We start from the raw sequence: 57,671 nt of genomic DNA, 5'->3' as shown, positions 1-57,671 counted from the left end.
GCATAGACCAGCGTCATATTTCGATTTCGTTATAGCGTGATGGCTTGCTCTTTTTTCTATTTCTTTAAAATTTGGTTATGGCAAATCGGTATCCAGCAGTTCATAACCTTCTACTAGTGTAGAAAGTGGTACAATATCGGCATCTTTTTGATAAACAGGAATATATTCTTTTAAAACACTTACTACGGCTGGTCCGGAAACTCCAACATGCCCAATCGCGATAAACTTCTGCTCTGTATCTAGTTTTTTCGCTAAACGACTAGCTTGCTTCGTAATATATTGACTTGTGTATATATGATCAAAAAAGAGACCATTTTCTAAATAAGGTACATTTAATTCCTCAGCTAAATCCTTTATGACACTTTTGCTCGTTGTTTTACTGTCTAAATAGTAAAGACTGTGGTTACGGCATTCCTCAAGGATAATTCTCATCACTCTTTTATCTTCCGTAGCCTTTGATCCCATATGATGATTCATTCCAACAGCATAAGGGATACTTTCAATCGCATCTTTCACCCGTTTTCTAATTTCCTCATCTGATAAATCCGTTGTAATCGCACCAGGTCCAAGCCAGCTTTTTTTCCCTTTTTTCGGTTCTAATGGCAAATGAACTATAACCTCATGACCTTTTTTATGGGCACGGATAGCATCTTCTTTACTCGTAGATAGGAAAGGCATAATCGCGACCGTGATTGGAACAGGTAAGTTAAGCATCTCTTCTGTTCCTTTCATGTTATTACCGAAATCATCAATAACAATTGCTAACTCTTTTCTCACTTGATTCTTAGATGGATCCGCCTCTTGTGCGGAGATACTTAATGGAAACGAAAGAAAACATAAGAAGAATATTATCTTTTTCATTTTAAAACCTACCTTGTTTTCCGTTAGTATTTTCCATAAAGGCAGGTTGCATACCACGATATATAAGAATCAATGAAGTTCTTATTAATTATAAGGCTGTTTTCGTAAAGTTTGTTGCGATTACCCGCAGCCGGAATACACTTCGCTTTCCGTGTGGCTAGGCTTAAGCCTCTTCAGCTTCGCATCCGGGGTCTCAGACTGTCTCGCTAATCCCCGTGGCGTCTTCGTGTATTCCGCTGCTCCATTTTTCCAACTAATTCTTTTTTTCGATTAAAAAAACAACAATCCTTTAGAAAACAGCCAATTATAAAAAACAATCCTCCGCGAGAATAAGGGGTATATTAATTTATATCCATTAATTCCTCCCATAGTTTATTCCCTTTAATTTCCATCCCAGTTATCAATCCGTCCTTATTTATATTTGCTTGCCCAGTAACATTTACAACTTTCTCTTTTTGATAATGAACAGTTAAAGAGAAACTGTAAATATTCTCTAATTTAGTATCTGCTTTCTCCACTTCCAGATTGCTCATTTTTAACTGATAGCCGTTCCAATGAGCCTTTTGCAAGAAATTCTCACCATATGAAGCAATATAAGAATGATAGAATTCTTCTGTAAAGTAGGGTTTAAAATTATTAGCCGTATATGAATTCCATTCTGCTAATGCCGCCTCCACTTCATTATCCTCTATTTCCTTGTTATCAATAGTCTCCCACAAATTGGCCAGTTTCTCTTCTGGTCCTGTGAATGTATGTTCCAAAACCGTTTGAATGGTAGTGACAGCTTCCTTTTGTTCGGCAATCTCGGTATTCGAAGTACGATAAACAAAGAAGAAAATAGTTCCGATTACGAAAAGGATTATAAAAACGCGCATTACAGTTTTTTTCATCGTATCCCCCCTTACTTTAGATACGATGAAAACGCTATTTGTTTCAAGGTATAGATTTATCTTTTCAACCTTTTCACGTATTCATATATATTTTTTTTCATACAAAAAACAGTTCGCTAAATTTAACGAACTGTTTTTATTGACGTTATTTATTTCCGATGCATTTTAAACTCCAGGAATAAATCATTATATTCTGCTAAAGAGCGATGACCGAGGTTTTCATATACCTCTAATTTAGAAGTCAATTCTTCATCCGGATAGAAACGCTCATCCCCAGTAATATCCTCAGGCAAAAATTCCATTGCTGCCTTATTCGGAGTAGAATAACCGACGTATTCTGTATTTTGGGCTGCATTTTCAGCATCTAACATAAAATTAATAAATTGATGAGCTCCGTCGATATTCTTAGCTGTTTTCGGGATAACCATATTATCGAACCATAAGTTAGATCCCTCTTCAGGAACCACGTATTCCACATCTTCATTTTCCCACATAATTTCAGCAGCCATTCCAGACCATAAAACACCGATAGACGCTTCTCCATTTTCGATAAGCATCCGAATTTCATCTCCAACAATCGCCTTTACATTCGGAGTTAGCGTATCTAGCTTTTCTTTTGCTTCCTTTAGGTGCTCATGATCTTTATCATTTAAAGAGTAATGTAAGCTATTTAAGCTCATGCCCATGATTTCCCGTGCACCATCTATCAGCATAATTTCATTTTTTAAATCTTTATCCCATAAATCATTCCAAGAAGTAATTTCCTTATTATCAAGCATGGTTGGATTATAAACAATTCCAACGGTTCCCCAAAAGTAAGGAATAGAATATTTATTGTCTAGATCAAAGGAAAGATCCATAAACCTACTGTCAATATTTTTTAAATTAGGTATCTTTGCATGATCAATCGGAATTAATAAATCTTCTTCCTTCATTTTGTCAATCATATATTCAGAGGGAATAGCAATATCATAGCTTGTTCCTCCCTGCTGAATTTTTGTCATCATTGCCTCATTTGAATCAAACGTCTCGTAAATTACCTTTATTCCAGTCTCCTCTTCAAACTTGGTTATTAAATCAGCATCAATATAATCTCCCCAGTTATATACAGTTAATGTGTTTCCACTTGTATACCCTCTGCTCGAATTTAATTGATGAACAATAAATAGAAGAATGAAAGACAGTGCAAAGATAAAAATTAAACCACGTATTAGAGATTTCATTTTCTCACCCCCGCTTGTGGAGTCTTATTAACACGCTTTGTAATGAAATAATAGCCAATTACAAGGAGCAGCGTAAATAAGAATAATAGGGTCGATAGCGCATTAATATTTAAAGAAATACCTCGTCTTGCTAATGAATAAATTTCCACAGATAGTGTTGTAAAGCCATTACCTGTTACAAAGAAAGTTACAGCGAAATCATCTAAGGAATAGGTTAACGCCATAAAGAAGCCAGCAAATATTCCTTGTGAAATATAAGGAATAATTACTTTTGTAAGTACATCCTTCCAACTAGCTCCAAGATCTAATGCTGCATCCACCAAAGTTGGACTCATTTCCTCTAGCTTCGGTAAAACCATGATGACAACAATAGGAATCGAGAAAGCTATGTGAGACAGAAGAACAGAAAAGAATCCTAGTTTAATCCCAATAATCGTAAAGAAAATTAAGAAAGACGCACCGATGATAACATCTGGGCTTACAATGAGCACATTGTTTAAAGACAAAATAGAATTCCTAAACCCTTTTTTCCTAATCATAGAAATACTAATTGCCCCAAGCACTCCAATAATAGTTGATATAGCTGCAGACAAAAGGGCAATAATAATTGTATTTAAAACAATAACAAGTAATCTCGTATCTTGGAATAATTCCTTATACCAGTCAAGTGTAAAGGAATCAAAATCATGCATGGTTCCCCCACTATTAAACGAATAGAAGATTAAATAAAAGATAGGTGCATATAAAATGACAAAAACAATACATAAATAAAAGATAGACCATTTTGATAGCTTTTTCATTTTATATCCCTCTCTTTCTGTTCCCTGTAAGAACCATAATGATAATCATACTAATAATCAAAAATACAGCTATCGTTGAACCCATTCCCCAATCTTGTGTTATGAGGAAATGCTGCTCAATCGCCGTACCCAGTGTTATAACACGGTTACCTGCAATTAAACGAGTTATCATGAATAAAGACAATGCTGGAATAAATACAGCTTGGCATCCAGATTTCACCCCATTTAGTGTAAGGGGAAAAACAATCTTTTTAAATGTCGTCCAAGCAGATGCCCCTAGATCTTGTGATGCATCAACTAAGCTAGGATTCATCTTTTCCAATGCATTAAAGATAGGCAAAATCATAAAGGGAATAAAAATATAGACACTTACAAAAAGAAAACTAAAGTCTGTAAATAATAACTGGTGTTCCCCTATCCCTAGAAAATCAAGCATTTGATTGGCCGCACCATGCGTCCCAAATATCCCTAGAAACGCATATGCTTTTAATAAAAGATTAATCCAGGATGGCAAGATTATTAATAACAGCCATAATTGCTTATGCTTCGTTTTTGTTAATAAATAAGCAGTCGGATAAGCAATGATTAGAGAAAAAAACGTAATTAGAAATGCATACCAAAAGGAACTCAACGTCATTTTTAAATAAACCGGTGTAAAGAACTTCTGATAATTTTCAAACGTAAATGCCCCTTCAATATCAAAGAAAGAATAATAGACAACAAGCGCAACTGGAGCAATTACAAAGAGTGCAATCCAAAGATAATAAGGTACAGTATACCATTTAGTACTACTTTTCATTGGCTGCCCCCTCATATGCTTCTAGTCGTTTATCAAACTCTTCCTCCGTTTCTCCAAGGCGCATAACATGAATTGCTTCTGGTTCAAAATAAAGACCTATTTCTGTTCCTACTGTTGCTTTCTTAGTAGAATGGACAAGCCATTCATTTCCGTCTTCATCGTATCCGCAAATCTCATAATGAACCCCTCTAAACAATTGAGAGTCTACTTTCACCTTTAATTTTCCTGCTTCAAGAGAAGTTATTTCTAAATCCTCTGGACGAATAACTACTTCTACTGCTTCATTTTCGTTAAAACCGCCATCTACACAATCAAACGTTTTACTGCCAAAATGGACAACAAAATCTTTTTTCATTGTTCCTGGTACAATATTGGATTCGCCGATAAAATCTGCAACGAAGCGATTAATTGGTTCATCATAAATATCTGTTGGTGTTCCGCTTTGCTCAATGCGCCCTTTATTTAAAACAAAAATTTCATCCGACATCGCCAATGCTTCTTCCTGATCATGGGTAACAAAGATAAAAGTAATTCCTAATCTTCTCTGTAATTCTCTTAATTCATATTGCATTTCTGTACGAAGCTTTAAATCCAACGCTGATAATGGTTCATCCAGAAGAATAATCTCTGGTTCATTTACAATCGCTCTGGCGATAGCAACACGCTGTCTCTGTCCACCAGACATCTCACTGATTTCTCTCTTCTCATATCCTTCTAGGTTAACGAAACGTAGAGCTTCTTTTACTTTTTCTTCAATCACTTGCTTCTTCCATTTTTTAATGCGAAGACCAAAAGCCACATTTTCAAATACATTTAAATGAGGGAAAAGCGCATAATCCTGGAAAACTGTATTTACCTGTCTTTTGTTCGCTGGTATTTTATTTATTAGCTTACCGTTAAAATAAATGTTTCCTTCTGAAGGTTCCATAAATCCAGCGATCAATCGTAGTACAGTTGTTTTCCCACAGCCTGATGGCCCAAGCAGTGTATAAAATTTACCTCGCTCAATTTCAAAGCTCACATTTTCTAGAACAGTTGTATCTTGATCATAACTTTTTGTTACATTTTCAAATCGAATAATATGCTGCTCGGACATAATATCCCCCTCTTAATTTATTTTCACTTAAGGATGCTTTGGTGAAGTTTGTTGCTATAAGTGAGCAACGTGAATACACTTCGCTTTCCGTGGTCTCAGACAGTCTCGCTAATCCCCATGGCGTCTACTTGTATTCCCGCTGCTCTATTTTTCCAATTTTTTTAAAAATTAAAAAAGATCCATCTCATTATAAGTAAGAATCGGTAACTACGAGAATTAGTTCTGTTACGCCATCTGCTAGATTCACTAATTGATGTTCCTCTGTAGCATGATAGTAAATAGATTCCCCTTTTTTAGCTCTATACTCTTGCTTTCCTAATTTCAGCAAAATCTCTCCTTCTACTACGTAAGCAAATGTTTCTGATAAAGAAGGCTCGAATTGCTTAAACTCTCCATTCTTCAAAAAGAAGAGACGTATTGGCTCCATTTCTTTTTCATTTGATTCAGGAACTAGCCATTGAATACGATATCCCTTTTCTTCATCAAGGAAGTCTGTAATGTCTTCCTCTGTATAGACTACTTTCTGCTTTCGCTCTTCATCATCGAAAAATTCCTTTGGTGTACATCCCAACACCTCTAAAATATCAAAGAATGTTTCAATGGAAGGAGAACTTAAATCTCTCTCTAGTTGGGATATGTATCCCTTACTTAAATCCGTTCTTTCTCCTAATTCTTCTTGTGTAAGTCCTTTTTTCAACCGTAAATTCTTTATCTTTTTCCCAATTTCCATGATTTAACCTACTTTTTGTTTAGAAATAGTAAACTTGAAAGCACAAAAGTTTGGTATTTATAAACTTAAAGTTTACTCATACCCAGTTATTATACAATAATTTATCTAACTTTCAATCCTTTTTTCGTTATTAATATACCTATTCTTTCCCACAACTAACCAATTCGAAATTCCCCCGTATTCAATACATATAAAAGAAGGCTGTTTTCGTAAAGTTTATGCTATTAAAAAACAACCATTCTTTAGAAAAACTCTCATGGCGGCGTTACCCGCCGCCACCGTCTATCATGAAAACTTGCTCCTATCCCATGATAGAAAGTCTAAACCACTTAACACCTGACCATAATTAATAGTACAATACGACCAGTCCGAAGACTGTTTGGTGGATCAATACAAGTTGATACCCCGTTAGAAAAACTGGTTGTGACAGTTTAAAAGAACCGTCTAATGTGTTTATAAACACGAATACAAAAATTTTGTATGATGACTTCTGTCGCTTGTATTGTATTAAAAATCTTTGAGGTGATTATATGGAAGCTATGATTGAACGGTGTGCAGGCCTAGATGTACACCAAGAAACAGTAGTTGCTTGTGTTTTATTTGGTTCATTAGATAAAAAACCAAATAAAGAAATTCAAACCTTTCCAACAACCACAAGTGGCCTTTTGGCACTTAGCGACTGGCTATCCTCACACAAAATAACGGATGCTGTAATGGAAAGTACCGGTGTATATTGGAAGCCCGTTTGGAATGTTATAGAATGTGACTTCCAATTAATCCTCGCCAATGCCCAACATGTTAAAAATGTTCCCGGAAGGAAAACAGACGTAAAAGATGCGGAGTGGTTAGCTAAACTTTTGCGTTCTGGACTAATTGAAAAAAATTTTGTACCGCCCAAAGAAATTCGTGATTTGCGAGATTTAACCCGGTATCGTAAAAAACTCATCCATACACGAACTTCTGAGCGCAATCGAATCCACAAAATTCTACAGGATGCAAATATTAAACTAACTTCTGTTTTATCTGACATTTTTGGTGTCACTGGTTGTCGCATTATTGAAGCCCTAATAAACGGCGAAAAAATAGGTGTGTTTGAACTTCAACAAATGGTTGATTCAAGAGTTAAGGCGAGCACAACAGATATTGCAGAAGCCCTTAACGGTGGAATACGTAAACATCATATTGATATGTTACGTTTCCATTGGGACCATATCAATCACATCGATGAAACAATCGAAAAAGTAGTTGAACGCATAGACCAAGCGCTTATTCCTTATCAAGAGGAGTGCGAACTACTAGATACCATACCGGGTGTGGATAAAAATGCATCCGCAATCTTTATAGCTGAAATGGGTGTAGACATGTCAGTATTTAAAAGTTCTAAACATCTAGCCTCATGGGCTGGAGTGAGTCCAGGAAATTATGAGAGTGCCGGTAAAAAAAAACAGGTAAAACTCAGTACGGAAACAAATCATTAAGAACCACCGCTGTTGAATGTTCCATGGCTACAGATAGACAGTATAATCGCATATCTGCACATAGAAAAAGAATTATGAAACGACAAGGAAAATCGAAAGCACGGATCGCTTCCGCTCATTTAATCCTAACAATTGCTTACAATATTTTAAAAACAAGGCAACCATATCAGGAACTAGGCCCTGATTATGTTGATCTCGAACAAAGTAAAGAACAAAAAATGATTCAATACTTAAAAAGGAAAGGGTATCGTATTGAACCCACTAATGAACAAATTGCTTAATGAATAACAAAAGCACTATATTTAATCATTCCTAGCCTTTTAAAAAAGTTCAAATTTAGAAGGTTCAGCTTAGTGTTGCCTTTTACCTAAAGAGTTTTCATACAAAACAGCCAAAAAGAAAGAAACCCCATAAAAGAACGTTTTAGCAAAGCTTATCGTGTTAAAATAAACACTGCTCTACAAACATTTTTTATGAGGCTCAACCTTAAACTAACTTATTGTTCTTCCTTACCCATCTCTATTGGTATGTACTTTCCGCTATCTATTTTTTCAATTTTTTTAAAATGAATTAGCTTTTTAGAGATGCGTTGCAATACGCAGAAGCATCATAGGAATCTCTTCCAACTCTTATCCCAATTTCTGTAGGACCAATTCCTACTTTTCCCCCTTTTTCCTTATACAAATCACACAGTGCTTTATAAATATTTTCATCTTTTTCCGTAATTCGTAGTTTGGAATATTGCTTCAATCTTTATTCCTCCTATTGCTCCCATTTTACTGCAGCTACAAAAACAGATTCCTTTTCCCTTAAATCGTTCTTTCATTTCTTCTAGAAACTTTTTGTGTAAATTTTCAATATATAAATTTCACTGTCTAAGTCTGCTAATTTAAGCATACTAATCCTTTATCAAAATAACATGCATTTATGTTTTTTTTTTCGAAAAATAGATAATAGGTTTCAAAACTTCATTTGTTAATAGGTCAAATGAATCATTTCAATATATTGAACACCTAGTCATCATTCCTATTTTTTTTTGAAGGAATTATCCTTGTTGGTTTTTCTTCCTTTTCCCGCTTTTGAAAAATTCCAACCTTCTAATTTTGTTCAATATAATGAACAAATAAATCAAATAAAAAACCACTCGAAGTTTCCAAGCGGTTTTTCTTGTTCATTTTTAATCTTCTTTTTTAAGTTTATAGTGCTTTTTAAACATGAAATGCTCCCCATGTGAAGGAAATAATTTTAATTTCTTTACTTCTTCTGGGTATTTTATCATCATTTCTTTTAATAGTTCCTTTGGCTTTTTATTTTCTGTATCTAATCCTAACTCTTTCGCTTTATTCAAAATTTGTATTTCTCTTATTTCATCAGCAATTTGTTTAAGATCTTTTCCTTCTGTTTTGATACTTAATTTTTTTGCTTCTTCCATCGTAATTTTTTCTTGTACTTCTTTGCCTAATTGTTGCATCGTTTTTCCTTTTGTATCAATTCCTAATTCCTTGGCTTTTTTCGAAATTTTCGCTTCAAAAACTTCTTTCATTAATGCTTTAGCATCTTTTCCTTCTGTACTAATTCCTAGCGATTTTGCTTCTTCCTTTAAATGAGCAGTATGTACTTCCATCGCCAGTTGATGTATATCTTTTCCCTCTGCTTTGATACCTAATTTTTCTGCTTCTTTCTTTATTAATGCTTCATGAATCTCTTTTTTTATGGCAACTGGATCTTTTCCTTCTGTTTTAATCCCAAGACTTTTAGCCATTTCTATTAAAAACTGTTTATCATCCTGAGATATCTCCCTTTTTTCTGGTGTTGCTGGAGATGGTGCTGCACTAGTTAAAGAACCAAAGCTGGTTAATGCTACTAGTAAAGCTAGCATTAATAGCGTCATTTTTTTCATCTTACTCTTCCTTTCCATCTTTAAATAGGTAAACTTATATCTTTTATATCCTTTCCTCTTCTTTATTTTATATGTACGTTTTCTCTAAAAATATTTGATTTGTCTTTATGATTTACCTTCTATCTTCTTTCTCCCAGTAGCTAATCATTCATTTCATACTTAACAATTAGACATACTAATCATCTTCTGCTATTTTACATATATATCATATTTGCTGGAGATGAGTTTATTAGATGAGTAAATTTACAAAAGACTATATTATAAAAATGGAGGATATTGTGAGGGAAGGAGATTCTATCCTTCGCGAAAAAACCAAAGAAGTAACCATTCCTCCTACTAAAGAGGATCAAGAAGAGCTAGAGTGTATGCTACAATATTTAAAAAATAGCCAAGATCCAATTCTATCGGAAAAATATCAATTACGTGCTGGTGTAGGATTATCCGCTAACCAAATTGGCTTAAATAAACGAATGTTTGCGGCATATATTAGACAGGAAAATGGAGAGGCATTGGAATTTATGCTCATCAATCCAAAAATAATCAGCCATTCGACTGCAATGACCTATATTCCCGAGAGTGAAGGCTGCCTTTCCATCGATCGCCCCATTGTAGGCTATGTACCGCGCTATCGGAGAATAACTGTTCGTGCCTACAATATAAATGGAGAAGAGGTAAAGATTAAACTGAGAGATTATGAGGCAATTGTCTTTCAACATGAAATAGATCATTTAAATGGGATATTATTTTATGATCATATCAATAGTACAAACCCGTTTGAACTGCCTGCCAATGTAGATATTAGTCCTCTCTATTAAATAAAAAAGCAGATGGCCTTTGCCATCTGCTTTTTTATTTACTCAGCATCTTTTTCTAATTTATTCTCTACTTTATATTTTGCCGTTGCCTCTGTTAACCATGTGCTAGCTTGCTCTTGTACTTTTGTAGCTAATAAATCTTCTTTAATTTTAGCTTTTGAGTCTTCTAATGTTGCTTCTTTTGCTTCTTTTTTACCAGTTACTTTAATAATGTGATAGCCATAATCCGTTTTAACTGGATCACTAATTTCATCTACCTTCATAGCGAATGCAGCTTTATCAAACGCTTCAACCATTTGGCCTGTAGAGAAATAACCTAATTCTCCACCATTCTCAGCAGTTTGTGTGTCAGTTGAATATTCTTTCGCCAATTCAGCAAAGTCTCCACCTTCGTCTATCTTCTTCTTCACTTCTTTAGCAGTCTTTTCATCCTCTACTAAGATATGACTTGCTTCCACTTGTTCTGGAGTGTCAAAGCTTGCTTTATTATCTTCAAAATATGTTTTAATCTCGTCATCTGTGATTTCGATAGATGGCTCAAGAATTTTTGTCACTTTTAGGTTTTGCTCAATTTGCTCTTTAAATAGATCTTCGGTTACTCCATTTTGAGCTAATAGCATATTAAATGTTTCTTGCCCACCGTATTGTTCTACCATCTTGTCCAATTCTGCTTGGATTTCTTTATCTGTTACTTTTACTTTTGCTTTATCAGCTTCAAGATCTACTACTTTATTAGAGATCATCATATTTAATACACTTGCGCCATATTGCTTATTTAGCTCTTCATTTAATTGTTCTTGTGTAATTTTTTCCTTGTCCACTGTTGCAACCGTTTCACTACGTTGTGTTAGATAAACCGCTCCTATAATTAACGCTATTAGTACTACCGCTAGTATAGGAATAAGAACCTTCTTATTTTTCATATTAAGCTAAAATCCTCTCTGCACAAAATTTTGGATATAACAGGCATACCCCTATTATAACTCTTACACTATATTATCATATAATTATGACGAAATTATTAACAGATTTAAAAAAAATTCCACCTTACAATTAAATAAGCTGGAATTTTTTCGACAATTTTCGTATGTTTCACATGAAACGTGTCGATTAATTGTTTGTGTTGTTACTTGTTAACGTTAATTCCACTTTTTGAGATTTACCATCTCTATAAATTTCTAGTTCTACTTTGTCTCCAATTTTCACTTCTGTATATAGATATTTTCGTAAATCGGTTGAATTAGTGATTTTTTTACCATCAATGGATACAATCACGTCTTGAACTTTTAACCCAGCCTCTGCAGCTGCAGAATTGGAATCAATATTAGTAACCATTACACCTTCTGAAACTTCGTTTGGAAGGTCTTGAAGATACATGCGAGGAACTTCCTCTAAGCTTGCTAAACCTACTCCAAGATATGGTCGCTCTACTTTACCTTTTTCGATAATCTCATTCACAATTGGGATAAGATCATTACTTGGAATCGCAAAACCTAGTCCTTCTACACCGGAATCAGCAATTTTCAAACTGTTGATACCTATTACCTCTCCCGAAGAATTAATAAGAGCACCGCCGCTATTTCCTGGATTTATGGCTGCATCTGTTTGGATAACATTAAATTCCCAATCTCCTGCAGATGTATTAACCGTAATACTACGTTCTACAGCACTAACAATTCCCTGTGTTACAGTTCTAGATAGCTCTAGGCCAAGGGGATTGCCAATGGCCCATACTTGATCTCCAGGTCTTAGTGTAGATGAATCTCCAAAATTAATGACATCTGTTGCATACTTGGCATCAATTCTTACTACGGCTAAATCTGTTAACGCATCTGCACCAATTAATTTAGCCTCTGTTTTCTCTCCGTTATATAGAGAGATTTCTAATGTATTTGCTCCTTCAATGACATGGTTATTTGTCACTATATATGCATATTGATCATCTTTTTTAAAAATAATGCCAGAACCTGATCCAGATTCCACATCACTGGATTCCTGTGAAAATGGATTTGATTGTTGTTGTTGAAGATTTTCAATTCCAACGATTGCTTTAGATGATGTTTCTACCATATCAGCAATGGCTACTGTCCCATCACTAGTTGCTGTATTTGATGTAGTGCTTGCAGTAATTGCCCCTGTCTTGCTTTCCACTTTATTAGAAAGCTCTGCCACTTGCTTCTCCAGCTTATCATAAGAATCATTGTATAAATCCGTATGGGGAATCGTAAAAAATGTTAATGCGGAACCAAAGATACCTGCTGCCAGCAAGGAGAAAAAGCCTTTGGCCTTCGAATTTCCTTTTTGATTATTAAAAGCTCTTCCTTCTTCACTTGAGCTTGCCACTGCTTGTTCTGTAGCTTTAATTTCCTCTATTTCCTCTTTATCAGGAGAGATTTGTTCGCTATCATCTGTCGGGAGCATAGGTTGTTCTTCTTGTGGCGTATCCATTTCTTCCTTAATTGTTGCCTCTTCCTCATTTTCTGGTTCTTGTTTCTTTTCTGAGAAATCATCTTCACTCAAGTTCAGTTGCTTCTCTTGTAGTGGTTCTTTCTCCCATTCATTTCTTTTTTCAAAGTCGCTCATCTTTTGTTCCTCCTATTTCTAATTTCGAACATTTATTTCAATTCATTAATATTCTTTTCATTTCTATTAACTTGTTTATACATACATAGTAACCACTATATATGAATAAATTATGAACAAAGTTTGAAAAGACATAGAAGAATTTTGGAACAATTTATTCTTACCAATTCGTTTAATCCTTTACAGCCACTTACCTTCCGTTCAAAATAGAATTCATTAGCGAACCTATTCAGCCTATTTTATACAATTACGCGAACTCTGTTACTTTTTCCTTTGGTAGAGGGAAGTAAATCGTGAAAGTAGTTCCTTTTCCTTTTTCACTCATTACATGAATATCTCCTTCATGAAACTGAACTAGCTGCTTAACAATGGATAAGCCAAGCCCAAATTCTCCGTAAGGGTTATTGGTTCTTGAAATATCTGCTTTATAAAATCTCTTCCAGATGTTTTCTATTTCATGGGCATCAATTCCAATCCCCGTATCTTTCACCTCGATAATTGTTCTGTCCACTTCCATACGCCCGGATAACCAAATACTTCCGTTCTCTGTAAATTGAATACTATTTTTCGTAATATTCATGATGATTTGAATGAGACGATCATAATCTGCATAAATTACCGCAGCATTATCCACATCTACATAAATTTTCACATTCTTTTCTTCGGCTAAAATAGACAGTTGCTCCTCAATAATCTCTAACACTTCTTGGAGAGAAATAAATTCCTTCATTAAAACAATTTGATTTGAACGGATTTTATCATAATCAAGATTCTCATTTACCAAACGAATAAGCCTTTTCGCTTCTTGGCTAATTAATTTGAGCCCTTTTTCCCGCTCATTTTCTGGTATCATATTATTATTTAAGCCTTCTATGACGCCACTGATTGTTGTTAAAGGGGTCTTTAATTCATGAGAAACATCCGACATAAATTGTCTTCTCCGATTTTCTAAAGCATCAATTGCTTCTTTTGACTCTCTTAGTCGATCTACCATCTGATTGAAATCTTGCCCGAGTTCACCTATTTCATCAAACGTAGAAGAAGAGACTTTCACACTGTAATCCCCTTCCGCAACATGGCTTGTAGCTTCCTGTAGTTTTTTTATCCGATTGACATGTACTCTTGAAAAAATAAAACTCATTAATAATGCAATTCCAAACACTAGAAAAAGGATATAAATTAAATACTTATTGATTTCTTGTATCATTTCTTTCGATTCGACAAGAGGAGATGTTAAGATAATTCCTCCAACAACGACATTATTTACGGAATACGGTATCGCAACTAGTGCAACCTCTTGATCTCCTCTTCGCGTGCTAGGCTTAATAACCGTACTACTGCCGTCTTTTATTTCATCCCACTCTGCATGAGTAATATTAATATTCAAATCTTTCCCAAAAGACCATATTCGATTTCTTTGTGTATTAAATATACCGATTGTTATTCCTGTCCCTTTTAGTTCTTCGGAATACCGTAATAACGTCGAATACGTTGCAGCAGACCATAAATCATCTCCTTGCACATCTTGAACAATATTATATCCGTATCCTTGAAGCTCATCTGCCTTCATGGAAAATACTAATTTCTCTATATAATGAGAAAAAACAAGGCTTAATACTAACAAGGCTACTAGGATGACGCTTAAGTGACTTATTAGCTGCTGATAGATGTATTTAATTCTCATGTACTACCACCGTTTCATCGAATTTATAGCCTACACCCCATACTGTATGTAAAAAGGGCTGACTATCCCTTCCTATTTTTCTTCTGAGTCTTTTAATATGGACATCAACCGTCCGATCATCTCCATAGAATTGAAATCCCCATACTTGCTGTAAAATTTGTTCTCTAGAAAATACTTGTTTTGGATGCTGAACGAAGAATGCAAGTAAATCAAATTCCTTGGGTGTTAATCCTAATACAGGTCGATTATACATAAATACCTCTCTTGTTTCTTTATCTAATTTAATGATTGCATTCGTTCTTACTTCTTCTACATTAGAATTTCTTCTTCTAATTGCCTTTATACGAGCAATTAAAGCTAAAGGGCTAAAGGGCTTCGTGACATAATCATCTGCTCCCATTTCTAATCCAAGCACTTGATCCGATTCAGTATCCTTTGCAGTTAACATAATAATTGGTGTCCCTTTATCTGTTTCTCTTATTTTGCGACAAACAGTTATTCCGTCTAAATCTGGAACCATCCAATCTAAAATAATCATATCATATTTATTATTCATAAAATGCTTATATCCTTCCAAGCCATTATGAAAAAAGGTACCCTGAAAACCTTCCTTGATAAAAAACATTTCCAACATAGAACAAACACTTTGGTTATCCTCTATTACTAAAATATTCATCTATACTCTCCTATTTTTCTGCTTTTAACTAATTAAAGCGACTTTCACTAAACGAATCAATAGGTTACCAGCATGTTTAATGGATTGTTAAAGGATAGGAAATAGTTTGTTCATAATTTTATCGGTTTGCATAATAAATAGGGATTTTCGCGATTCCCCTGCTCGGAATGCCGCATACAAATAAAAAGACCATTTAAAAGATACCCTCCTTTAAATGGTCTCATTATCACGTTTATTTAGTTAATTGGCGCTTTACTTTCCTCCAAAACTTTTTCCGCAAGAAGAAGCCCTCCTGTTATGCCAGCATTATCTCCTAATCCTGGTCTAACAATATACTCATTCATCTTATCTTGGACTTCTGGATACGAAACATAACCATTTAATAGATCGCTTAAATGACGATAAACATGTGTCAGCACATGCTCTTGATTCATTACGCCTCCACCAAGAATAATTTTTTTAGGAGATAGGATTAAAATATATTGCATAAGGGCTTGGGCAATATAATAGCCTTCCATTTCCCATACTTCCTCTTTATCACTTAGATGAAAAGCCTTTTCGCCCCAGCGTTCTTCAATTGCTGGTCCAGCAGCTAAGCCTTCTAAACAATCACCGTGGTATGGGCATCTTCCTTTATACGTATCTTTTGCATGCCTTCTTACTAAAATATGGCCCATTTCTGGATGGGTTAACCCTTGTAACAGTTCTCCATTAATATAAGCGCCCGCACCAATGCCTGTACCAACCGTAATATATAAGCAATTATCTACGCCTTTAGCAGCACCAAGCTTTGCCTCTCCTAAAGCAGCTACATTTACATCTGTGTTAAAACCAGTTGGTACAGAAAATTCATCTTTAATTGCTTTCAATAATGGATAGTCTTTCCAAGCTAATTTTGGAGTGGTTGTTACATTTCCATAAGTAGGACTATTTTTATCCACATCAATCGGACCAAATGATCCGATTCCAATTGCGTCGATTGGAAACCTCTTAAAAAAAGCGATAACCTCTGGCATTGTTTCCTCTGGTGTTGTCGTTGGAATAGAAATTCTTTCTTGAATGTTTCCTTTTGCATCTCCCACTGCACAGACAAATTTTGTTCCGCCAGCTTCAATAGCACCGTATAGTGACATGGTTCCTCTCCCCTTATAATGTTTTATAAACTCACTTACTTGTTTGTGTCCGCAGGAAATACAACTCCCGTTTGTCTTCTTACCTCATCCATAATTTCCATTACAGACAAAGAAACGTTATAGGAGTTTACGGAAGATTCTACTTTTCCTGCCTTAATCAATTCAATAAATTCTTGCGCCTCATAAAACATAGAAGCTTCTTTTTGAGGAAGGGTTAGATTCTCCACTTCCCCTTTTCGAGGAATAAATTCTACTTTCGTAGGGGTGTTCATTTGATTGATTAATAAATTTCCCTCTTCTCCTTGAATTTCAGACGGAATATAGGAATTTGCTATTTTAGAATACATTAGTATCACATCCATATCCGGATAACCTAAGATAATACTTCCTTCTCCGTCAACCCCAGATTCCAATAAGAAACTATTCGCCTTTACTTTCTCTGGTTTTCCAAAAAGAAGTACCATTGGGTAAAGACAATAAACACCAATATCCATTAATGCTCCATTTGACAATTCTGGCTTAAATGCATTTAATATAGTACCTTCCTTATAAGCATCATACCGGGAAGAATACTGACAATAGCTTACAAAAGCACGACGGATTTTTCCGACTTTATGTAAATTCTCTTGTACAACCTTAAAGTTAGGAAGAAAGGTAGTTTTAAGCGCCTCCATTAATAGGACATTATTTTCCTTCGCAGCAGCAATCATTTGTTTCACTTCAACCGCATTGGAAGCAATTGCTTTCTCTGTTAGAACGTGCTTTTTATTTTTCAAAAAAATGATAGACTGTTGTGCGTGATAGGCATTAGGACTAGCAATATATACTGCATCGATTTTGTCACTCTTTGCCATTTCCTCTAAACTAGTATATGTATATTCTGCATTGTGCTTTTTCGCAAACGCTTTCGCTTTTTCCTCTGTTCTTGAGTATATAGCAGTTAATTGAAAATCCTCTATTTCGCTAGCGCCTTCAATAAAAGATTCTGTAATCCAATTAGTTCCGATGATTCCAAATCTAATCGTCATATAGGCCTCCTCATTAAATGAAATATTCCTTCTCTCTTTTATTTTGGAGGGAAGTCATTAAAAAAGCAACCATCTGCTAGTATTTTTATCTTTTGAAAATGATTTATTAATTACTACTAATAAGTATTTATTTACAATATGAAAGTTCGCTTTTCATAGAATAAGCGCAGTATTTTGATTGCTCACTTATAGAAATATTTATAGCTCCTATAAATGGAGAGATAATGCCTTTTCGGAGACGGGGATGAATTATCTCAAAATTTCAAGAAACAACCATTCCTATTACCTAATTATTTTGTCATGTTTTATACAAAAGAAAAAACCCCCAAATGGAGGTTTATTTCTACTTTATACATATTTTATTAGTAATGAACGTGTCCTGATGTCATTACCCAAATTGTTCCTCCCGCTACGACAATCGCGCAGAAGAATGCATAAATGATGTTAATTGTTTGTACTTTTCCTTCGCCTTCTGTAAGATGCATAAACATAAACAGTTGAAGAATAGCTTGGATAACTGCCAATGCACCGATAATCCACATAACAGTAATCATTGGTAGATCCGTATATTTCTTAGCCGCTACTGCCGCAAAGGTAAGTAATAAAGATACGATGAAACCAGCAATATGACTGATTGGAAACTTTTCATTCTCATGATTTTTCGCCATCTAAAACACCATCCTTGCTAGATAAACGAATGTGAAGATGAAAATCCACACAACGTCTAAGAAGTGCCAATATAAACTTATAATAAATGTCTTACGAGCAGTTGTTGGCGTTAGGCCGTGTCTAATCAATTGAATAATGATTAATATAGCCCAACCAATACCTAAAGATACGTGCAATCCGTGTGTTCCTAGCAATACAAAGAATGAGGAAAGGAATGCACTTGTCTGCATTGTTGCTCCTTCATGTACATAATGAATAAATTCATTTATTTCCACAAAGACGAATCCTGCACCTAATGCTAAAGTGATAATTAACCAAGTTAATAATCCTTTTAAATTTTGGCGACGCATATACCAGATAGCGATACCGCATGTGAAACTACTTGTTAATAGTAGAAGTGTTTCAATCATTACATCTTTTAATTTAAATAATTCTGCTGGAGTAGGACCGCCTGCAAAGTTATCCTTTAAAGATCCATAGGCTGCAAACAAGGTAGCGAATAATACAACCTCCGCACCAAGGAAGATCCAGAAGCCTAGAATGTTTAAGCGGCTTTGCTCTGTCTGATATTCTAGTGGTAAAGACTTATCGACTTTTGCCATTATTTCTCACCTCTCCATGCGCGTTCCGTTTTCTTAATAACATCCAGTTTAATATGGTAACCTTCGTCATAATCAAAGGAACGAATTATTAAGCCTACAAAAATACCTAAACTGCAGATTGCAGCTGGAATAAACCATTCAAATACTAGGAAGAAACCAACTACACCAAATACAACACACATGTAAATTGGCAGCCAAGAATTGCTTGGCATGTGTATTTCTTCTAATTCTTCTTCTTTTAATACTAAACCTTCGTTATTTTTCTTCATATACCAGAATGCATCTAATGCTTTAACTTCTGGTGTAATAGCAAAGTTATATGGCTGAACTGGAGAAGCTGTATGCCATTCTAATGTTCTTGCATCCCATGGATCTGTAGAAATCTTTCTATCTGCATAACGAGTACTATAGTAAATGTTATAAACAAGTACAGCGAAACCTGCTGCAAGAATTAAGGAACCAATTGCAGATAGCATAAACAATGGTGCAAATCCAGATTCTGCAGAGAACGTATAAGAACGTCTTACTGCCCCTTTTAAACCTAAGAAGAACATTGGCATAAATGTTACGTTAAAACCAATATTAAACAACCAGAAATGCCATTTTCCTAAACGTTCGTTTAGAGCATAACCGAACATTTTTGGCCACCAGTAATAGAAACCAGCAAATACTGCATATACAACACCTGGTATTAATACATAGTGGAAATGAGCTACTAAGAATAATGTATTATGATATTGATAGTCTGCTGCAGCCATTGCAAGCATAACTCCAGTTACCCCACCGATAGTAAAGGTTGGAATAAATGCAAGAGACCATAGCATAGCCGTTGTAAACTGAATGCGACCTTTTCTCATTGTAAATAGCCAGTTGAAAATTTTAACCCCGGTTGGTACCGCAATTAACATCGTCGTAATCGAGAAAACAGAGTTTACAACTGGTCCAGATCCCATTGTATAGAAATGGTGAACCCAAACAACGAAACTCAATAAAGCAATACCAATAATAGAGATAATCATCGAGTTATAACCGTATAAACGCTTTTTCGAGAATGTTGCGATGATTTCTGAGAACATACCAAACGCTGGCAAGATTACGATATATACCTCTGGATGTCCCCATAACCAGAATAGGTTATTCCAAAGCATCGCATTTCCTCCGCCAGAAATCGTGAAGAAATGTGTTCCGAATAAACGATCAAATGTCATCAATGCTAATGCAACCGTTAAAATAGGGAATGCAAACACAATAATAACGTTTGTGATTAAAGATGTCCAAGTGAACATTGGCATTTTCATTAAAGTCATGCCTTTTGCACGCATTTTCAAGATGGTAACAATAAAGTTAATACCCGTCATCAGCGTACCAATACCGGCAATTTGCAGCCCAATTGCATAGAAGTTGTTACCAACCCCTGGTGTAAATTCTTTCCCAGCTAGAGGGAAATAGGATGTCCATCCTGCATCAGGAGATCCACCAATTACGAAAGAAATATTGAAAAGCATCGCCCCACTAAATGTTAGCCAAAAGCTTAATGCATTCAACTGTGGAAACGCAACGTCACGTGCTCCAATTTGCAAAGGTATTACTACGTTCATTAATCCGATTAACGCTGGCATCGCCATAAAAAGAATCATAATAACGCCGTGCGTTGTAAATACTTCATTGTAATGCTGTGCATCTAAGAATTTCATTTCAGGAGCTGAGGTTTGATATTTCATCATCAAACCGTCGACTCCACCACGGAAGAACATTAATACGGCAACAATAATATACATGATACCGATTTTTTTGTGATCAACCGTTGTTATCCATTCATCCCATAAATATTGCCACTTCTTAAAATAAGTAACACCAACTACAATAGCAAGCATTGTTAGCGTAATACCTATTTGAGCAGATAATATAAGGGGATCGCCAGTAATAACGATATCATCCCACTTAATGTGCATCCTTTTCACCCCCGTCAGACTCTTGGTTCTTTTCAAATGTTCTACCTGGATATCCATGAACTCGATATAACTCAGGGTTTAAATAATAATTTGAGTCTCCACCTTTACCGTGATCGATCCATTCTAAATGTGTATTAGAGAAAGTCAAACGGCCTAAGTGTGTAGGCTTGATAATTTCTTTATATTTTTCCTCTGTTAATTCAGGGGCATTCTCTTTTACTTCGTCTACCCACTTATCATAGTCTTCTAAAGTTTTTGCTTCGACATCAAACTTCATCTCTGCATAACCTTTACCATTAAAGCTTGTATTTTGTCCTTCATAGTTACCTGGGTTATCTGCCACAACATATAAATCTGTTTCAGCTCCATACATTGTGTATTTTTGACCAGCTAATGCAGGAATCCAGAATGATTGCATGGTACCAGCAGAAGTTAATTTAAACTCAATAGGTACACCAGCAGGAATATTTACGTAATTGACTGTTTCAATTCCTTCTTCTGGATAGCTAAAAATCCACTTCCAATCTGCAGAAGTTACATTAATCACAATTGGATCATGGTCTTTGTAATCTTTTGGTACATCCTCTAATGCATAAATTGTTTTTACAGTTGGAATCGTTAATGCAATAATAATTAAGAATGGGATTACAGTCCAAACAATTTCAAGCTTAGTACTTCCATGTTCATCTGGTTCATAATCAGCATTCTCTTTCGTTGCACGATATTTCCAAACTATGTAGCCAAATAGTGCAAAAACTACAAGACATACAAAAGCCATTAATAAAATTGACCAGTTAATTAAGTCCGTAATACTTCTAGCGACAGGACCTTGCGGATCGAATACAACCATCGATTCACAGCCACTTAAAATGAATAATGGTACAATTGCTAAAAGCGAAACTAAAACTCCCTTTTTCATTTGTACAGCTCCTTCCGTTTAAGTTCAAATGTTAAAATATTCACAGAATGTTCGCTATTTAGACATAGAACATTCATATTACATGAGGTAAAATAACGATTATTACTACCTGTATGATGATATCACATCTCGAACCTATTATTTGTGACAAAAAACGTAAGTATAAATTTACCAATTTTAACATTTTCTATTCTTATGTTTTCCGCGAATTCAAGATTTTATCAACCTTTTTATTATAGCAGATGCCATTGTTAAAATCCATGTCCACAATTCTGTCACAAACATTTTTTCCAAACTTATTATTCGCTTTATAAATAATATAAAACGCTTACATTAATTATAATTGAACCTAGTTGACTTTTCCATTATTTTGCTTAACTTTCACTCCTTAAAATTTCGTCTCCTCCTTTTCATTTATTCTGTTATATTTATCACATGCCTCATTTAATTAAACGTATTTATCTTGATTATTCTCTATAGTTTCTACAACAAGTTATACTTCAAACATAGACTTTCTCTACAATCTACTATTCCAGTAACGGAAGAATAAAAATAGATAGAAAAATATACTGTCTATAGTCGCATTAACTACTAGTTCCAGTATATTTTTCTACCCTGTTGAAAATACTAATTTCCCAGTATTTCTTGTAACTTCCCTTTTACCTTTTCATTTACCTTTTTCGCATCTTTTTTTATTTCATCTACGACCTGGCTCCATTTTGACGAATTCTCTTTAATAGTGGTTTCTAATTCCTCCGCTTTTTCTTTAATGACTTTTTTCGTTTCTTCCACTTTTTTATTAACATTTCCACTATCTTTATTTGCAAGTCTATCACTTACAGATAAAACATTAAAATTCTCTGGCTCCACATATTGCACAGCTTGGTCCATAATAGTTTTAAAAATAGGTACTACATCTCCCGAACTTTTGCTTGGTAGATAATGTGTATCATCTGTTTTATCATAGCCTAACCACATCGCTCCAACTAAATTAGGAGTATATCCGACAAACCACTGATCCTTCGTACCAGAAATATTACTATTATCCAATTGAGTAGATCCAGTTTTTCCAGCAATTTGGAATCCAGTCACTTTTGCCCCTTGACCTGTTCCTGATTTAATAACATCTAGCAACATTGATGTCATGTCATTGGTAACAGATCTAGAAGTAACTCTTGTTGACGTTGGTTCATAATCGGCAATAACATTGCCTGTCGGTCCAACAATTTTGGTAATCAAATGACTTTCCATTCGAATTCCCTCATTAGGAAAGGCAGAATAAGCACTCGCCATTTGCAATGGAGAAACCCCTCTGGTCATCCCACCTAAAGCTATCCCTAAATATTCATCCTCTTTTTCATAAGGAATACCGAACCGATCAAGTGATTTAAGACCATTCTCCAATCCAATTTTGTCTAATAGCCAGACTGCTGGAACATTTAAGGAGTCTTCTAAGGCTTCATACATCGGAACCTCCCCTTTATATGTCTTCGTGAAGTTCTGTGGTTCGTAATCCCCCTTCTTAAATGGCTTATCTTCTAACATCGAATCAATCTTATAGCCCTTTTCTAAAGCGGGTGTATAAACAGCAAGTGGCTTCATCGTAGATCCTGGTTGTACTCTAATTTGAGTAGCCCGGTTAAAACCTCTGAAAACTTGTTCCCCTCTACCTCCAACTAACCCTCTTACTCCTCCTGTTTCTGGGTCGAGTAATACTGCTCCGCCTTGTGCTGATGTTCCATCAGCACTTCTCGGAAATAAGGAATCCCTAGCAAAGGTTTTTTCTAATGTAGACTGGAGATTTTGGTCCATCTCCGTATAAATTTTATACCCTCTTTTTAAAAGTTCTTCTTGGGTAAGACCGTATTTTTTTATCGCTTCATCGATAACTGCGTCCACATAATATGGATATTCTCTTTCAATAAAAGAGCCTCCCCCATTTTCCAAGACAATTTTTTCATTTACTGCCTGTTGATACTCGTCTTTTGTTATTTGTTTTAAATCTACCATTTTCTTTAGAACAAGATTACGACGATTAACAGCACCATCATAATTGTTATATGGATCTAATGCAGATGGCGCTTGCAATATTCCCGCAAGTAATGCAGCTTCACTTATAGATACATCCTTAATATCTTTATTGAAATATTTCAGTGACGCCTGGCTAATCCCCCATGCTCCACTGCCAAAATAAACATGATTTAAATACATTTGCAAAATTTCTTCTTTTTCATAATGCTTCTCTATTTCTACCGCAAGAAATAATTCTTCTGCTTTTCGCTTATAAGTCTGTTCGGATGTTAACAAAGCGTTCTTTGTTAACTGTTGCGTAATCGTACTTCCTCCACCGGTAATTCTTCCTGCAAAGATATTTTTAAAGAAGGCGCGGCTAATCCCTTTTATATCAAATCCATTATGTTGATAGAAACGTTCATCTTCAATTGAAACAACTGCGGCTGGAACGTATTTAGGTACATCCTTCAATTCGATGCCTTCTGTTCTTTCCGTTCTAATTTGGGTTGCTTCATCCCCATCTTTATCATAAATAATCGTAGCTTGGCTTAATCCAGCCTTTAGCGTACTGACATTTGCTTGTGTTGCTAAATACGTAAAATATAATATCGCTATTAAAACAACTAATAATAAAGCCAAAAGTATAATTTGGGTAAGATGTCTCTTTTTCCAGAAACGTCGAAATCCTTCCCAATATGGTTTTAATCTATCCATCAATTACCTATCCTTTACTTTTACTCATGGAATAATTTCTTCTTTCGGTCTATCCATACATTAGACGTTTATTATCACTTATATGTTGCAAGTATCTATGAAAACTATATTCTCTTTTTTTCTAAATTACAAGAAGGTACTTCGCTCTAATATTACCAAATTTAACTAGAATAGGGATTATTGTTTATACAATCGTTCTTTCGGGAAAAGACCTTATAAAGAATAAAAGGATGTGAGAGATAATGAAAAAAATGTTCAGACGAATGATTACGTGGTGACCTATCATTTATCCCTTCGCTAAAAAACTATGGGAAAAACGCAAACAATCAAAGGTAAATTCTACAACCGCTGCACGTTAATAGTGACCTAAAGTTTGCTAGGCAAAAGGCGCTCGGTCTAGATAGGAATAGACTTAAGAAACATATCTGCCTTATGTTAACTATCAAAAAAATCCAATGTAGCCTTGAAAACACGGCCACATTGGATTTTTCTTTATGCATGAATATTGTTATAAACACGTATAACTTCTGTTACTAGTTCATGATCTTCGCTTAAGCCTGATACTTGAACGAAAGCTGATTGAACTCCCTTTTCCTCCACTAGTTTCTTCAATTCAACAGACTCTTGATCTTCTGGTGTGTAAAAATGAAGAGCGGATGCCATAACTTCTACTAAATGAGCAGGAATTTCATGAAACTCCTTATAATAAGCTAGAGCTGGCGCAACTAAGCGATCGTTACCACTTAATTTTCGTAACGGCGATCTACCTACTCGTTTTACGTCGTCCACAATATAAGCATTTGCAAAACGACCTAAAATTTTATCAATATATTTTTGGTGATCTGCTTCATTAAAATTATATCTAGCTACAAGTACTTTTCCTGTTTCTTGTAAAACATGAAGTACCTTTTCTTTCACACCTTCATGATGGATTGTTTCTGAAATGGTCTCATAGTTCTTGATATTGCCTAAGTATGCTGTTGCAGCATGGCCAGTATTTACAGTAAAAAGCTTTCTTTCAATATAAGCCTGTAAATTACCTACAAAATGAGCTTCGGCAATTTCTGGTTTCTCTCCTTTGATTGCAGTTTCATCTATAACCCACTCATGGAAAGGTTCAACTAGAACGTCTAATAAATTGTCATTTTTCTGGTTTGGCACAATTCTGTCAACAGCAGAATCAGGGAAACCTACATATTCTTCTAACCATGCTGCTTCTTCTTCATTTAAATGCTCTAATACAAACTGCTTAAGGGCACTACTTCCACCTATCATATTTTCACACGCAATCACATTTACAGGTGTTTGATTATTTTTCATACGTGCTTTAATTCCGTCTGCAATCAGTGGTGCAATAAATTTTAAAATGTTTGGACCGATAGCTGTAGTAACAATATCTGCCTGGATAAACCGTTCTACTACTTGTTCAGGATTTATTTTACTATTAATCCCTTTTACATTTTTTACTGTGAACTGCTCTTTTGTTTCATTAGCAAGCAAAACATTGTATTGACCAACACGATTAATTTCATCGATTACTTGCTCGTTAACATCTACAAACGTTATAGCATAATCTGACTGATGCAATAATAAACCAATAAATCCTCGACCAATATTTCCAGCTCCAAAATGAATAGCATTCATAGTATTATTCTACCTCGCTTAAAATTTGGATTATTTCCTCTTCTGATTTCGCAGCAACTAATTTTTCTACATTTTCAATTTCAGAACATACAATAGCAATTTGTGATAATAACTCCAAGTGTTCGCCATCTTTCCCAGCAATACCAATAATAAGTTTTACAATATTACCATCACCGAAATCTACTCCATTTGGCGCTTGAATAACAGATAGTCCAGAGTTTAATACAGCTGTTTTTGCCTCATCTGTACCATGTGGAATTGCTAAGAAATTACCCATATAAGTAGATGAAATTTCTTCTCTTTGTAACATTGCTGGAATATAATCCTCAGATACATAGCCTTGGTCTACTAGAATTTGACCGGCTTTTTTGATCGCTTCCTCTTTACCTGCTACACTGCTGTTTAAAATAATATTTTCCTTTTTTAAAATGCTCATTTTTATATCCATTCCTTTCGCTTCGCTCAAGGCACAAAACGTAATGAAACAAGTTTGCACTGAGCGTTATTTTGGCAAATCTATAGCCATAGGGATACCAATCAACTACAAATCACGCGGAGGTGAGTGGGCTGCTCCAGTTGTGGAGTGACCGCATTTTTATATGTGTAGATTGCCTTTCCAAGCACAAATAAGTGTGACTTCGAGCACGCAGACTTATCTTTGTATAAACATTACTCGTTTATCGCTGGGCAATCAGTCAATGTTGTCTATCCCTATAAATCTTATAAAGGAGTTTTCCCTATGGCTTTAAAAATTGTTTATCCCATTTGTTGTGGAATTGATGTCCACAAATCCTTTGTTGTGGCTTGTATTGCCTCCACTTCCAAAGGAGTAACCACTTACAAACGCCATCGCTTTTCAACCTATACAAAAGGATTGCTTGAGCTGTCACAATGGCTTTGTGAAAATGATTGTCAGGATGTTTGTATGGAATCTACCGGGAAATACTGGATTCCTGTGTTCAATGTACTAGAAGATTCCTGTAACATCACCTTGGCGCATCCTAAGTATGTCAAGGCAATCCGCGGTAAAAAAACCGATAAAAAAGATGCTAAATGGATTGCTGATTTATTTAAACATGATCTTGTAGCCGGAAGCTTTATGCCTCCACTTGAGATTAGGCAGCTTCGTGACCTTATGCGTTATCGCTTCAAGCTGACTAACTTTATGTCGAGTGAGAAAAACCGTCTTCAAAACAGTTTAACTGTGTCTAATATTCAGCTTGGAAATATTGTTTCGGATACCTTCGGCAAAAGCTCCATGAACATTATTGAGAAGCTACTAAAGGATCCATTAGACACCTCATTTGATTTAGAACCTTTAATTCATGGCTCCATGAAGCATAAACTTCCTGAACTCGAGCTCGCTATTGATGGATACATTACATCTGAACAGGCTGAAAAATTAAAGGTTATTAAACAACATTATGAAGACCTTGGAGCCCGTAAAGCAGATCTTGAAAAAATTATTCTTTCACTTGCCGCGTCCTACCATGATGAAATCAACTTAATCTTAACTGTTCCGTCTTTTAAAAACATTTTTTCCGCCATTGCCGTGGTTTCCGAAATAGGTGTTGATATGGACGTGTTTCCGACAGCTAAGCATTTATGCTCCTGGGCAGGACTTACACCCACAAATAACGAGAGTGCCGGCAAGAAAAAGTCAGTAAGAATTTCAAGAGCTGGATGTTACATAAAACCACTTTTGGTGCAATGTGCAACCGCAGTGGTTAAAAGTGAAAAACATCCCGAAATTCGAAACCGTTACCTACGGCTAAGAAAACGCCGTGGTCACAAACGAGCAATTATTGCGATTGCACGAATGCTTTTAACAGCTATCTACAATATTCTCAAAAAGAAAGAAGCCTATAACGCTGAATTATATTTAAAATCGGATGTTCTTCCAGTAAACCGTGAAATCACGGTAGAACAAGCGATTTTATTAGCTAAAAACCATGGTTATCATGTGTTAGAAGCATCTTGATTTTGTCGTATAAATTTTAAAAAAATCATCCAATGATGGTTTATTTGTCATGCATTCTTTTTGAGATAGTGATTTCAATAATTATTTCAGACTTGATTTCAATAATTATTTCAGACTTTATTCCTCCTATTAATTTTACAAATGATGTCTTAAAAACTGGCTGCTAATAAAATTCAATAGTTCTTCTTTATTGCCATTATTGAATAGATCGATACTCCTCTCCGATTCAATAATAGATGCACTTAAAAAACTTAATACTTCCATTACACTTGGACTTGCATTTAATGGTGCGAGTAAAAGTAGGACTCGTTTCACCATTTCATTAGCACCATTCATTGCCCTCAAACTCACCATCTCGGGCAAGTCAATGATATCGAAAGATGGACTTTCAATTTGATTACTACTTGTATGATAGAGTGCTAAATTGGTTTCAGGAATAGCAAGACCACCTATTTCAGCCCTTGCCTCTAGAGCTTCATACACCTCTGTATTACTTAAAATAGAGCCTTGCTGCTTCAATACCTCTAATCCCCTTTTTAAGCTTTCACCTAAACTTACTCCCTCATCCCATATATGCATTTCTTTTAAAACAGTAGATAGAATCTGCGATTTCTCTGTAAACAGAAGAAATGACTGAAAATCCATACATTTTTGTTTAGGAGCTTCTATAACCTTCGCTTCTTTTAAAAGATGACCACTATTCTTCTGCAAATAGCTTTTCACTTCTTCTAAATCTTTATCGCTTAGTATAGGATTAACTACTAAATAATCTCTAGAGATATCCTCCAGTGGGATTGTCGAAAGAATTGCATCATATTCATCAATCGAAATATTCTTTAGCTCAAATACAGAAGCTGTTTTAACTTCTGATAGGCTTGGAATTTGATTGATTATTTTTGCCGCAAGCATTTTCGATGTTCCAATTCCGCTTGAACAGATAATCAATAACTTTAAATCTTTTGTTATTTTTTTATCATTAAGAGCAGATCCAAAGTGCAAGACCAGGTAGCCAATTTCTTCTTCAGGAACATCTCTGTTGACAAGCGTTAGCTCCACTGCTTTTTGTACTACTGCAAACAATTCAGCATAATCCTCTTTTATGTTTTCTAATAAAGGATTGGAGATCCTCATTTTTTGATCCAACCGATATAATGTTGGCTGAAGATGGGCTAACAACCCTTGGAACAAAGAATCACCTAATAATGTCGTATGCAGCAATTTCTCTACATTCGTAATTAAAGTTCTTACTAGCATAGCCACTTCTACATTTTCATCTTTAATACCAACCTTATTATCATAACGAACTTTGGCACCTCTTAAGTGCATCGTAATATAGCCAATTTCCTCTTCTGGAATCACTATATCAAACGTTCGTTCCAATCTCTCAACAATTTGTGTTGCAAACTCAAATTCTTTTGTTTTGGAAAGTTCATTTAAATAGTCTTCCTTAAAGGAGATATTTTCTCCCCGCTGTATTCTTTCCATTGCAAGGGCGATATGAACAACTAACCCAACATATGAACTGTCTGCCAATGGATAAGGCAATTGCTCATTAATATCTTCAATAATATTTTCAATCCGAAGCAACTTCTCCTTTTGAACAAGCCCTAAAAGCCGTTCAGATATAGAGTCAATTTTATTGCTAGACTTCTTCTGAATATTTTCCTTTACCATTTTAAGAAACTCTGGTACATCGAATCGATCAGAAATAAGACTGCGAATTGCTTTCCTTTTATCTTCTTCTGTTCCAACTAGTTCAATCCCGTAACCTCTTTTTCGCAGTAATCGCAGATTAAATTTTTCAATAGTTGGTTCTAACTTATCTAAATCATTGCTTACGGTAGCAGTAGTTACCCCAAGCTCCTTTGCTAACGAAAACAGCTTAATCGGTTCTTGATGATCTAGTAAAGTACACAAAGCAACAAGGATTCGTTCATCTGGAGTGTACTCTACATAATCCTGTTTTAATATAGATACCCTTAATTGGTAAATATCATTAGGGTTACCAATGATTTTTACCCCAACTCCCGCTTTCTTATTCAATTTAAGATGGAAGCCTTCTAGAATATCTTCTATATTTTTCAAATCCCGATGAATGGTTCTTTCGCTGACATTTACATGCTCAGCAATCCCTTTAATCGTCATTTCTTCTTCTATATTTTCTAATAATATTTGTAAAATAATTCTTTCACGAGCGGAAATAATCATAGCTTATCTCCTTAATTCCCTGACATAATTTAATTATAGAACTACTAAATACACTTATTCAAACAGTTTTAAACATATTTTTTTCAACTTTATTGTTGTCAATTTTAATTTAGGGTTCCCTATCTCCCTCTATAAATACTGAAAAGTAAATACTTTCATTTACACTTGGGTAGATTAAATAGAAATCTTTTAAATGACTTTGTTCTTTACAGCTATATGTGCAAGTATCAACAGAAAAAACCGCCGGCCAGAGTTGGCCGACAGCTTGTTAATAAGCATAAGCTTATTTCAATTTCTCAACAATTTCATCATATTTAGGGCTGTTCATGAAGTTCTCAACAGAAACATGCTGTGCAGCTGGTAATTTTTCTACTGCTCTTGCTGTTAAATCTTTATGTGTAATAACAAGATCTGCATCACTTGGAAGATTTGCAATAGATGTATTTGTTACATCTACTCCTTCAATTCCTGCCTTTTTCACTTTATTACGCATAATAGATGCACCCATCGCACTTGAACCCATACCTGCATCACATGCGAAGATTATTTTCTTCACATTTTTATAATCAAATTCTGTTGCTTCAGAAGTTGCAGTAGTTGCAGTAATTGCACTTGCTACTGAACTCTTTTTCCCTTTTAAAGCTTCCATTTTTTCTGTTGCTGCATTAATATCTTCTTCTTTTTCTTTACTTGTTTTCAAGATGATAGCTGCAATTACGAAAGAAATAATAGTCGCAACAATAACACCAGCAATTACACCTAAATGTTGTCCTTTTGGCGCCATTGCCATTAATGCAATGATACTACCAGGAGACGGTGTAGCAACTAAACCTGAATTGAATAATGTAAAGGTGAATACTCCACCCATACCGCCACCGATAACAGCTAATAATAACATTGGCTTCATTAAGATGTATGGGAAGTAAATTTCATGAATCCCACCTAAGAAATGAATAATTACTGCACCAGGTGCTGTTTGTTTTGACGTCCCTTTACCAAATAAGCAATAAGCTAATAATACCCCTAGACCAGGTCCTGGGTTTGTTTCTAATAAGAATAAAATCGATTTACCAACTTCTTTCGCTTGCTCTACTCCAATTGGACCTAGAACACCTTGGTTAATCGCATTGTTTAAGAATAATACTTTTGCCGGCTCAATGAAAATACTTGCAAGAGGCAATAATTTTGCATCTACAATCCATTGTACTCCACTTGATAAAATGCTACTTAAACCTTCAACAATTGGACCTACATATAGAAAACCAATAATTGCAATAATTGCTCCAAGAACACCTGCTGAGAAGTTGTTTACTAGCATTTCAAATCCAGCTTTAATTTTCCCTCTAAATAAGTCATCCACTTTTTTGATTAAGAAACCACCAAGTGGACCCATTACCATTGCTCCAAGGAACATTGGGATATCTGCTCCAACGACTACACCCATTGTAGCAATCGCACCGACTACACCACCACGTTCAGCATATACCATTTTACCGCCTGTATAACCAATTAATAATGGTAATAAATAAGTGATCATCGGACCAACTAGTTCCGCCAACTTCGCATTAGGAGTCCAACCTGTTTCAATAAATAAGGCTGTAATTAACCCCCAAGCTATAAATGCTCCAATATTCGGCATAATCATGCCGCTCAAATGACTACCAAAACGCTGTATTTTTACACGAAAACCATTTTTATTTTCGTTTGACATCTTTTTTTACCTCCTTTTATTTCATACTTTCATAATAAAGCGTTTACATAATTATAACAATTTAAAGTAAACACACTTTTGACAGACACACTGCTGACACAATTAAATTAATTTAATTGATAAAATTCAATAAAATCAGTATTCGACTTCGAACCCTTTTTTAAAATGCCACTAAAACACCTATCTATACACAATTCCAAACAAAAAAGAAGCTGGGACATAAGTATTCCAGTCATAGATAAACCCGAACAACTATCAAATAATCCTAAATGATTGTTCGGGTTTTATTAGTTTTATAAAAGGCTGTTTCAGTACAGTTAGTGTTAATATCCGCAGCCTGAATACACTTCGCTTTCCATGGGGCGAGCGCCGAGCCGCTTCGGCCTCTGGCCTGCAGGGTCTCGGACTTTCTCGCAGCTCCCATAGGAGTCTACGTGTATTCAGGCTGCTCCATATTTCCTACTAATTCATTTTTTCTAAAAAAACAATATTTTTTAGGGAATTGCCTTTAAAAACAGAGTGGAATGGAGCGGAAGACACTCGACTCCTGCGGGAAGTAGAGCAATCTTTAGACCCCACAGGCTTTAGCCGAGGAGGCTTAGGTTGCTCCCCGGCGAATCGTGTTTCTGTAGCGCAATGGAACGAATTAGTTTTTACACTTGACTATATTTAAAAACATAAATAACCATTGTATAAAAGGAACCTTTAATTAAGAGATAAATTAGAGATTGTTCGTCTTTACAGATTGGCTATCTAGTTTTGTCCCAGCCCCTACTATTGCACTTCTACTACACTTACATCCTTCATAACTTCAATAAAGTGTATATGATGTTCTTCAATATTTTTAATTTTAAAGATATATCCTTCTTCTTCTAATATATCGCCTTCAACAGCTTCGAAATTATTAGTCAGGAACCATCCGCCAATTGTATCCACTTCATCTTCAGATAAATGTGTCCCTAAAAGGTCATTAACTTCACTAATCAATACTTTCCCATTAAGAATATAATGATTATCTTTAATTTTACGAATGTCAGAAATTTCATCCTCATCAAATTCATCTCTGATGTCGCCGACAATTTCCTCTAATATATCTTCTGCTGTAACAATCCCTGAAGTACCACCGTATTCATCAAGCAAAATCGCCATATGTGTACGTTCCTTTTGCATTTTTATTAGTAATTCACGGATAGGAACTGTTTCAATCACACGGATAATCGGTTTCATGTATTCCTCTAGTTGAATCTCTTGTTTGTTTTGAATAGTCGCTGTTAGAAATTCACGAATGTTAATTAATCCGATCACATTATCCTTATCCCCATTCACTAATGGATAGCGCGTATAATTCTCTTCTTCTAAAATAGCCATTATTTCATCAAACGTATTATCAACACTAATAGTAACCATTTCTGTTCTTGGTACCATGATTTCTTTTGCAATTCGTTCATCAAATTCAAAAATATTATTTACATATGCTAATTCATTTTTATTGATTTCACCGCTTTTATAGCTTTCTGACATTAAAATTCTTAACTCTTCTTCCGAGTGTGCAAGTTCATGTTCTGACGCTGGCTTTAATCCAAAGATACTTGTCAAAAGTCGTGCCGATCCATTCAACAACCAAATAAAAGGATATAATAGTCGATAGAACCAAATAATTGGCGTTGCAAAGGTTAAGGATATTAATTCCGCTTTTTGAATAGCAACCGTTTTTGGAGCAAGTTCTCCGACAACGACATGCAAAAAAGTTACAAGTAAAAAAGAAATAATAAAGGCAATCAAGTGCGAGAGCGCATTCCCAATAGATAAACGAACAAATAACGGTTCTAAAATTTCTGCGAAAGTAGATTCCCCAATCCAACCTAGACCTAACGCTGTAACTGTTATCCCTAATTGACAGGCAGATAAATATTCATCTAAATGGGTCGTTACTTTTTTTGCTGCTAACGCACCTTTTTTTCCTTCAGCAACTAACTGATCAATTCTTGAACTCCTGACTTTTACGATTGCAAACTCTGTTGCAACGAAAAAAGCAGTTAATGCAATTAATATCACGAATAAAATCAAATTAAAAATTTCCAATAAGTAGCCCGTAAAGGGGCTTACACCTCCTGATTAATAAAAGCCACGCGCGGCATTTCTCCTATACAAAGAAAGAGACGCTGTTGCTTGTAAAATTACTACTTCAATCATATAAATAAATGCATCCTATAAAGTGAAACTTCCATCAGTAGGGGTTTTCCTTCCTCCCCCACTGATGGTCAGTTAAACCAATCGGACCTTTCCGGACAGTTGATCTCCCACCGTATTCTCATAAGCTTATGGTTGAGTCTTACTGTCCGTTAAGAGTGGGATAAATTACAGTTAATTTAGCAAAAGCAACAGTGCTTGTATTAAAGAAATACTTTCATGAGATATAGTATTTCTTACTTCCTTTTTTTTATGATGGTCCTGAATATCAACTGTTGTAAGCATCTGATGGATTTTTTCATTAAGATCCTTCATATTTGTTTTTAATTCTTCGATATCAAAGGAGTTCATTTTATGCTTATTTAATTGTTCCTTAATTTCCTCGAGCGATAGTTTTCTCTTTTTAAATTCCTCTATCGTTTTAATTTGTTCAATCTGCTCTTCGCTATAGTAACGATAATTTGTTTGAGAACGTTCTGCTTGAAGAAGACCAAGGTTTGTATAATAATCAATGGTTCTTTTCGTTACACCTGTAACTTTTGCCAAATCACCAATTCTTAATTTCACAGCCCCATCGCTTCTCCTCCTAACCATAACGTTTTAGTTTTACTTCCTAATTATATAAGTCAAAGGAGGAAAGATTCAAGCAAAAAACTTCCTATCTAGAATGCCTCTTTTTTTCTTCTTGCTAAATTTTCGAAAATGTCGGCTTTTTTATATTATTAAAATTCAATTTAGGTTAAAATATAGGAAGAAAGATAGAAAAGAGAAAATATATCAAAAAAGGGGAAATGGAGTGGAAACAATTATCAATTTTCTTACAAGTAAAAGTGTAAAAAGGTTTTTCATCTTTGCTTTCATTATTCTGGGTATCTACGCCCTTAGAAGCATGATTAATTTAATGCTTTTTACCTTTATCCTTTCATTTTTAATGGACCGGATGGAAAAAATTATCTCTAAGCGTATTCATGTAAAACGAAACGTTATAGTTAGCATCCTCTATCTAATAACGATCGGATTACTTTCCTATAGTTTTATTAAATATTTACCAATGCTAGTGGAAGAAATAACGGCACTAGTTAGACAATTAATGGATTTTTACTCCCGTCCACATGATAATGCTGTCTTAAATTATATTGTTTCCATAATTCAAGAAAGACAAATTAACAGCTATTTGGAACAAGGACTAGGCATTGTAGTCAAATATTTTTCCAGCATTAGCTCGATAAGTATACAATTCATATTAGCTATTATCTTAAGCTTCTTCTTCCTTTTGGAGAAGCCTCGACTGATCAAATATAGAGAAAACTTTCGAACAAGTAAAATAGCACCTTTTTATAATGAAATTGAATTTTTCGGCAAAAAATTTGTTTTAACGTTTGGAAAAGTGCTAGAAGCTCAAGTTATTATTGCTTTAGTGAACTGTATTTTAACGACAATCGGATTATGGATTCTTGATTTCCCTCAATTACTAGGCTTGTCTCTTATGGTATTTGTTCTTGGTCTTATTCCAGTGGCAGGAGTTATTATCTCCCTAATACCATTGTTGACGATTGGATACACCATTGGAGGCTATACCTATATTATTATTTTAATAATATTCATTTGTATAATCCATGCTATCGAGGCTTATATACTAAATCCAAAATTAATGTCCTCTAAAACAAATTTACCAGTGTTTTTCACTTTTATTGTCCTTATCTTCTCTGAGCACTTCTTTGGAGTATGGGGATTAATCATCGGGATACCTGTATTCGTTTTTCTTTTAGATATTCTCCAGGTTCAGAGTATGGATCCTAATAACAAAAAAGAAATAATAAAAGAATAGACCAGCTATAAAAAAACTGGGCATTAATAAATATTAAAGGCAGGTTGAATACACTTTTCGTGTATCCAACCTGCTTTTCGTTTTTCGCTAATGTATTTCGTCTTAGTATTTTAATACTGCACCAGTATTTGCAGATGTAACAAGTTTGGAATAGCGAGCTAAATAGCCGCTTTTCACTTTCGATTCAAAACCTTTCCATTCTGCTTTTCTTTGCTCCCACTCTTCCTCTGGAACAATAACATCCATTGTTCGATTTTCGATGTCGATTATAACATGATCGCCATCTTTTACGAATGCCAACGGTCCTCCCTCTGCTGCTTCTGGTGAAGCATGTCCGATAGAAATACCACGTGAAGCTCCTGAAAAGCGCCCATCTGTTACAAGCGCAACTTTTGGACCGAGACCCATTCCAACAATTTGAGAAGTAGGTGCCAGCATTTCCGGCATACCAGGTCCCCCTTTTGGTCCCTCATAGCGAATGATAACAACATGACCTTCCTTTACCTTCCCTTTTACTAATCCCTCTAATACTTCATCTTGTGAATTAAATACGATAGCTGGTCCTTCATGTCGTTGAATTCCATCTTGGACACCACCCGTTTTAATAATCGCACCTTGAGGGGCTAGATTACCAAACAATACGGCTAATCCCCCTGTTTGCGTATGCGGATCATCAATCGGGCGAATAACACCGTAATCTTTCACTTTACATCCAGCAATATTCTCTCCAAGTGTTTTCCCAGAAACCGTTATTGTATCTAAATGAAGGGCTCCTTCTTTTTTAGATAATTCATATAGAGCCGCTGAAACACCGCCTGCTTCATGCAGATCTTCAATATGTACATCAGATGAAGGGGCTAACTTAGATAAATGAGGCACGCGTGATGCTACTTCATTAATCCTTTCAAGTGGATATTCTACACCTGCTTCATGGGCTAATGCCAATGTATGAAGTACCGTATTTGTTGATCCCCCTAATGCCATATCCAACGCAAATGCATTATCAATTGCTTTTTCTGTGACAATATCTCTTGGTTTAATATCGTCTTTTATTAATTGCATCAGCTGTTTAGCAGATTTTTTTACAAACTCTCTTCTTTCTGGAGCAACAGCAAGAATTGTCCCATTTCCAGGCAACGCAAGACCAAGTGCTTCAGCTAAACAGTTCATGGAATTCGCCGTAAACATTCCCGAACAGGAACCACATGTCGGACAGCCAAATTGTTCTAATTCTCTTAGACCGCTTTCATCAATTTTACCAGATTGATAGGCTCCTACCCCTTCAAACACAGATGATAAAGATATCTTTCTACCATCACTAGTAACTCCAGCCTTCATCGGGCCACCACTGACAAAGATAGTAGGAATATTTAAGCGTAAGGACGCCATCATCATTCCTGGTGTTATTTTGTCACAGTTAGGAATACAAACCATCCCATCAAACCAGTGTGCTGCCACTACCGTTTCAATGGAATCGGCAATGATTTCACGGCTTGGCAAAGAATAGCGCATTCCAATATGTCCCATCGCAATACCATCGTCCACGCCAATTGTATTCATTTCAAATGGCACGCCACCTGCTTCTCGTATCGCATCTTTTACGATTTTTCCAAATTCCTGTAAGTGTACATGACCTGGAACAATATCAATATATGAATTAACTACAGCGATAAACGGTTTGTCAAAATCCTCCTCTTTCACACCAGCAGCACGTAGTAAGCTTCTATGTGGCGCTCGATCGAATCCCTTCTTTATCATATTACTTCTCAATTGTGTCACTTCTACCCCTCCAATTATCCGACTAAATCGAAAAATCTGTATATTTAAACTTTTACCTATTGTAACACTATGATAGTAAAATTGGTATAATTTCTTCTTATTAGTTATTCAGAGAAATTCATCTCTTCTATTTCGCTTACCAAAAAGCAGAAACATTGTTAAATTAGGATTTTAATAACAAAAAATGTAAGGATATCTAACATAACTCGACTCTTCCCTAATGCACCCTTTCTCTTCTTTTGGAATTCTAGACTGAACTGAAGTTATACAAAAATAATATACGCCCATCCCACTATCACTAAAGACTTTTTCATAAATACCCTTTATATAAGCAAAAGCGATGAAGTGTTTTCTACCCCTCCATCGCTTTGCTATCGGTTTCGTTTGTTTTTAAAAGGCTGTTTTCGTAAAATTATTTGTTGCTATTACTCACAGCCCGAATACACTTCGCTTTCCGTGGGGCTCAGAGCCGCCGGGGTCTCACCTGTCTGGCTAATCCCGTGGCGTCTACGTGTATTCCGGCTGCTCCATTTTTCCAACTAATTCTTTTCTCCTATTGGAAAAACAACAGTCTTTTAAAAAACAGTCTTTCAAAATAATGATACCTTACACAAATATATTGCTTATTTTCTTCACATCTTCTTCTGTTAATGTCACTTCTAATGTTCGTAAATTGTTCTTAAGCTGGTCTGTTGATTTCGCTCCTGGAATAATGACATCAACGGCAGGTTGTTCCAACAACCAAGCCAAAGCAAAATGTGTCGCGTCAAAGCCTTTGTCTTCAGCCATTTGCTTTAATTGGTCCACCTTTTCTACATTGCGAATAAATGCTTCTCCTTGGAAAAGCGGATTATTTTTTCTGCCATCACTAATAGCTGAATCTTTTGAGTATTTTCCAGTCAATAGTCCGGAGGCTAAAGGAAAATACGGAACAAAGCTAATATTGTTTTCTACACAGTATGGTAAGTATATGTCCTCTGCTTGTCTTTTAAATAAAGAATACTCTGCTTGAAATACCTCTAAATAACCATCTTGATTAAATTCTTTTATTTGCTCAGCATCTAAATTCGAAGCTCCAACTGCAAGAATCTTTCCTTCATCCTTTAACTCTCTTAGTGTTCCTGCCACTTCAGCCATTGGAGTAACCCCATCTGGAAAATGAACATAGAACAAATCAATATAATCTGTTTGCAGACGCTTTAAGCTATCTTCTACAGATTTACGTAAAAATTCTCTGCTGTTATCAAGCTCCATTTTGCCATCCACTAATTTATGAGCTGCTTTGCTTGCAATGACGATATCTTGGCGGTTGCCTCTTTCCTTTAGCACCTCACCAATTAACTCCTCTGATCTCCCTAACCCGTAAACATAGGCAGTGTCCAGAAAGTCGATTCCCGCATCTAATGCATTCCTTACCACATTTCTTCCTGTTTCATCATTTAAATTCGGAAATAAATTATGACCACCGACAGAATTTGCTCCATATCCCAGCTTCGTAACACGCATAGCCGTTTGACCGATTTGAACTTTACTACTCAAAAAATTCATCTCCTTCATTAATGTATAGACAAACACTCGCATTCACTCCTAGTATGCGTATTTCCGTACAAAGAGTAAAGTAATTCGCTCCTGTTCCAATTGGATAGTCTACTTTTGAACAAGCCTACATATACTTTTGGGAGAACAAAAAAGAAAGGACTTCGATTATCTGTGCAAGTATTAAAAAACGGGATTTTTTTTATCATTGTCCTCTTTCTGTTTATCATACTATGGTCCATAAGCGGAGTTCAGTTACTATTAAATTTCCCCTTTATTCTTATCCTTGTCGTTCCGTTATGGATTTATTTTCGTATTCATCAAAATAATCAAAGAAAAGCAATCCTATTTTCTAGAGAATTTATGCTCAATCTTTTTTTCTTTTATTTATTGACACTCATATACATAACATTAAAGCCTTTTCACTTCTCACCGCCAAATATAACCGAGGGGAAAATGAACTTAACTCCCTATGTCCAAATTTTGTATCAATATAAATATAAGCCACCTTTTTTTTGGATGTTATATACTTTAGGAAATATCATTCTGTTTATTCCCTTTGGTTTTATCCTGCCTATGTTATATAAAAAACGATTTAGAACATGTGTCACAATAGGGCTTGCTGTTCTATGTTCTCTTTCTATTGAACTTATCCAATATTTCTTTACCATGGATCGAGCGGCAGATATAGATGATTTTATTTTAAATGTCTTCGGAGCGATATTTGGTTACTTCCTGTATCTAATGATGCGGTTATTTGTGCGAAGAATAGTATATAAATCTTTTTTCTTTTAAGCCACTTTCAAAAAATTTTACTCAATAGGGAAGAAATACTGAGCAGCATGAATACACATAGATATCCAGACTCCACAGGCAAAGCCAGGAAGGCGGCAGAGCAATAACTTTACGGAAATAGCCTTCTTTTAAAAAAAGGGCATCTGAAAAAGATTACTCTCTTTCAGATGCCCTTTTCGTTCTTATTTCATTAACAGCCTGCTCTTTATTCCTCACCAATGATTCTTACTTCTGTCTCGAGGTCTACATTAAAGTTTGCTTTCACAGTTTTTTGGACATGCTTTATTAAGGATAAATAATCATTCGCTGTGGCATCCTCCACGTTTACAATAAAACCTGCATGTTTTGTAGATACTTGAGCACCACCAATTTTCGTTCCTTGAAGTCCACTATCTTGAATAAGTTTTCCTGCAAAGTAGTTTGGTGGTCTTTTAAAAACACTTCCACATGAAGGATATTCTAACGGCTGTTTTGATTCGCGCAAGAAAGTCAGTTCATCCATTTTCGCTTTAATTTCTGCATAATCTCCTGTTTCAAGAGAAAAAGTTCCTTCTAACGCTACCCAGCCATTTTTCCCAATACTACTTGTGCGGTAGCCAAGCTCTAATTCCTCTTTTGTTACTATTATAATTTCTCCAGCTCGCGTTAATATCTTGGCGGATTGCAATACGTCAGAAACCTCTCCTCCATAAGCACCAGCGTTCATATATAACGCACCACCTACAGATCCTGGAATTCCACAAGCAAACTCCAATCCTGTTAAAGAATGTTCTAAGGCAAATCTAGAGGTCTCAATAATGGCAGCTCCACTCTGGGCAATCACTTTATTACCTTCAAGGGAAATTTTGTCTAGCCTTGTTAAATTAAAGACAACTCCACGAATACCACCATCTCTAATTAACACATTGGAACCATTTCCTAAAATAGTGATTGGCATATTTTCGCTAAGTGCTATTTTATAAGCTGACTGTAATTGTTCGTACGTAAGCGGAAAAAGTAAAAAATCAGCCTTTCCACCAATTTTCGTATACGTATATTTATTTAACGCCTCATCCATCTTTACACATTCTTCGGGCAAAATTTCAAGAAACTTTTTAATCAATATATTCTTATCCATTAATCTCAACCTTCTATACATATTTCTGACTACACTATTCTAATAGTATACCAAAATTATAAATAGGTACGATGATAATAAGCAAATTTATGTGAAACGTTACTCAATCCATTATATGAAAAACGCCTACCTTTCATGCTAAGAAAAGGCGGAAACAAGCAATATTCACCGTAAAATAACCATATATTACATAAACAGCCAAACAAAAAAACTAAGCAATCCTCTTCCATTGATTACTTAGCAGATGCTACTAATACTCTTTCCTTTTGATGTATTAAATCGTAAGAAAGACAAGCTGGCTTATTTGTTCTAGGGTCTTTGACTACAACGGCATCTATTTGAAAAACTTCTTTCAAAACCTTTTCGGTCATTATTTCCTCTGCTGTTCCTTCTTTCATTAAATGTCCGTTTCTCATCGCTACCATATGATCAGAAAATCTTGCTGCATGGTTTAAATCATGGATAACCATCACAATGGTTCGATTTTCTTCTTCATTTAGTTTTTTTAATAATTTCAGTACTTCCAGCTGATGGGCCATATCTAAATAAGTAGTCGGCTCATCTAAAAGCAGAAGATTTGTTTCCTGTGCAATCGCCATTGCAATCCACGCTCTTTGTCTTTGTCCACCTGATAAGGTATCTACTTCCTGATCTCTCAACTCCATAAGACCAGTGACATCCAATGCCCAATTTATTACTTCTCTGTCTTTCTCCCCTAAACGACCAAAGCCTTTTTGATGAGGAGACCGCCCATAGGAAACTAAATCGAATATTGTTAATCCATTCGGTGCTTCTGGAGATTGAGGAAGCACAGCCATTCTTTGGGCAATTTTTTTCGTGGGGATTTTGTGTATCATTTCTCCATCTAAATATACATACCCGGCCTTTGCCTTATGAATCCGTGCAAGAGTTTTTAATATCGTCGATTTCCCACAACCATTTGGTCCAATGATAGTAGTAATTTTCCCTTCTTGCACATGTAAATTTAAGTCATTAACGATAATTTTATCTTCATAGCCAATTTTCAATTGATCTGTAGATAGTATGTCCACGCTTTCTTCTCTCCTTCCCTTACTTTTCTATATACCCTTTTAAAACCGAGGAGCATTTTTCGTTTTATTCTGCTAATCCTATTTTTTCATTTATTTCATTCTTTATTCCAAGAGAGCATTTGTACCTATCCCTTTATTAATTAAATAAGAACGCTTTTTAATAATTGATAATGATTTTCATTATTTATTATAATTTGAACTAGACTTTCATTCAAGACTGTTTAAAATATTTAACAAGATTTATTTTTTCGCATAAACATTTCATTTATAAAAAAAGTCTGCCTAATAGGTTCAGACTTTTTTCATGATAAACATTCAAGAATACTTGCTCCAATTAATTGGATAATTTGTTTCCCTTTAAAATTTGTCGTTAATTGGTCTGTTAAAACAGCAACATAGATAATTTCATCCTCGTGCTCTATAATAGCACAATCATGCTCTACCTTATCTAACTCTCCAGTTTTATTCGCAATCCTTATACAACTATTCTCCTCAAAGTAATACGGTAGTTTATCAAGAAGTTGCTGATGGGATAAGATTTTTTTACAGCTCTGATTCTTATTGTTCTGAATTGCCTTTAAACAACGAATAATATCTAAAGGCGAAGTATAGTTTTCCAGTTTTCTTTCTCTTGCTTCTTGGTCCATCATTTTGCGCTGGAGAATCGTTGAGGACATCCTAAGCTGCTGACATCTTCTATTAACGCTGTCTATGCCAAGTCGTTCAATCAAATAATTGGCTGCCATATTATCTGAAACAATAATCATTAAAGTGAGTAGATCATGAACAGATAAACGGCTTTGTGGGGACATATATTGAACGATACCCGCCCCTCCTACTTTCTGGATATCTTTAACCCTTTCTAAATCATCCAACACTAAGGTTCCACTTGAGCTCTGCATAAAGCCTTCTAACAGAATTGGCAATTTAATCAGACTAGCACTTGGAAAGACATCCTTCGCGTTAAAGTAAAAACATTTTTCCTTCCACTCAATAGTTATCCCAAAGTGACCATGAGCCTTATACTCCTGTACAATTTCGTTTATTCGTTTGCTTAATATCTCCATATTCATCCTAATCGTTATTCCCTAATAAAGATGACATGCAACAAAATGGCCATCTTCTCGTTCTTGCCAAACTGGCTTATCATTAGTACAAATATCCATTGCATGCGGGCAACGCGTTCGAAAAACACAGCCGCTTGGCGGATCCACTGGACTTGGTAATTCCCCTTTTAATATAATTCGTTCTCTTTTGTCCTCTATATCTGGATCTGGAATCGGAATAGCAGAAAGGAGTGCCTGTGTATAAGGGTGTAGTGGATTGGAATATAACTCTTTACTATCTGTCAGTTCCACTAAATTCCCTAAATACATTACACCAATTCGATCACTAATTTGCTTTACCATTGATAAGTCATGGGCTATAAATAGATAGGTTAATTGTTTTTCTCGTTGTAATCTTTTTAGCAGATTTACTACTTGTGCTTGAACAGAAACATCTAATGCGGAAATTGGTTCGTCAGCAATAATAAATTCTGGCTCTAACGCTAACGCTCTTGCTATCCCAATTCTTTGCCTTTGGCCCCCACTAAATTCATGTGGAAATCGATTAGCATGTTCTCTATTTAGTCCTACACTTTCCAACAGTTCATCTATACGGGCATTTTTTTCTTCCTTTGTTTGATACACTCCATGGACTTCCAAAGGCTCTGCCAAAATCTCACGTACAGTAGAACGAGGGTTTAAAGAGGCGTAAGGGTCTTGAAAGATCATTTGCATCTTTCTGCGAAATGCAAATGTATCCTTTGTAGAAACACTTTCTAGGTTGGTATCATTGTATAAAATCTGCCCATTTGATGTTTTATATAATCCAATAATTGTTCTACCCAATGTAGATTTACCACAGCCTGATTCACCAACAATGCCAAACGTTTCCCCTCTCTTGATATGGAAGGATACATTTGATACAGCTTGTAATGTCATATTCTTTTCTAATTCAAAATGCTTCGATACATTATCCACTTTTAATAGAACCTGCTGTGTCATTCCTTCTCTCTCCTTATTCCCAATATCTTCTTGCTACACATAATTCTTTTTCATAGATTGTATTTTCTAAAGGAATAATTTCGATTGATTTTCCGGTGTTGGGGGAATGAAGTAACTTATTTTCTCCATAATAGATACCTACATGGTGAATCTTTCCTTTCCCTTCCTCATAAGCAAAAAATAATAAATCTCCTGGCTCTATTTCATCTAAAGGAACATTTCTCCCCGTCTCTGCCTGCTCACTCGCATCTCTTGGTATTAAGTAACCATTTGCTAAACACATGGTGTAACTAAAACCCGAACAGTCATAACCGTAGGAACTCATGCCACCCCATAAATAGTCAAGATGCAAAAATCGTTCTCCCTGCTTTACTATATCCTTCCCTGTGCCTTTACGGACGTCTTGTGAGGAGGAATAAATGGATACATCCGTTGCTTTTATCCACCCTTCCCCGGTAGGTGTCATCACTACTATCCATTCACCCTCTTGCCGTCTTACTGGCAACCGTGTTTGAAAACATAATGGCAGTATCACATCTTTATGGTCGTCACAGAGAGCTGTTATCGATGCTTCAACAACTGCAATTGGCCCATTTTCTAAGGAATACGTTTGCTTTTTTATCAATTGTTTTTTTGGTATCCATCCTGGATAACCAAGTTCATTTTTTTGTGACGCCTGATTGGGCAATGCAACAAATGCCCATTCCTCTTTTTCTTCCAAGATATATACCTCTTGCCCGTATAATACTTGTGATTGCACTAAGTTACCTGTATAAAGCCCCAGTCCCTTTTCATAATCAAGACTATCTAACCATGCTTTTATATCACAAGGATTATCAATTGCCAGACTATCTATTTCTCTTGCTGAATATTCATTTGTCCATAAGGTTGCAACGGGAACATCCACTATTTTCACATCGTATTTTTTCATCCCACATTCTCCTTTTTATGTAAAAGAATATGATTTATTCCTAATCCAGGTTGATCAGATAAAGTTATGTTTCTTCCGTTATATTGAACACCACCATCCACTATGTCTTCAGCCAGCATCAATGGTGCGTCAAAATCATAACGAGTTATATTCTTTTTACTTGCTGCAAAATGCGCTGCCGCAGTAATACCCAATTTAGTTTCAATCATACTTCCGACCATACATTCCATTCCAGAAACTTCAGCTAAATGGTTAATAATCTGTGCTCGATAGATTCCCCCTGATTTCATTAATTTAATATTAATTAAATCAGCGCTTCGTGTTTTTAACACCTCAAAAGCTTGCTTCGGAGTAAATACAGCTTCATCAGCCATGATTAATGTATTTACTGAATCTGTTACCTTCTTAAGCCCTTGTATATCCTCTGCTTTAACCGGCTGCTCAACTAATTCGATATTAAGTCCTAAATCTTCCATTTTTCGTATAGCTGTAATAGCTTCTTTTGGGTTCCAGCCTTGGTTAGCGTCTAGTCTTAATTTAATTTCATTGCCTACTCTTCTTCTGATTTCTATTATTCTATTAATATCTGTTTGCAGTTCATCTTTTCCAACTTTAATCTTTAAGACATTAAACCCTTGGTTAACATAGGAGACCGCGTCTTCTCCCATTTCTATCGGATCATTGACACTAACCGTATAATCCGTTTCCAATGTATTATTATATCCGCCCAATAATTGATAAAGCGGAAGTTTACAGTATTGGGAAAAGCAATCATAAAGTGCCATATCAATCGCTGCTTTTGCACTCACATTTCCTACTAAAATTTGCTGGATTCCTTGAAGCAGTAATTCGAGCTGTAAAATGCTTTTACTCAATAAAAAGGGTTTAAACACTTCATGTATAGATGCTTCAATACTTTTTAGGCTATCTCCTGTTATCACTAAAGTTGGCGGTGCTTCTCCCCAACCAACAATTCCGTTTTCGCATGTAATTTTTACATATACAGAGTCTGCAATGGTTACGGTTCGTAATGCTGTTTTAAAAGGCTTGATTAATGGAACTGCGACACGGAATGTCTCTATTCTGGTTATTTTCACTATGTATCATCCTTATTTTATAAAGTCTATTTTTATTGTGCTGTTCAATATTTCGATTAACTTGCTCCTATTCAAAAGTAATGGCTGTTTTTTCAATAGAAGAAATGGATTAGTTGGAAAAACAGAGAAGCCGAAATTCACGTAGAGTCTGAGACACCAGAGGCTCAGCGCAATTCCCACCGATGGTTAGTTGAACCAATCGAACCTTTACGGACAGTTGATCTCCCACCTATCTTCCTCCTATACTCATAAGCTTGAGGGGGAGTCTCACTGTCCGTTGAGAGGAGGGCACTGAAAAACTGGCCAGTTAATGATGATGGACGATAGCCACTTTTTAAACATAAGATGATCGATTTGTTTTCCGAGGCGTCCGCTCGCTTTCTATGGGGCGAGCGCCAAGCCTCCTCGCTTCTTAAGTTCCTGCGGGGTCTCGGACTTTCTCGCAGCTCCCATAGGAGTCGAGCGGACGCCTCTCCAAACCAACCTTATTTTCACTTTCCAATATGCTTGCTCTTCATTTCACACGAAAAAAAGACTTTTTCAGTGGTCTCCGTTGAGAGCGGGATAACCTCTTCTAATTTATTCCACCCCACTATCAATCATTAATACTTTCTCCTTCGTATTTATTTCTGCATTAACACCAAGCGGGATTGATATATGAGGAGAACAATGGCCTATTTGAAATCCCTTTATAGTCGGTTTCCCGGCTTGTTGAATGTAGTGGTTTATCACCTCTTCTAACGCAAGCGATTTGTCTCTTCTAGAATGACATTGATGAAAGTCGCCGATAACGATTCCTTTTGCATCGGTTAGCTTCCCTGCCTGCATTAATTGATTAAGCATACGATCCACAGATCGTGGTTCTTCATTTACATCTTCCATCAACAAGATTTTCGACTTTGTATCTATTTCAAAAGGTGTACCGATTGAACTTGTGATAAGGGAAAGATTTCCTCCTGTAATCTTTCCAGAAGCTTTTCCTTCTACTAAAACCTCAAGTGTTGAGTATTCTTCTGTATAAATCATTTCTTGCGGTTCAAATAATTGTTGGAACAGATTTCTCGACAAAGGATGACAGTCGTCTTTGCCAATATCCGATGAAAGCATTGGGCCATGGAAAGTAACTAATCCAGTGTTATTAAAGATAGCTGTATGCAGAAAAGTTATATCACTATAACCCCAAAATATTTTTGGATTTTGGGCAATGGTCGAATAGTTAATCTGACTTGCCAGTCTTGCTGTTCCATATCCTCCACATGCACAAATAATACCTTTTACTTCTTTATCTAGAAAAGCATTCTCTAAATCTGTTAATCTAGCTTCATCTTCCCCAGCTAAATAACCATATTGATCATAAACATGGTCTCCCACTTTTACCTTTAGCCCTAATTCTTCTTCCAAATAGCTTATACCTTTTTGTAAAGAGTCTAGCGATGGCGGACTAGCTGGGGCAATAACGGTAACGGTATCTCCTTTTTTTAAACGTTCTGGCTTTATCACTCTTTTAATCCCTTTCCCTTTTAGTTTTCTGAAAGCGATAATCTAATGATTTAAGGAAAGAAGGGATGCTATTCGTTCATCCCTTCTTCACTCTACTTATTTTTTATCTGCCCATTTTAATTCAAGGTAGCCAACTGGGTGACGAACAATCCCCGTTACACTATCATTTTGCAAATACACATAATTATAGAAATGGATGGGGAAAATTGGTGCCTCATCCAGTAATAGCTTTTCTGCTTTATACATTAATTCAAACCGTTTTGCTTCATCAGATTCATTCTTGGCATCTTTAATTAATTGATCATATTCAGCATTTGACCAACCCGTTCTATTCATTGCTAAACCTGTCTGAAAGTTTTCAAGGAAGTTAATTGGATCGCCGTAATCTGCAAGGAAAGAGCTTCTGGATAATTGCAGCTTCAATGCTGTTTGTTCCTGTGTAAAAACACTTGATTCCATATTGGCAAGCTTTACATCTACTCCAAGATTATCCTTAAACATTGCTTGTAGAGCTTCTGCTATAGCCTTATGTGTATCATTAGTACTATAAGTGAGCGTCACTTCTGGCAATGTTGTATATCCTTCTTCCTTCATTCCTTGTTCTAGTAGTTTCTTTGCTTCTTCCACATTTGTTTTTACTAACTCTCCACTCGTTTCACGAAAATCATTCCCTTTATTGTCCAAGTATCCATAAGAAACAAAACCATACGCAGGCTTCTCCTGATTTTTTGTTACATAATCGACAATTTGCTGCTGATCAACAGCTAAAGCAAAAGCTTTACGAATATTTTTATTTGTGAAGGGCTCTTTTGTCACATTAAATCGATAAAAGTATGTTCCTGCCTGGTCTTCTACTTTTACTTTTCCTTCACTAAATAACTGCTCGCTTAATTCTGCTGGAACATCCGAAGTATCTAATTCTCCATTTTGGAACATTTGATATTCTGTATTGGAATCGTCTACCATTGCCCAATGTATTTTATTTAATTTAACCGTATCAGCATCCCAATACGTTTCATTTTTCTCCATCTCAAAATAGCTGTCATGCTCCCATTTTGTTAATTGAAATGGACCATTTCCTACAAATGAATCTGCCTCTGAAAACCATTCCGGATTTTCCGTTGCTACCTTTTCATTAATCGGGAAAAATGCAGGATTAGTAATAACATTTAGGAAATAAGCCTGTGGGCTTGTTAATGTAACTTCAAATGTCTTTTCATCAACTACTTTAACTTTTACATCATCTGCCGAACCTTCTCCGTTTGCGTATGCTTCTCCCCCTTCAATGAAATATCCGAGGAAAGCAGCTGGCGATTTCGTTTCTGGATTTAATAATCGCTTCCATGCAAAAGCAAAATCTCCGGCAGTAACTGGATCTCCATTAGACCAATTTGCATTGTCTCTTAAATGGAATGTATATACTTTTCCGTCCTCTGATACATCCCAGTTTTCTGCAATGGCTGCTTGCGGCTCATGATTATTATCCAATCGGGTTAAACCTTCCATTAAATTGTTTAAGGCAGTCCAAGAAACACTATCAAAACCAATCGGAGGATCAAAAGAACTAGGCTCTTGTCCATTGTTTAAATATAATATCTTTTCTTCCTTCTCCCCGTTTGTCTCTTCCTTCCCTGCATCACTATTTGCTGTACATGCAGCAAGAGTAAAGATTGCTATCATTGTCAAAAAACTTATCCATATCTTTTTCATCGTGTTCCCCCCACATCGTTTTCATCTAGCAATCTATAAAATGGCTTTTCTTTTAAAGCCAAAAAATAGCAAAATAAAACTTCCTACAGTTCCTTTTTACATCATTAGATCGTGTGCATTACTCGCTTTGCTCGCTCATCCTGAAGCCAACAATTAACTAGATGATCTGCATTTAAATTACTTTCTAACGGATACACCCTCTTGCAGACTTCCATTGCATAGGGACATCTAGCGGCAAAGGAACATCCCTCTGGTGGTGAAAATAAATCTGGTGGTGTTCCATCTATTGGGACTAGCTCTCCTTCTTGGTCCAATCTGGGTACAGAATTTAATAGTCCCTTTGTATACGGATGCTGGGGAGAGTAGAAAATATCTCTTCTATTCCCCATCTCAACTATTTTTCCCGCATACATAACAGCGACACGATCTGCTACTTGTGCAACTACTCCTAAATCATGTGTAATTAAAATAATGGAGACATCTCTCTGTTGTTGAATTTCTCGGAATAAGTCCAGAATCTGTGCTTGGATTGTTACATCGAGAGCAGTTGTAGGTTCATCTGCAATCAAAATCTCCGGCTCACAAATCAATGCCATCGCTATCACAATTCTCTGTCTCATCCCCCCACTAAATTGGTGAGGATATTGTTTCAACCTCATTTCTGGATTAGGGATTCCAACTAATTGAAGCATCTCGATAGCCTTGCTCCTTGCTTCGACTTTTGAAATTTGCTTATGCTGCTTAATCCCTTCCATAATCTGATCGCCAATAGTTAACGTAGGATTTAAAGCTGTCATTGGATCTTGAAAAATCATCGAGATATCTGCTCCACGAATTTTTCTCATGTCTTCATCTTTTAGCCTTGTCAGATCCATCCCTTTATATAAAATAGATCCATCTTTGATTCTTCCTGGTGGACTTGGAATCAATTGCATAATCGTTTGAGATGTAACACTTTTGCCACAGCCAGATTCTCCGACAATAGCTAATGTTTCCCCCTTTTTTAATGAAAAATTCACTCCTCTGACTGCTTGTACCTCTCCTCCATAAGAGGAGAAAGATACTTGTAGATTAGTAACTTCTAGTATGTTCGTCATTATTTTCCACCCCTTAGCTTTGGATCCAGCGCATCCTGTAGTCCATCACCCAATACATTGAAAGCAAACATCGTAAGCGAGATAAATAAGGTCGGGAAAAACAATCTCCACCAATGCCCAGTTAAAATGGCAGATAATCCTTCATCCGCCATTACCCCCCAGCTTGTTAAAGGTGCTTGGATGCCTAATCCTAAAAAACTTAAGAATGCTTCAGCAAATATCGCTGATGGAACTGTTAAAGTCATCTGAACGATAATTGGACCCATTGTATTGGGAAGGAGGTTTTTTCTAATTATTCTGTAACTTTTAGCTCCAAAGGTTTTCGATGCTAAGATAAATTCATAGTTTTTTATTTGAAGAACTTGTCCTCTTACTATACGTGCCATTCCAACCCATCCTGTAATGGATAGGGCGATAATAATAGACGCTAACCCTGGTCCCATCACAACAGACATTAAAATAACAATTAATAAATAAGGGAGCCCATATAGTACTTCTACTATTCTCATCATAATATGATCTACTTTTCCGCCCTTATATCCCGATAGTCCACCATAGGCTACCCCTATCAGAAAATCAATAACAGCTGCAGTAACCCCAACAAATAATGATATTCTTGCTCCATACCAAGTTCTCGCAAACACGTCTCTGCCTAAACTATCTGTCCCAAACCAATATTCTGAAGAAGGTGGCTGATTTTGATTAATTAGTTTTTGCTCTGAAATCGAATGGGGAGAAATAATCGGTCCAATAATAGACATAATGATTAATAAAGTTAAGAAGAATAATGCTACCATCGCTAATTTATTCTTCCATAAATTCCTCCACGCTTCCTGCCAATAGGATAGGCTTGGGCGAACAACAGCTTCAGCTTCCCCTTGCTTTTTCTGTATTGGCACAAACCATTCATCAAGAGCAATCTCTTCCTTCTTTTCATAAAAAGTTTCCTGACGCAAGCCCATCGCTATCCCTCCTTCTTCTGAAGTTTTATTCTAGGATCCAATATGCCATATGCTAAATCAACGAGGAATAGCATGATAATTAAAATAGTACTGTAAAAAATAGTTGTCCCCATAATAACTGGATAATCACGGTTATTAATACTATCTACAAAGTATTTTCCCATACCTGGAATAGCAAATATTTTTTCGATGACGAATGTTCCTGTTAAAATGCTAGCTGCCAAAGCACCTAATAATGTTACAACTGGCAAAAGAGCATTGCGTAATGCATGTTTTACGATTATTTTGAATGGAGAAAGCCCCTTCGCCTTTGCCGTTTTTATATAATCCTGTGTTAATACCTCTAACATACTCGTTCTTGTTAAACGGGCAATGATAGCAGTAGGACTAGTTGCAAGTGCTATAGTCGGTAAAATCATATGCTTCCAGCTTGACCATGTTGCTGTAGGTAGTATTTTCCAATGAACAGCAAACTGCTGAATAAGCATTGTTGCTAAAACAAAGTTAGGAATGGAAATACCAATTACTGCTATTGTCATCGCTAAATAGTCGATGACTCCATTGTGTTTAAGGGAAGCGACAACTCCAAGGGTAATTCCTGAGATTACGGCGACAATTAATGCAACCATGCCAAGCTCAAAGGAAACAGGAAACCCTCTGCCAATCATCTCATTAACTGTTTGAGAAGACTTTTTTATCGAAATACCAAAATCAAAGGTAGCTATTTGTTTTAAATACATTCCATATTGCACAATTAACGGCTTATCTAAATGGTATTGCTCCTCTAAGTTCTTCTGAATTGCCTCATTTGTCGTTCTTTCATCATTAAATGGAGAGCCTGGTGTAAAATGCATTAAAAAGAATGTAATCGTAATAATGACCCATAACGTCACAAGCATCGAGAAAAAGCGCTTTACATAATAAGATTTCATTGCTCTTCACCGCCTAACAAAATGTTGTTCTCATCGCAAGTTCAGTCATAACTAGCATAGCTTGATAGGCCTCTAAAATGCTTTTTGCTTGAAACCGAACAATCGTGGTACCTTGCTCTATCTCCGTTCCTGGCATCAAATGAGCCCATTCTGCTTGTCCATAGTTTGCAAACTCTATTCGGAGCAAAGGGCTTGCTGGTGGCACCAAGGGCTTTACTAGATTTTTCCTTTCTAATGCTTCTTTTGTCTTTTCTTTCAATATTTCTCCGGCCTGAACAGGTGTCAAACTCAAAGCTGCCGATCTTGATATACTATTTTTCACAACTGCTGTTGTTACATTCGGAATAAGTTTCTCTGCTTCTTTTGCAGCTTGATCATCTCCTGCTACAAGAAGAATAGGAACGCCATAATATCCCGCGACATATGCATTAAACCCTAATTCGCCAACTACCACATCATCTATGTACATATTACGAACCCCAAAAATCATGCTATGTGTCATAACACCAGGAACAGAAGCTCGTGCATGATAACCAACAAAAATTGCCCCATCATATGTAGCATCAAGGCCCTGTACCATCGAATACGGTTTTACATCCCCTGTTATTAGCTTTGTTTTCGGATGAAATCTCTCTACTAACAAATTATTCATTTTACTATGACTATCATTCACGACTACTTCTTCTACACCATAGTCAAACAAACTTGTTACGACGTAGTTTGCTTCATCTGTCATAAGGATGCGACTTCTTTCATAATTTAACTTATTGGAATCAACCTGTGTGTGATCAATTAACCCTGTTATCCCTTCCATATCAACTGACATATAAATTTTCTCCATTAAAAAACCCCCCACATTTTTCTTAATAGCCATCTTTATTCGTGCAAAATAAAAAAATCCAGCCAATAGAGAACAAAGTCTCTATCAACTGGATTTCCTCTGCGTATAACAGAAAAAGCAGTTTATACTAATTCTTTTACTATTTGTTTATATTTAATATGGGCATTCTTAAAAGCAACCATCACTGCCTTTTGAGAAGATCCAAAATAACGATTTTCTACTTCCTTTAAAACTGTGTCTGTATCTAACATCGACTTCCCAACAACAATAGATCGAATAAAGGAAGAGGTGATATTAATAGTTGAAGAACATTCCGCATCAACAATCGTATGAGAAACTCTATCTACAACTAATGCGATAAAGAAACCATTGTATTGCTGCATAATTGCATTATTAGAGGAAGTTTTGCTTTCTCCAATAATATATATAGTGTTAGCATGATACATGTGATACTCCCCCTACAAACATCTGGATATTGCATGAGATATTTATGAGATAATCATAAACATAAAGCAATGCATATGTCTTAAGAAAAGCGCGGTTGCTTAAATACGAGAAAAAACGATTAACTGACTTTTCTCCATATCACTTTGCGCTGGAGTTAGAATATTTTTCTAACTATATAAGATAAGTTTAGATTATATAAAAAATTGTAATACACCGCTCTTTTTTGCGCAATACATTTTTGCGTATTTTCTAAATATTTTAACAAATAACGTAAGAAAAGATGACATACGTATCTATTTACCTCTAACAATCTCATACTGTAAGAAGGAGACAAGCGCTATGGCCTTCTATTATCAGTATTTTCCCGCGGTTATTTTAGAAGATAATTTGGTATATTCTCCATCTACTGCCACACAAACCGTATTTCGCCCCTCTCTTTTGGAAGCATATAGTGCTTCATCCGCCTCATTGATCAATGGGGTAAGAGCTAAACCGTTTTCCTTTACTACAACGCCAAAGCTGGCAGTAATGTTAATCACTATTTCATTATAAGGTAAAGGTGATTCTTCTATTACTCTTCTTAAACTTTCAGAAATAGAAACGGCTTCATCTGCTTCGTTTTCGAATAAAAAGATAATAAATTCCTCACCACCATATCTACCAAAGACTCCATTCTCTGGAACCACACTTTTACAGAGAGCGGCCACATGCTTTAGCGCTTCGTCTCCACCAAAATGTCCATATGTATCATTTATTTTCTTAAAATGATCAATATCAAACAAAATAACAGCCATTTTATTATGAGAGGCAAGCATCTTTTCAGCAACAGATAGCACATAAGCCCGATTATAAATTTGCGTTAGCACATCCGTGTAGGCGATTTTTGTTAAGTTCATTTGTTCTTTTTTTTGTTCCGTAATATTAGTGAAAATTATCGTAGTACCAACAATGGTCGACTCTCCTTTTTTTATCGGCGAGACCTTTACTTGATAATAATCTAGTGCTGATTTATTACTCATTTCTACTTCTGTTATGATAGAATTCGCATCGATATTTTTCAATAATGGAAGAATCTGATTATCCAATCCTAATACAGCTGCTATATGCTCCCCTATTCTCACATCTGAAAATAAAGTAAAGGCTGCTTTATTAAAATCTTTTAGATGATAAGTTTGATCTAATACAAGAACAGCATCTCCCATACTTTCAAATATATAATCCTTTTCTATTGGCGGAACCAATAAAAACTTTGTCGATATGATGGCATATAAATATAAAGAACTCGTAAATAGCATTGCTATCGGTACCGGATCCAAACCGCTTGGAGTAAGTCCAACTAGATAAGCTAATGAGGTACTAATCGGGAGAAGAATCCCCGTTAACAAAATAATGACTTGCTTTGTCTGTCTTGTTTTTTCTTTAAACCAATAGATGGAAAGTAATACAAAAGCTATAGCAAGTGTCCCAAATGTATAGGCACCATGTATTAAATACCATTGTCCCACTGTTATTTGCATAATAGGAGTCGTGTTACGATATTCTAAATAGGTTGATTGATAAAATAAATGATGAAATTCATTTGTTGCAATAAGTAAAAAAGAGATCATTGGGATTAAATAATAGAGAAAGTATGTTTTTTTATTTATATGCTTGTCATATCCAATATATTGTAAAACAAGGATCAATGTAGCAGGTGCTGAAAATGGCATACCTAAATATTGAAGTGCTGTCCAAAACTTCATTTCCTCTATCGTTGTACTAGCAAGACTTAATGCATACCCAAATGCATAAATCGCTACAAAACACGAAAGCCATAATAGCGTTCTCATTCCTTCAAAAGCCTGCCTATTCATATAGGCAATAATCGCTAATATTATATGCAATGCACCGGACATCGTTATTAAAACAATATATACCATTACTGTATGATCCATTAAATTTACTCCTGTACCGTGATCATCTGTCTCATTTTCATTTTAGTTGGTTCCTCATTTCTTAATGTTCTTTCATTTATTATAAATCTTGTGAAAAATTGTTACTAGTTAAGTTGTAAAAAATTCTCCATTTTATTAAAAACTATACAAAACCATCATCTAGATATTTTACATGGTTGATCGAAAAAAGCAGAGCCCTATTATTCGGCCCTGCTTTTTTGACTATTCCATTGAATGTAAAACTTTCTCGGCTGTTTCTTCCCCATTTGCTATACATGCCGCAATTCCTACTCCATAGTAAGAACAACCAGCTAAATACACATTAGGATATAAGTCAGCTAAGTTTCGGGTAAGTGCTTCTACAGCTTGCTTATGTTCTAAAGAGTAAACTGGCATCGCGTTCTCCCATTTTGTCACTTCATAGCTTTTTGGATTCGAAGTAATTCCTAAACTTTTCTCAATATCCTTCTTTGCCTCTTTTATCAGTTCTTCTTCCGAAAGACTATTTAATTTCTCATAGGCTGGATTCGTTTTTTTATAAAATAAACGTAATAATAGTTGATTATGTTTAGATGTATGCTGCCACTTTCTACTTGTCCACGTACATGCATTACAAACAATATCACTATCTCCTGCTACAATAAAGCCTGTTCCATCTTTAGGTAGTTCTTCATCGGGAATATCATAGGATAAATACAAAGTAACATTTGATGAATTCTTTAATTTACTAAACGAAGGAGTTAATTCTTCCATGTTTAGAATGCTATTGGAAACATTATGAGGTGTGGATAATACAACAGTGTCTACTATTTGTTGCACTCCATTTGATAACTGAATTTTATAGTGATTTTCTTCTTTTTCCATATTCGTAACAGCAATCCCCTTTAGAATCGTTATATCTGTTAATACTTCTTCTAGGCGATCGATAATGGTAGATAAACCTTTTTTAAAAGAGATAAATTTCTTATTAGCAGCAGATTGAAATGCTTCTTTATTCTTTCCTAGACCGCGAATAACACTCCCATACTGCTCTTTATAATCCAGTAAATAAGGCAATGTCGATCCCATTGTTAACGAATAAATATTCCCGGAATATACACCTGCAAGAACAGGCGCAATTTGTTTTTCTACAATTTCTCTACCAAGATAGTACGCTAAAAACTCGCCGATTGATGATTCTTTCGTAAAGTGTGTATTTGTGCGAAATAAGTCCTTTAAAGCTTCTATTTTCCCCCGAGTTGAAATCAGCTCACTAGTAAAAAGAGCTTCTAACGTCATTGGGATCCCAAATATAGAATCCTTCGGTATTTCTAATAATTTATTTTGTGTATGAATATAAGATATTCCTGTTGCATTATAAACAAGTTCCTTTTCTAAATTTAATTCTTTTACAAAGGGAAGAACATTTTTATTCCGAGCAACAATAGAATCTGCTCCTGTTTCCATAATCAAATCATCTTTCATAACCGTATGAATTTTTCCACCTAGATAGTCATTTGCCTCTACTAATACTAAACGAAGCCCTAAATTTCTTTCCCTATTTTCCTTCTGCAAATAATACATGGTAGATAAACCAGTTATTCCCCCACCTACAACTAAAACTGTTTTCACATTCTTCCACCTCATCTACTAAAGATCCCATCTATATATAACCTTTTTTCCTCGATCAATTGCTGTTTTTATTATAAAGCATGAATAACCATTTTCTTTCAAGTGACCAACGTTTTTTTTGTGTCTATTTGTTCACAATTTAATGATAAATTAGC

The 57,671-nt window shown here is 35.6% G+C and carries 49 protein-coding genes; 6 read left to right on the top strand and 43 right to left on the bottom strand.

Annotation, left to right across the window (positions count from 1 at the left end):
• Window positions 1–75: 75 nt before the first annotated feature.
• From NKG37_RS08400 to NKG37_RS08370, 7 genes are all read right to left on the bottom strand, one after another.
• Window positions 76–861: a divergent polysaccharide deacetylase family protein gene (locus NKG37_RS08400; RefSeq protein ID WP_254416068.1), complete on the bottom strand. Its 786-nt coding sequence runs from the start codon at window positions 859–861 to the stop codon at window positions 76–78.
• Between the two features lie 341 nt (window positions 862–1,202).
• The gene (locus NKG37_RS08395) at window positions 1,203–1,751 is read right to left on the bottom strand and encodes a hypothetical protein (protein ID WP_254416067.1); all 549 of its coding nucleotides are present in this window, start codon (window positions 1,749–1,751) and stop codon (window positions 1,203–1,205) included.
• A 149-nt stretch (window positions 1,752–1,900) separates the two neighbouring features.
• Window positions 1,901–2,974 carry an ABC transporter substrate-binding protein gene (locus NKG37_RS08390; RefSeq protein ID WP_254416066.1) on the bottom strand — a complete coding sequence of 358 codons (1,074 nt, stop codon included), beginning with the start codon at window positions 2,972–2,974 and terminating at the stop codon, window positions 1,901–1,903.
• Window positions 2,971–3,774, bottom strand: a complete 804-nt coding sequence (locus NKG37_RS08385) for an ABC transporter permease (RefSeq protein WP_254416065.1) — start codon at window positions 3,772–3,774, stop codon at window positions 2,971–2,973. The genes NKG37_RS08390 and NKG37_RS08385 overlap by 4 nt, the downstream gene beginning before the upstream one ends.
• A gap of 1 nt (window position 3,775) precedes the next feature.
• Entirely contained in the window at window positions 3,776–4,573 is a 798-nt protein-coding gene (locus NKG37_RS08380) for an ABC transporter permease (protein WP_016201282.1), read from the bottom strand.
• On the bottom strand, window positions 4,563–5,669 hold the full coding sequence (locus tag NKG37_RS08375) for an ABC transporter ATP-binding protein (protein WP_101729045.1): 1,107 nt from the start codon (window positions 5,667–5,669) through the stop codon (window positions 4,563–4,565). Before NKG37_RS08375 ends, NKG37_RS08380 begins: the two co-directional genes overlap by 11 nt.
• 187 nt (window positions 5,670–5,856) lie before the next feature.
• Window positions 5,857–6,399: a helix-turn-helix domain-containing protein gene (locus NKG37_RS08370; RefSeq protein ID WP_101729046.1), complete on the bottom strand. Its 543-nt coding sequence runs from the start codon at window positions 6,397–6,399 to the stop codon at window positions 5,857–5,859.
• A 530-nt stretch (window positions 6,400–6,929) separates the two neighbouring features.
• Here NKG37_RS08370 and NKG37_RS08365 point away from each other — a divergent pair.
• A complete protein-coding gene (locus tag NKG37_RS08365; RefSeq protein ID WP_040343487.1) occupies window positions 6,930–7,877 on the top strand; it encodes an IS110 family RNA-guided transposase in 948 nt (315 codons plus the stop codon).
• A gap of 23 nt (window positions 7,878–7,900) precedes the next feature.
• Entirely contained in the window at window positions 7,901–8,158 is a 258-nt protein-coding gene (locus NKG37_RS08360) for a hypothetical protein (protein ID WP_040343490.1), read from the top strand.
• 289 nt (window positions 8,159–8,447) lie between these two features.
• On the opposite strand, the gene NKG37_RS08355 is transcribed toward NKG37_RS08360, so the two are convergent.
• Window positions 8,448–8,627, bottom strand: a complete 180-nt coding sequence (locus NKG37_RS08355) for a hypothetical protein (RefSeq protein WP_254416064.1) — start codon at window positions 8,625–8,627, stop codon at window positions 8,448–8,450.
• A 427-nt stretch (window positions 8,628–9,054) separates the two neighbouring features.
• A complete protein-coding gene (locus NKG37_RS08350; protein ID WP_254416063.1) occupies window positions 9,055–9,777 on the bottom strand; it encodes a hypothetical protein in 723 nt (240 codons plus the stop codon).
• A gap of 233 nt (window positions 9,778–10,010) precedes the next feature.
• On the opposite strand from NKG37_RS08350, the gene def reads away from it, so the two are divergent.
• Entirely contained in the window at window positions 10,011–10,592 is a 582-nt protein-coding gene (gene def / locus NKG37_RS08345) for a peptide deformylase (protein ID WP_016201287.1), read from the top strand.
• A gap of 38 nt (window positions 10,593–10,630) precedes the next feature.
• Here def and NKG37_RS08340 read toward each other — a convergent pair whose 3' ends face one another.
• The 13 genes from NKG37_RS08340 to NKG37_RS08280 all read right to left on the bottom strand — a co-directional run bounded on the left by NKG37_RS08340 (window position 10,631) and on the right by NKG37_RS08280 (window position 26,645).
• Complete coding sequence (locus NKG37_RS08340; RefSeq protein WP_016201288.1) at window positions 10,631–11,515, bottom strand: peptidylprolyl isomerase; 885 nt, start codon at window positions 11,513–11,515, stop codon at window positions 10,631–10,633.
• Between the two features lie 187 nt (window positions 11,516–11,702).
• Complete coding sequence (locus tag NKG37_RS08335) at window positions 11,703–13,175, bottom strand: S1C family serine protease (protein WP_205835562.1); 1,473 nt, start codon at window positions 13,173–13,175, stop codon at window positions 11,703–11,705.
• A gap of 247 nt (window positions 13,176–13,422) precedes the next feature.
• Window positions 13,423–14,859: a sensor histidine kinase gene (locus tag NKG37_RS08330; protein WP_016201290.1), complete on the bottom strand. Its 1,437-nt coding sequence runs from the start codon at window positions 14,857–14,859 to the stop codon at window positions 13,423–13,425.
• Window positions 14,849–15,535: a response regulator transcription factor gene (locus tag NKG37_RS08325; protein WP_016201291.1), complete on the bottom strand. Its 687-nt coding sequence runs from the start codon at window positions 15,533–15,535 to the stop codon at window positions 14,849–14,851. The genes NKG37_RS08330 and NKG37_RS08325 overlap by 11 nt, the downstream gene beginning before the upstream one ends.
• Window positions 15,536–15,771: 236 nt before the next feature.
• On the bottom strand, window positions 15,772–16,668 hold the full coding sequence (locus tag NKG37_RS08320; RefSeq protein ID WP_016201292.1) for an ROK family protein: 897 nt from the start codon (window positions 16,666–16,668) through the stop codon (window positions 15,772–15,774).
• A gap of 35 nt (window positions 16,669–16,703) precedes the next feature.
• Window positions 16,704–17,696 (bottom strand): Gfo/Idh/MocA family protein, encoded by a 993-nt coding sequence (locus tag NKG37_RS08315; RefSeq protein WP_016201293.1) that lies wholly within the window; start codon window positions 17,694–17,696, stop codon window positions 16,704–16,706.
• 362 nt (window positions 17,697–18,058) lie between these two features.
• Window positions 18,059–18,364 (bottom strand): cytochrome aa3 quinol oxidase subunit IV, encoded by a 306-nt coding sequence (gene qoxD / locus NKG37_RS08310; protein WP_016201294.1) that lies wholly within the window; start codon window positions 18,362–18,364, stop codon window positions 18,059–18,061.
• Window positions 18,365–18,970 carry a cytochrome aa3 quinol oxidase subunit III gene (qoxC, locus tag NKG37_RS08305; RefSeq protein ID WP_198013153.1) on the bottom strand — a complete coding sequence of 202 codons (606 nt, stop codon included), beginning with the start codon at window positions 18,968–18,970 and terminating at the stop codon, window positions 18,365–18,367.
• Window positions 18,967–20,919, bottom strand: coding sequence for a cytochrome aa3 quinol oxidase subunit I (gene qoxB, locus NKG37_RS08300; RefSeq protein ID WP_016201296.1), 1,953 nt, complete (start codon window positions 20,917–20,919; stop codon window positions 18,967–18,969). The genes qoxC and qoxB overlap by 4 nt, the downstream gene beginning before the upstream one ends.
• Window positions 20,909–21,838, bottom strand: coding sequence for a cytochrome aa3 quinol oxidase subunit II (qoxA, locus tag NKG37_RS08295; RefSeq protein WP_016201297.1), 930 nt, complete (start codon window positions 21,836–21,838; stop codon window positions 20,909–20,911). Before qoxA ends, qoxB begins: the two co-directional genes overlap by 11 nt.
• Window positions 21,839–22,465: 627 nt before the next feature.
• Window positions 22,466–24,565: a PBP1A family penicillin-binding protein gene (locus tag NKG37_RS08290; protein WP_169189592.1), complete on the bottom strand. Its 2,100-nt coding sequence runs from the start codon at window positions 24,563–24,565 to the stop codon at window positions 22,466–22,468.
• A gap of 492 nt (window positions 24,566–25,057) precedes the next feature.
• Window positions 25,058–26,209, bottom strand: coding sequence for a mannitol-1-phosphate 5-dehydrogenase (locus tag NKG37_RS08285; protein WP_169187724.1), 1,152 nt, complete (start codon window positions 26,207–26,209; stop codon window positions 25,058–25,060).
• A gap of 4 nt (window positions 26,210–26,213) precedes the next feature.
• On the bottom strand, window positions 26,214–26,645 hold the full coding sequence (locus NKG37_RS08280) for a PTS mannitol transporter subunit IIA (protein WP_016201299.1): 432 nt from the start codon (window positions 26,643–26,645) through the stop codon (window positions 26,214–26,216).
• Between the two features lie 303 nt (window positions 26,646–26,948).
• On the opposite strand from NKG37_RS08280, the gene NKG37_RS08275 reads away from it, so the two are divergent.
• A complete protein-coding gene (locus NKG37_RS08275; RefSeq protein WP_016205480.1) occupies window positions 26,949–28,190 on the top strand; it encodes an IS110 family RNA-guided transposase in 1,242 nt (413 codons plus the stop codon).
• A 135-nt stretch (window positions 28,191–28,325) separates the two neighbouring features.
• Here NKG37_RS08275 and NKG37_RS08270 read toward each other — a convergent pair whose 3' ends face one another.
• From NKG37_RS08270 to NKG37_RS08255, 4 genes are all read right to left on the bottom strand, one after another.
• Window positions 28,326–30,398, bottom strand: a complete 2,073-nt coding sequence (locus tag NKG37_RS08270) for a BglG family transcription antiterminator (protein WP_169187723.1) — start codon at window positions 30,396–30,398, stop codon at window positions 28,326–28,328.
• 283 nt (window positions 30,399–30,681) lie between these two features.
• Window positions 30,682–32,109, bottom strand: coding sequence for a PTS mannitol transporter subunit IIBC (locus tag NKG37_RS08265; RefSeq protein WP_224427879.1), 1,428 nt, complete (start codon window positions 32,107–32,109; stop codon window positions 30,682–30,684).
• A gap of 774 nt (window positions 32,110–32,883) precedes the next feature.
• Window positions 32,884–34,191: a hemolysin family protein gene (locus tag NKG37_RS08260; RefSeq protein ID WP_040342621.1), complete on the bottom strand. Its 1,308-nt coding sequence runs from the start codon at window positions 34,189–34,191 to the stop codon at window positions 32,884–32,886.
• 282 nt (window positions 34,192–34,473) lie between these two features.
• Window positions 34,474–34,866, bottom strand: coding sequence for a MerR family transcriptional regulator (locus NKG37_RS08255; protein ID WP_016201303.1), 393 nt, complete (start codon window positions 34,864–34,866; stop codon window positions 34,474–34,476).
• 229 nt (window positions 34,867–35,095) lie between these two features.
• On the opposite strand from NKG37_RS08255, the gene NKG37_RS08250 reads away from it, so the two are divergent.
• Window positions 35,096–36,127: an AI-2E family transporter gene (locus NKG37_RS08250; protein ID WP_101729175.1), complete on the top strand. Its 1,032-nt coding sequence runs from the start codon at window positions 35,096–35,098 to the stop codon at window positions 36,125–36,127.
• 102 nt (window positions 36,128–36,229) lie between these two features.
• Here the strand turns inward: NKG37_RS08250 and ilvD are convergent, their stop codons facing one another.
• Window positions 36,230–37,906, bottom strand: a complete 1,677-nt coding sequence (gene ilvD, locus NKG37_RS08245) for a dihydroxy-acid dehydratase (RefSeq protein ID WP_101729058.1) — start codon at window positions 37,904–37,906, stop codon at window positions 36,230–36,232.
• 606 nt (window positions 37,907–38,512) lie between these two features.
• Window positions 38,513–39,454, bottom strand: coding sequence for an aldo/keto reductase (locus NKG37_RS08240; protein ID WP_254416385.1), 942 nt, complete (start codon window positions 39,452–39,454; stop codon window positions 38,513–38,515).
• 351 nt (window positions 39,455–39,805) lie between these two features.
• Here NKG37_RS08240 and NKG37_RS26270 point away from each other — a divergent pair, with 351 nt between their 5' ends.
• Entirely contained in the window at window positions 39,806–40,237 is a 432-nt protein-coding gene (locus NKG37_RS26270; RefSeq protein ID WP_169187722.1) for a VanZ family protein, read from the top strand.
• 205 nt (window positions 40,238–40,442) lie between these two features.
• Here NKG37_RS26270 and murB read toward each other — a convergent pair whose 3' ends face one another.
• The 15 genes from murB to NKG37_RS08165 form a co-directional block, all read right to left on the bottom strand.
• Window positions 40,443–41,354: a UDP-N-acetylmuramate dehydrogenase gene (gene murB, locus NKG37_RS08235; RefSeq protein WP_016201307.1), complete on the bottom strand. Its 912-nt coding sequence runs from the start codon at window positions 41,352–41,354 to the stop codon at window positions 40,443–40,445.
• Between the two features lie 233 nt (window positions 41,355–41,587).
• On the bottom strand, window positions 41,588–42,406 hold the full coding sequence (locus tag NKG37_RS08230) for an ABC transporter ATP-binding protein (RefSeq protein WP_254416062.1): 819 nt from the start codon (window positions 42,404–42,406) through the stop codon (window positions 41,588–41,590).
• Between the two features lie 302 nt (window positions 42,407–42,708).
• Window positions 42,709–43,479 (bottom strand): serine hydrolase, encoded by a 771-nt coding sequence (locus NKG37_RS08225; RefSeq protein WP_224427881.1) that lies wholly within the window; start codon window positions 43,477–43,479, stop codon window positions 42,709–42,711.
• Between the two features lie 15 nt (window positions 43,480–43,494).
• Window positions 43,495–44,454: an ABC transporter ATP-binding protein gene (locus NKG37_RS08220; protein WP_016201310.1), complete on the bottom strand. Its 960-nt coding sequence runs from the start codon at window positions 44,452–44,454 to the stop codon at window positions 43,495–43,497.
• Between the two features lie 13 nt (window positions 44,455–44,467).
• Window positions 44,468–45,385 (bottom strand): C40 family peptidase, encoded by a 918-nt coding sequence (locus NKG37_RS08215; protein ID WP_169187718.1) that lies wholly within the window; start codon window positions 45,383–45,385, stop codon window positions 44,468–44,470.
• Entirely contained in the window at window positions 45,382–46,482 is a 1,101-nt protein-coding gene (locus tag NKG37_RS08210; protein ID WP_254416061.1) for a dipeptide epimerase, read from the bottom strand. Before NKG37_RS08210 ends, NKG37_RS08215 begins: the two co-directional genes overlap by 4 nt.
• A gap of 579 nt (window positions 46,483–47,061) precedes the next feature.
• A complete protein-coding gene (locus tag NKG37_RS08205; RefSeq protein WP_254416060.1) occupies window positions 47,062–47,982 on the bottom strand; it encodes a S66 peptidase family protein in 921 nt (306 codons plus the stop codon).
• A gap of 96 nt (window positions 47,983–48,078) precedes the next feature.
• Entirely contained in the window at window positions 48,079–49,692 is a 1,614-nt protein-coding gene (locus NKG37_RS08200; protein WP_224427884.1) for a peptide ABC transporter substrate-binding protein, read from the bottom strand.
• A gap of 104 nt (window positions 49,693–49,796) precedes the next feature.
• Entirely contained in the window at window positions 49,797–50,789 is a 993-nt protein-coding gene (locus tag NKG37_RS08195; RefSeq protein ID WP_101729062.1) for an ABC transporter ATP-binding protein, read from the bottom strand.
• The gene (locus NKG37_RS08190; RefSeq protein ID WP_169187713.1) at window positions 50,789–51,751 is read right to left on the bottom strand and encodes an ABC transporter permease; all 963 of its coding nucleotides are present in this window, start codon (window positions 51,749–51,751) and stop codon (window positions 50,789–50,791) included. The genes NKG37_RS08195 and NKG37_RS08190 overlap by 1 nt, the downstream gene beginning before the upstream one ends.
• Window positions 51,752–51,753: 2 nt before the next feature.
• Window positions 51,754–52,683 carry an ABC transporter permease gene (locus NKG37_RS08185; protein WP_016201316.1) on the bottom strand — a complete coding sequence of 310 codons (930 nt, stop codon included), beginning with the start codon at window positions 52,681–52,683 and terminating at the stop codon, window positions 51,754–51,756.
• 13 nt (window positions 52,684–52,696) lie between these two features.
• On the bottom strand, window positions 52,697–53,524 hold the full coding sequence (locus NKG37_RS08180) for a M55 family metallopeptidase (RefSeq protein WP_016201317.1): 828 nt from the start codon (window positions 53,522–53,524) through the stop codon (window positions 52,697–52,699).
• Window positions 53,525–53,646: 122 nt separating this feature from the next.
• Window positions 53,647–53,970 carry a DUF3870 domain-containing protein gene (locus NKG37_RS08175; protein ID WP_016201318.1) on the bottom strand — a complete coding sequence of 108 codons (324 nt, stop codon included), beginning with the start codon at window positions 53,968–53,970 and terminating at the stop codon, window positions 53,647–53,649.
• Window positions 53,971–54,324: 354 nt separating this feature from the next.
• Window positions 54,325–55,905: a histidine kinase N-terminal 7TM domain-containing diguanylate cyclase gene (locus NKG37_RS08170; RefSeq protein WP_224428370.1), complete on the bottom strand. Its 1,581-nt coding sequence runs from the start codon at window positions 55,903–55,905 to the stop codon at window positions 54,325–54,327.
• A gap of 222 nt (window positions 55,906–56,127) precedes the next feature.
• Window positions 56,128–57,516, bottom strand: a complete 1,389-nt coding sequence (locus NKG37_RS08165; protein WP_224428369.1) for a protoporphyrinogen oxidase — start codon at window positions 57,514–57,516, stop codon at window positions 56,128–56,130.
• Between the last annotated feature and the right edge of the window lie 155 nt (window positions 57,517–57,671).

Origin of the sequence: Niallia sp. RD1 (assembly GCF_024219955.1) — a bacterium.
In the GTDB taxonomy this organism is placed as follows: domain Bacteria; phylum Bacillota; class Bacilli; order Bacillales; family Cytobacillaceae; genus Niallia; species Niallia alba.
Note: the sequence above shows the minus strand (reverse complement) of the source record. Positions and strands in the feature narration are given on the sequence as shown.

Excerpts from the sequence above, each read along its gene's own strand:
- NKG37_RS08400 (WP_254416068.1), bottom strand. The coding sequence starts at position 861 with ATGAAAAAGATAATATTCTTCTTATGTTTTCTTTCGTTTCCATTAAGT.
- NKG37_RS08395 (WP_254416067.1), bottom strand. The coding sequence starts at position 1,751 with ATGAAAAAAACTGTAATGCGCGTTTTTATAATCCTTTTCGTAATCGGA.
- NKG37_RS08390 (WP_254416066.1), bottom strand. The coding sequence starts at position 2,974 with ATGAAATCTCTAATACGTGGTTTAATTTTTATCTTTGCACTGTCTTTC.
- NKG37_RS08385 (WP_254416065.1), bottom strand. The coding sequence starts at position 3,774 with ATGAAAAAGCTATCAAAATGGTCTATCTTTTATTTATGTATTGTTTTT.
- NKG37_RS08380 (WP_016201282.1), bottom strand. The coding sequence starts at position 4,573 with ATGAAAAGTAGTACTAAATGGTATACTGTACCTTATTATCTTTGGATT.
- NKG37_RS08375 (WP_101729045.1), bottom strand. The coding sequence starts at position 5,669 with ATGTCCGAGCAGCATATTATTCGATTTGAAAATGTAACAAAAAGTTAT.
- NKG37_RS08370 (WP_101729046.1), bottom strand. The coding sequence starts at position 6,399 with ATGGAAATTGGGAAAAAGATAAAGAATTTACGGTTGAAAAAAGGACTT.
- NKG37_RS08365 (WP_040343487.1), top strand. The coding sequence starts at position 6,930 with ATGGAAGCTATGATTGAACGGTGTGCAGGCCTAGATGTACACCAAGAA.
- NKG37_RS08360 (WP_040343490.1), top strand. The coding sequence starts at position 7,901 with ATGGCTACAGATAGACAGTATAATCGCATATCTGCACATAGAAAAAGA.
- NKG37_RS08350 (WP_254416063.1), bottom strand. The coding sequence starts at position 9,777 with ATGAAAAAAATGACGCTATTAATGCTAGCTTTACTAGTAGCATTAACC.
- def (WP_016201287.1), top strand. The coding sequence starts at position 10,011 with ATGAGTAAATTTACAAAAGACTATATTATAAAAATGGAGGATATTGTG.
- NKG37_RS08340 (WP_016201288.1), bottom strand. The coding sequence starts at position 11,515 with ATGAAAAATAAGAAGGTTCTTATTCCTATACTAGCGGTAGTACTAATA.
- NKG37_RS08335 (WP_205835562.1), bottom strand. The coding sequence starts at position 13,175 with ATGAGCGACTTTGAAAAAAGAAATGAATGGGAGAAAGAACCACTACAA.
- NKG37_RS08330 (WP_016201290.1), bottom strand. The coding sequence starts at position 14,859 with ATGAGAATTAAATACATCTATCAGCAGCTAATAAGTCACTTAAGCGTC.
- NKG37_RS08325 (WP_016201291.1), bottom strand. The coding sequence starts at position 15,535 with ATGAATATTTTAGTAATAGAGGATAACCAAAGTGTTTGTTCTATGTTG.
- NKG37_RS08320 (WP_016201292.1), bottom strand. The coding sequence starts at position 16,668 with ATGTCACTATACGGTGCTATTGAAGCTGGCGGAACAAAATTTGTCTGT.
- NKG37_RS08315 (WP_016201293.1), bottom strand. The coding sequence starts at position 17,696 with ATGACGATTAGATTTGGAATCATCGGAACTAATTGGATTACAGAATCT.
- qoxD (WP_016201294.1), bottom strand. The coding sequence starts at position 18,364 with ATGGCGAAAAATCATGAGAATGAAAAGTTTCCAATCAGTCATATTGCT.
- qoxB (WP_016201296.1), bottom strand. The coding sequence starts at position 20,919 with ATGCACATTAAGTGGGATGATATCGTTATTACTGGCGATCCCCTTATA.
- qoxA (WP_016201297.1), bottom strand. The coding sequence starts at position 21,838 with ATGAAAAAGGGAGTTTTAGTTTCGCTTTTAGCAATTGTACCATTATTC.
- NKG37_RS08290 (WP_169189592.1), bottom strand. The coding sequence starts at position 24,565 with ATGGATAGATTAAAACCATATTGGGAAGGATTTCGACGTTTCTGGAAA.
- NKG37_RS08285 (WP_169187724.1), bottom strand. The coding sequence starts at position 26,209 with ATGAATGCTATTCATTTTGGAGCTGGAAATATTGGTCGAGGATTTATT.
- NKG37_RS08280 (WP_016201299.1), bottom strand. The coding sequence starts at position 26,645 with ATGAGCATTTTAAAAAAGGAAAATATTATTTTAAACAGCAGTGTAGCA.
- NKG37_RS08275 (WP_016205480.1), top strand. The coding sequence starts at position 26,949 with ATGGCTTTAAAAATTGTTTATCCCATTTGTTGTGGAATTGATGTCCAC.
- NKG37_RS08270 (WP_169187723.1), bottom strand. The coding sequence starts at position 30,398 with ATGATTATTTCCGCTCGTGAAAGAATTATTTTACAAATATTATTAGAA.
- NKG37_RS08265 (WP_224427879.1), bottom strand. The coding sequence starts at position 32,109 with ATGTCAAACGAAAATAAAAATGGTTTTCGTGTAAAAATACAGCGTTTT.
- NKG37_RS08240 (WP_254416385.1), bottom strand. The coding sequence starts at position 39,454 with ATGAATTTTTTGAGTAGTAAAGTTCAAATCGGTCAAACGGCTATGCGT.
- NKG37_RS26270 (WP_169187722.1), top strand. The coding sequence starts at position 39,806 with ATGCTCAATCTTTTTTTCTTTTATTTATTGACACTCATATACATAACA.
- murB (WP_016201307.1), bottom strand. The coding sequence starts at position 41,354 with ATGGATAAGAATATATTGATTAAAAAGTTTCTTGAAATTTTGCCCGAA.
- NKG37_RS08225 (WP_224427881.1), bottom strand. The coding sequence starts at position 43,479 with ATGAATATGGAGATATTAAGCAAACGAATAAACGAAATTGTACAGGAG.
- NKG37_RS08220 (WP_016201310.1), bottom strand. The coding sequence starts at position 44,454 with ATGACACAGCAGGTTCTATTAAAAGTGGATAATGTATCGAAGCATTTT.
- NKG37_RS08215 (WP_169187718.1), bottom strand. The coding sequence starts at position 45,385 with ATGAAAAAATACGATGTGAAAATAGTGGATGTTCCCGTTGCAACCTTA.
- NKG37_RS08200 (WP_224427884.1), bottom strand. The coding sequence starts at position 49,692 with ATGAAAAAGATATGGATAAGTTTTTTGACAATGATAGCAATCTTTACT.
- NKG37_RS08195 (WP_101729062.1), bottom strand. The coding sequence starts at position 50,789 with ATGACGAACATACTAGAAGTTACTAATCTACAAGTATCTTTCTCCTCT.
- NKG37_RS08190 (WP_169187713.1), bottom strand. The coding sequence starts at position 51,751 with ATGGGCTTGCGTCAGGAAACTTTTTATGAAAAGAAGGAAGAGATTGCT.
- NKG37_RS08185 (WP_016201316.1), bottom strand. The coding sequence starts at position 52,683 with ATGAAATCTTATTATGTAAAGCGCTTTTTCTCGATGCTTGTGACGTTA.
- NKG37_RS08180 (WP_016201317.1), bottom strand. The coding sequence starts at position 53,524 with ATGGAGAAAATTTATATGTCAGTTGATATGGAAGGGATAACAGGGTTA.
- NKG37_RS08175 (WP_016201318.1), bottom strand. The coding sequence starts at position 53,970 with ATGTATCATGCTAACACTATATATATTATTGGAGAAAGCAAAACTTCC.
- NKG37_RS08170 (WP_224428370.1), bottom strand. The coding sequence starts at position 55,905 with ATGGATCATACAGTAATGGTATATATTGTTTTAATAACGATGTCCGGT.